The organism is Streptomyces sp. NEAU-YJ-81, from assembly GCF_017592595.1.
Taxonomy (GTDB): domain Bacteria; phylum Actinomycetota; class Actinomycetes; order Streptomycetales; family Streptomycetaceae; genus Streptomyces; species Streptomyces hygroscopicus_B.
On the sequence record NZ_JAGFNO010000001.1, the window covers coordinates 623,609 to 681,279 of the forward strand.

Annotated in this window: 50 protein-coding genes and 1 tRNA gene (2 of these 51 running past the window's edge); 23 read left to right on the forward strand and 28 right to left on the reverse strand. The window is 66.6% G+C overall.

The annotated features are described in order from the left end of the window. On the reverse strand, window positions 1-303 hold the 5' portion of the coding sequence (locus J5X86_RS02830) for a hypothetical protein (protein WP_208515204.1). It extends 57 nt beyond the left edge of the window; 303 of the gene's 360 nt are visible here — the first part of the coding sequence; the start codon lies at window positions 301-303; its stop codon lies off the left edge, out of view. Window positions 304-507: 204 nt separating this feature from the next. Here J5X86_RS02830 and J5X86_RS02835 point away from each other — a divergent pair, with 204 nt between their 5' ends. Continuing rightward, complete coding sequence (locus tag J5X86_RS02835) at window positions 508-729, forward strand: hypothetical protein (RefSeq protein WP_208515205.1); 222 nt, start codon at window positions 508-510, stop codon at window positions 727-729. A 336-nt stretch (window positions 730-1,065) separates the two neighbouring features. On the opposite strand, the gene J5X86_RS02840 is transcribed toward J5X86_RS02835, so the two are convergent. The 7 genes from J5X86_RS02840 to dndB form a co-directional block, all read right to left on the reverse strand. Continuing rightward, window positions 1,066-3,315, reverse strand: coding sequence for a DNA sulfur modification protein DndB (locus J5X86_RS02840; RefSeq protein ID WP_208515206.1), 2,250 nt, complete (start codon window positions 3,313-3,315; stop codon window positions 1,066-1,068). A 184-nt stretch (window positions 3,316-3,499) separates the two neighbouring features. Then, the gene (locus tag J5X86_RS02845) at window positions 3,500-5,230 is read right to left on the reverse strand and encodes an ATP-binding protein (protein ID WP_208515207.1); all 1,731 of its coding nucleotides are present in this window, start codon (window positions 5,228-5,230) and stop codon (window positions 3,500-3,502) included. Between the two features lie 87 nt (window positions 5,231-5,317). Further along, entirely contained in the window at window positions 5,318-5,788 is a 471-nt protein-coding gene (locus tag J5X86_RS02850) for a hypothetical protein (RefSeq protein ID WP_208515208.1), read from the reverse strand. A 351-nt stretch (window positions 5,789-6,139) separates the two neighbouring features. Continuing rightward, complete coding sequence (gene dndE / locus J5X86_RS02855; protein WP_208515209.1) at window positions 6,140-6,517, reverse strand: DNA sulfur modification protein DndE; 378 nt, start codon at window positions 6,515-6,517, stop codon at window positions 6,140-6,142. Then, window positions 6,507-8,498, reverse strand: coding sequence for a DNA sulfur modification protein DndD (gene dndD, locus J5X86_RS02860; protein ID WP_208515210.1), 1,992 nt, complete (start codon window positions 8,496-8,498; stop codon window positions 6,507-6,509). The genes dndE and dndD overlap by 11 nt, the downstream gene beginning before the upstream one ends. After that, a complete protein-coding gene (dndC, locus tag J5X86_RS02865) occupies window positions 8,485-10,032 on the reverse strand; it encodes a DNA phosphorothioation system sulfurtransferase DndC (protein ID WP_208515211.1) in 1,548 nt (515 codons plus the stop codon). The genes dndD and dndC overlap by 14 nt, the downstream gene beginning before the upstream one ends. Then, window positions 10,029-11,186, reverse strand: coding sequence for a DNA sulfur modification protein DndB (gene dndB / locus J5X86_RS02870; RefSeq protein WP_208515212.1), 1,158 nt, complete (start codon window positions 11,184-11,186; stop codon window positions 10,029-10,031). Before dndB ends, dndC begins: the two co-directional genes overlap by 4 nt. 42 nt (window positions 11,187-11,228) lie before the next feature. Between dndB and dndA the strand changes: the two genes are divergently transcribed. Beyond that, window positions 11,229-12,368 carry a cysteine desulfurase DndA gene (gene dndA, locus J5X86_RS02875; protein WP_208515213.1) on the forward strand — a complete coding sequence of 380 codons (1,140 nt, stop codon included), beginning with the start codon at window positions 11,229-11,231 and terminating at the stop codon, window positions 12,366-12,368. Here the strand turns inward: dndA and J5X86_RS02880 are convergent. The 3 genes from J5X86_RS02880 to J5X86_RS02890 form a co-directional block, all read right to left on the reverse strand. Beyond that, entirely contained in the window at window positions 12,358-13,830 is a 1,473-nt protein-coding gene (locus J5X86_RS02880) for a DNA phosphorothioation-associated putative methyltransferase (RefSeq protein ID WP_208515214.1), read from the reverse strand. The genes dndA and J5X86_RS02880 overlap by 11 nt on opposite strands. A 685-nt stretch (window positions 13,831-14,515) precedes the next feature. Further along, window positions 14,516-14,998: an NUDIX hydrolase gene (locus J5X86_RS02885; RefSeq protein ID WP_308124425.1), complete on the reverse strand. Its 483-nt coding sequence runs from the start codon at window positions 14,996-14,998 to the stop codon at window positions 14,516-14,518. A 10-nt stretch (window positions 14,999-15,008) separates the two neighbouring features. Next, window positions 15,009-16,229 carry a helix-turn-helix domain-containing protein gene (locus J5X86_RS02890; protein WP_208515215.1) on the reverse strand — a complete coding sequence of 407 codons (1,221 nt, stop codon included), beginning with the start codon at window positions 16,227-16,229 and terminating at the stop codon, window positions 15,009-15,011. A 215-nt stretch (window positions 16,230-16,444) separates the two neighbouring features. Between J5X86_RS02890 and J5X86_RS02895 the strand changes: the two genes are divergently transcribed. The 7 genes from J5X86_RS02895 (at window position 16,445) to J5X86_RS50355 (ending at window position 23,600) form a co-directional block, all read left to right on the forward strand. Continuing rightward, the gene (locus tag J5X86_RS02895) at window positions 16,445-17,338 is read left to right on the forward strand and encodes an aminoglycoside phosphotransferase family protein (protein ID WP_208515216.1); all 894 of its coding nucleotides are present in this window, start codon (window positions 16,445-16,447) and stop codon (window positions 17,336-17,338) included. Window positions 17,339-17,418: 80 nt separating this feature from the next. Then, window positions 17,419-18,669 carry a methionine adenosyltransferase gene (locus tag J5X86_RS02900; RefSeq protein ID WP_208515217.1) on the forward strand — a complete coding sequence of 417 codons (1,251 nt, stop codon included), beginning with the start codon at window positions 17,419-17,421 and terminating at the stop codon, window positions 18,667-18,669. Window positions 18,670-18,674: 5 nt separating this feature from the next. Beyond that, the gene (locus tag J5X86_RS02905) at window positions 18,675-19,595 is read left to right on the forward strand and encodes an aminoglycoside phosphotransferase family protein (RefSeq protein WP_243979219.1); all 921 of its coding nucleotides are present in this window, start codon (window positions 18,675-18,677) and stop codon (window positions 19,593-19,595) included. After that, a complete protein-coding gene (locus J5X86_RS02910; protein WP_208515219.1) occupies window positions 19,592-20,302 on the forward strand; it encodes a histidine phosphatase family protein in 711 nt (236 codons plus the stop codon). The genes J5X86_RS02905 and J5X86_RS02910 overlap by 4 nt, the downstream gene beginning before the upstream one ends. Continuing rightward, the gene (serS, locus tag J5X86_RS02915; protein ID WP_208515220.1) at window positions 20,295-21,587 is read left to right on the forward strand and encodes a serine--tRNA ligase; all 1,293 of its coding nucleotides are present in this window, start codon (window positions 20,295-20,297) and stop codon (window positions 21,585-21,587) included. The genes J5X86_RS02910 and serS overlap by 8 nt, the downstream gene beginning before the upstream one ends. Before the next feature lies 1 nt (window position 21,588). Further along, the gene (locus tag J5X86_RS02920) at window positions 21,589-22,611 is read left to right on the forward strand and encodes a glycosyltransferase (RefSeq protein ID WP_208515221.1); all 1,023 of its coding nucleotides are present in this window, start codon (window positions 21,589-21,591) and stop codon (window positions 22,609-22,611) included. Between the two features lie 446 nt (window positions 22,612-23,057). Beyond that, the gene (locus J5X86_RS50355; RefSeq protein ID WP_243979220.1) at window positions 23,058-23,600 is read left to right on the forward strand and encodes a hypothetical protein; all 543 of its coding nucleotides are present in this window, start codon (window positions 23,058-23,060) and stop codon (window positions 23,598-23,600) included. Between the two features lie 87 nt (window positions 23,601-23,687). On the opposite strand, the gene J5X86_RS02930 is transcribed toward J5X86_RS50355, so the two are convergent. Then, on the reverse strand, window positions 23,688-24,248 hold the full coding sequence (locus J5X86_RS02930) for a hypothetical protein (RefSeq protein WP_208515223.1): 561 nt from the start codon (window positions 24,246-24,248) through the stop codon (window positions 23,688-23,690). A gap of 343 nt (window positions 24,249-24,591) precedes the next feature. Between J5X86_RS02930 and J5X86_RS02935 the strand changes: the two genes are divergently transcribed. From J5X86_RS02935 to J5X86_RS02950, 4 genes are all read left to right on the forward strand, one after another. Then, window positions 24,592-25,791: a Shedu anti-phage system protein SduA domain-containing protein gene (locus J5X86_RS02935; protein WP_208515224.1), complete on the forward strand. Its 1,200-nt coding sequence runs from the start codon at window positions 24,592-24,594 to the stop codon at window positions 25,789-25,791. Window positions 25,792-26,127: 336 nt separating this feature from the next. Further along, complete coding sequence (locus tag J5X86_RS02940; RefSeq protein ID WP_208515225.1) at window positions 26,128-26,919, forward strand: DUF317 domain-containing protein; 792 nt, start codon at window positions 26,128-26,130, stop codon at window positions 26,917-26,919. Between the two features lie 245 nt (window positions 26,920-27,164). Continuing rightward, a complete protein-coding gene (locus tag J5X86_RS50360; protein WP_308124426.1) occupies window positions 27,165-27,467 on the forward strand; it encodes a hypothetical protein in 303 nt (100 codons plus the stop codon). Window positions 27,468-27,559: 92 nt separating this feature from the next. Then, window positions 27,560-28,279, forward strand: coding sequence for a hypothetical protein (locus J5X86_RS02950; RefSeq protein ID WP_208515226.1), 720 nt, complete (start codon window positions 27,560-27,562; stop codon window positions 28,277-28,279). Window positions 28,280-28,402: 123 nt separating this feature from the next. Here the strand turns inward: J5X86_RS02950 and J5X86_RS02955 are convergent, their stop codons facing one another. From J5X86_RS02955 to J5X86_RS02985, 7 genes are all read right to left on the reverse strand, one after another. Further along, on the reverse strand, window positions 28,403-29,272 hold the full coding sequence (locus J5X86_RS02955; protein WP_208515227.1) for a plasmid replication/partition related protein: 870 nt from the start codon (window positions 29,270-29,272) through the stop codon (window positions 28,403-28,405). 197 nt (window positions 29,273-29,469) lie between these two features. Further along, entirely contained in the window at window positions 29,470-31,188 is a 1,719-nt protein-coding gene (locus J5X86_RS02960) for a relaxase/mobilization nuclease domain-containing protein (RefSeq protein ID WP_208515228.1), read from the reverse strand. After that, complete coding sequence (locus J5X86_RS02965; RefSeq protein WP_308124427.1) at window positions 31,189-31,857, reverse strand: MobC family plasmid mobilization relaxosome protein; 669 nt, start codon at window positions 31,855-31,857, stop codon at window positions 31,189-31,191. Between the two features lie 40 nt (window positions 31,858-31,897). Beyond that, window positions 31,898-32,317, reverse strand: a complete 420-nt coding sequence (locus J5X86_RS02970) for a hypothetical protein (protein WP_208515229.1) — start codon at window positions 32,315-32,317, stop codon at window positions 31,898-31,900. 64 nt (window positions 32,318-32,381) lie between these two features. After that, window positions 32,382-33,683, reverse strand: a complete 1,302-nt coding sequence (locus tag J5X86_RS02975; RefSeq protein WP_208515230.1) for a hypothetical protein — start codon at window positions 33,681-33,683, stop codon at window positions 32,382-32,384. A gap of 92 nt (window positions 33,684-33,775) precedes the next feature. Continuing rightward, window positions 33,776-34,474 (reverse strand): ATP-binding protein, encoded by a 699-nt coding sequence (locus J5X86_RS02980; RefSeq protein WP_208515647.1) that lies wholly within the window; start codon window positions 34,472-34,474, stop codon window positions 33,776-33,778. Further along, window positions 34,471-35,391, reverse strand: a complete 921-nt coding sequence (locus J5X86_RS02985) for a hypothetical protein (RefSeq protein ID WP_208515231.1) — start codon at window positions 35,389-35,391, stop codon at window positions 34,471-34,473. Before J5X86_RS02985 ends, J5X86_RS02980 begins: the two co-directional genes overlap by 4 nt. Window positions 35,392-35,876: 485 nt before the next feature. On the opposite strand from J5X86_RS02985, the gene J5X86_RS02990 reads away from it, so the two are divergent. From J5X86_RS02990 to J5X86_RS02995, 3 genes are all read left to right on the forward strand, one after another. Further along, window positions 35,877-36,134, forward strand: coding sequence for a helix-turn-helix domain-containing protein (locus tag J5X86_RS02990; RefSeq protein WP_208515232.1), 258 nt, complete (start codon window positions 35,877-35,879; stop codon window positions 36,132-36,134). Between the two features lie 73 nt (window positions 36,135-36,207). Next, window positions 36,208-36,588, forward strand: coding sequence for a helix-turn-helix domain-containing protein (locus tag J5X86_RS50365; RefSeq protein ID WP_308124448.1), 381 nt, complete (start codon window positions 36,208-36,210; stop codon window positions 36,586-36,588). 48 nt (window positions 36,589-36,636) lie between these two features. Further along, window positions 36,637-38,169 (forward strand): LacI family DNA-binding transcriptional regulator, encoded by a 1,533-nt coding sequence (locus tag J5X86_RS02995; protein ID WP_208515233.1) that lies wholly within the window; start codon window positions 36,637-36,639, stop codon window positions 38,167-38,169. Between the two features lie 80 nt (window positions 38,170-38,249). Here the strand turns inward: J5X86_RS02995 and J5X86_RS03000 are convergent, their stop codons facing one another. From J5X86_RS03000 to J5X86_RS03010, 3 genes are all read right to left on the reverse strand, one after another. After that, window positions 38,250-38,714 carry a hypothetical protein gene (locus tag J5X86_RS03000; protein ID WP_208515234.1) on the reverse strand — a complete coding sequence of 155 codons (465 nt, stop codon included), beginning with the start codon at window positions 38,712-38,714 and terminating at the stop codon, window positions 38,250-38,252. Window position 38,715: 1 nt separating this feature from the next. Next, window positions 38,716-39,573, reverse strand: a complete 858-nt coding sequence (locus J5X86_RS03005) for a nucleotide-binding protein (protein WP_308124429.1) — start codon at window positions 39,571-39,573, stop codon at window positions 38,716-38,718. A gap of 161 nt (window positions 39,574-39,734) precedes the next feature. Next, on the reverse strand, window positions 39,735-40,223 hold the full coding sequence (locus J5X86_RS03010; protein ID WP_243979222.1) for a hypothetical protein: 489 nt from the start codon (window positions 40,221-40,223) through the stop codon (window positions 39,735-39,737). A gap of 174 nt (window positions 40,224-40,397) precedes the next feature. On the opposite strand from J5X86_RS03010, the gene J5X86_RS03015 reads away from it, so the two are divergent. Further along, complete coding sequence (locus J5X86_RS03015) at window positions 40,398-41,195, forward strand: PE-PGRS family protein (RefSeq protein ID WP_374229223.1); 798 nt, start codon at window positions 40,398-40,400, stop codon at window positions 41,193-41,195. Here the strand turns inward: J5X86_RS03015 and J5X86_RS03020 are convergent. Then, the gene (locus J5X86_RS03020; protein WP_308124431.1) at window positions 41,125-42,366 is read right to left on the reverse strand and encodes a hypothetical protein; all 1,242 of its coding nucleotides are present in this window, start codon (window positions 42,364-42,366) and stop codon (window positions 41,125-41,127) included. The genes J5X86_RS03015 and J5X86_RS03020 overlap by 71 nt on opposite strands. An 865-nt stretch (window positions 42,367-43,231) precedes the next feature. Here J5X86_RS03020 and J5X86_RS03025 point away from each other — a divergent pair. Next, window positions 43,232-47,821 carry an ATP-binding protein gene (locus tag J5X86_RS03025; protein WP_208515237.1) on the forward strand — a complete coding sequence of 1,530 codons (4,590 nt, stop codon included), beginning with the start codon at window positions 43,232-43,234 and terminating at the stop codon, window positions 47,819-47,821. 193 nt (window positions 47,822-48,014) lie between these two features. On the opposite strand, the gene J5X86_RS03030 is transcribed toward J5X86_RS03025, so the two are convergent. Both J5X86_RS03030 and J5X86_RS03035 read right to left on the reverse strand, forming a co-directional pair. Further along, window positions 48,015-48,088: transfer RNA gene (locus tag J5X86_RS03030), tRNA-Pro, on the reverse strand. A gap of 106 nt (window positions 48,089-48,194) precedes the next feature. Beyond that, window positions 48,195-49,124, reverse strand: a complete 930-nt coding sequence (locus tag J5X86_RS03035) for a metallophosphoesterase (protein ID WP_205587739.1) — start codon at window positions 49,122-49,124, stop codon at window positions 48,195-48,197. A gap of 77 nt (window positions 49,125-49,201) precedes the next feature. Here J5X86_RS03035 and J5X86_RS03040 point away from each other — a divergent pair, with 77 nt between their 5' ends. After that, on the forward strand, window positions 49,202-49,672 hold the full coding sequence (locus J5X86_RS03040; protein ID WP_119989770.1) for a GatB/YqeY domain-containing protein: 471 nt from the start codon (window positions 49,202-49,204) through the stop codon (window positions 49,670-49,672). 255 nt (window positions 49,673-49,927) lie between these two features. Here the strand turns inward: J5X86_RS03040 and J5X86_RS03045 are convergent, their stop codons facing one another. Next, window positions 49,928-52,198: a transglycosylase domain-containing protein gene (locus J5X86_RS03045; protein ID WP_208515238.1), complete on the reverse strand. Its 2,271-nt coding sequence runs from the start codon at window positions 52,196-52,198 to the stop codon at window positions 49,928-49,930. Between the two features lie 385 nt (window positions 52,199-52,583). Here J5X86_RS03045 and J5X86_RS03050 point away from each other — a divergent pair, with 385 nt between their 5' ends. Then, window positions 52,584-52,919, forward strand: a complete 336-nt coding sequence (locus J5X86_RS03050) for a WhiB family transcriptional regulator (protein WP_014061756.1) — start codon at window positions 52,584-52,586, stop codon at window positions 52,917-52,919. Window positions 52,920-53,523: 604 nt separating this feature from the next. Here the strand turns inward: J5X86_RS03050 and J5X86_RS03055 are convergent. Both J5X86_RS03055 and J5X86_RS03060 read right to left on the reverse strand, forming a co-directional pair. Beyond that, window positions 53,524-54,879 carry an ArsA family ATPase gene (locus J5X86_RS03055; RefSeq protein ID WP_208515650.1) on the reverse strand — a complete coding sequence of 452 codons (1,356 nt, stop codon included), beginning with the start codon at window positions 54,877-54,879 and terminating at the stop codon, window positions 53,524-53,526. A gap of 53 nt (window positions 54,880-54,932) precedes the next feature. Then, window positions 54,933-55,910 carry an ArsA-related P-loop ATPase gene (locus J5X86_RS03060; RefSeq protein WP_208515239.1) on the reverse strand — a complete coding sequence of 326 codons (978 nt, stop codon included), beginning with the start codon at window positions 55,908-55,910 and terminating at the stop codon, window positions 54,933-54,935. 72 nt (window positions 55,911-55,982) lie between these two features. Here J5X86_RS03060 and J5X86_RS03065 point away from each other — a divergent pair, with 72 nt between their 5' ends. The 3 genes from J5X86_RS03065 to J5X86_RS03075 form a co-directional block, all read left to right on the forward strand. Beyond that, a complete protein-coding gene (locus J5X86_RS03065; protein WP_020870215.1) occupies window positions 55,983-56,138 on the forward strand; it encodes a DUF4177 domain-containing protein in 156 nt (51 codons plus the stop codon). Continuing rightward, on the forward strand, window positions 56,138-56,608 hold the full coding sequence (locus J5X86_RS03070; protein WP_208515240.1) for a RidA family protein: 471 nt from the start codon (window positions 56,138-56,140) through the stop codon (window positions 56,606-56,608). Before J5X86_RS03065 ends, J5X86_RS03070 begins: the two co-directional genes overlap by 1 nt. Window positions 56,609-56,791: 183 nt before the next feature. Beyond that, a protein-coding gene (locus tag J5X86_RS03075; RefSeq protein WP_208515241.1) for an NUDIX hydrolase crosses the window boundary here: on the forward strand, window positions 56,792-57,671 show its 5' portion. The gene runs 188 nt beyond the window's last position; only the first 880 of its 1,068 coding nucleotides appear in the window; its start codon is at window positions 56,792-56,794; its stop codon lies off the right edge, out of view.

Genomic DNA, 57,671 nt, shown 5'->3' on the forward strand with positions numbered 1-57,671 from the left:
AGCAGTTGCCTCGTTCTCGGAGTGACCGTAAGGCGTCGTCAGGTCTGCCTCATGCTGGGCGGTGGACTGCCCGCCGAGGAGTCGGCGCACGATGCCGCCGCTGGTGATGTACGGAGATGTGGAGGCGACTTGACGCAGGGTGGACAGCTTGATCGTGAATGTTCGGGTGAGGTTGTGCTCCAAGTCCTCAAGGGCAATGCTTCCTCCTGCATCGTCGAGCTCTTCCGCAACGAGTTCCCTCACTGAGGTGTAGCGGCGCAGACCCCAGTGCGTCAGTGCCCACTCGTTGATGTCGCTGCGCATGAAGGAAGCGTCCGTGGGCAGTAGGTGTCTCAGGGACCCTTCGTTGACGTCATCTCCCATGCGCTCGGCGAGTGCCTGGAGGGACAAAGGATGGCTCGCTTCGCGAAGGCACAGCTGTGTACGTTCCTTGAGGGAGCGACGATGTCGTTGTCGCGGTGGAGACGGAGCGGCTTCCGGAGTGGGTAGATCAAAGAGCTGGAGCTCTTGGCCACCTTCCTCATCGGCGAGCACCCAGCCCCCGGTGTCCGCCATGACGATCCGATCGTCGGCGAACAGGACGCTGCGGACGGCTTTGAGGTCGCCCGCCTCTGGGAGACGTTGCAGGATCTGAGCGTCGGTGAGCGGAACGGAGGCGTCCCCCAACACGGCGACTACTCGGTCCTCCAGAGCTTTCCCGGGCGCAGCCGAGGAGGTTCCGTCTGCTAGGGCCCATCCGCCGCTAGTAGGTATTGCCTGCATGACGCGGGAGACAAGATCGCGTAACGCCGGCGGAAGCTGATCTGCCCGTACCAGGAGGGCGCCGAGGGTCGCATGCCTGCCCCCTTGCGCCGTCGCGTAGGCGGCCAACTGCATCAGCGCAGCATCCAAGTCCACTGCATCGGTGGCGAGCTCAGCTGCCCGGCTGTGGTTTGGGGCAGGGAGCTTCGGCTGTGTAGTCATTGTGACGCCTCGTCCTGATGAGCTATGCGCTGTCGGAGGTAGGGCCAGGTTTGGGCTGGTGCAACTCCGGGACAGAAACGCACCAGCCCAGCCTCTCAATCGTCAGTCCATGTCGTCCTGACTTGAGAGCAGGGCGTCGTCCTCGGGTTCTTCCAAAAGGTCAGCCGCCGCAGAGTCGAGTTCGTCTTCGGAGCTCTCAACCGTGTTGACCGATGCGGTGCCGCGCTCAGCAAACCATTGCTCGTATGCCTCCTCCGGGACATAGAACCAGTCGCGCAAGGCACGCTTGAGGTAGGTACTCGCGTTCTTCTCAGCCTGCGGGAGTAGCTTGGGGTCTTTGCGCCCGGGGCTGCGAAGCCTCAGTGCTTTCAGTTGCTGCCCCGTACACAACTTGAGGTACAGGCCGCGGGCTTCGCTAACCATGCGCTCGAGCGCGGCCATGTCCGTGAGCCACGGAGTGATGTGCTCCCTGGCCGCCGGCGTGAGTAGTGCCTGCAGCCAGAAGTACCGGAAGTAGACCGCCTGTGGTGTGTCCATGTTCGAGATCTGGTTGATGGGATTGTTGATCTCGTCCTTGTTGAAGGCAAGCCTGCGGTCCTTGGCCTTGCCGTTCTCTTGAGCAAAGAAGGAGTTCCAGCCAGCAACGAGAGCGTCAGTGAAGGCCGGTAGGTCCTTGAGTTCTGTTACACCTGACATATCCTTACGCAGCTCCCACAACGATCCGAGGGTCATGATGAGACCGAGCTGGCAGGCGTGGGTGTTAAAGACTACGTAGGCGGCTTTCACTTGCTTGTGAAAAATCGGGCGCCCGGAGTCGAGATATTCACGGATCCGGTACTCCTCGAAGGTCTCCCTTCGGGCCTCAAGCGCCTCCCAGGACAGAATTACGTCGGTCTTCTGGGCCTTACCACCCTTTTGTTTCTGGTCCTGGAAGTGCGCATGGCTATCACGCAGCGTCCAGTAGACGCCAACGCCGCTAAACAATGCATCGTGTGCAAGGACCAGTCCGGTGGCATCGTCTTTATGCCATCCTTCTTTCAGGCGGATCAGGGCCCTGGAGTGGGCGGCATACGGAGCGGTCTTCGACAGCAGCGTAAGGAATGCCTTCCCCCACGTCTCAGCAAAACGGTCGCTGATGGCGTCCTTTTGGCCGAGCGGGAAGCTCCGATTCCCGATCTCATTCGGCTGGTAGGTAAAGCCGCCGTCTTCGATGTAATCAGGGAAGAGGCTTGCTAGGTCCAGCTGCTTCCTCATGAACTCGTCACGACCCGTCTCGCTGGGTCGGCCACCAAACTTCAACGTGACGTCTTTGAGGTATTTGCCGGGGCCGAAGATGCAACGGTCGACACCGAACTTCAGCAGGTGAATATTGGTCAGCACCGACCAGCGGGCTGAGCGAGTGGTGTTCTCCTCAGGGTTGTCATACTCAACCGCGCACAGAGGTAGATATGAGTCGTGCATGTCCGTGCGTAGTTCGCTCAGCATCCTTCGTGCAAGTACGTTCGCCAATTCGGCGTCAGAAAGGAGGATAATCCGCGATTCGGAGGGGGGGCGCGCCTCCTTATTTACGTCTACGAAGAGTTTACGTGCGGCCTCGTGCGGTTCATTTTGTTCCCCGGTTTGGTCAGGGAACCAGCAGACCGCGACGGGAACTTCGATACCGCCCAGGAACGTACTCGGGTCCGCGCCTGCCTGCCGCAGCTCCTTCACCAGCTGGTTGACCTTGTTCTCGTAGAAAGAGCGGAAGCGGGCACCGCCAGCCGACTGCTGCCAGCTGTTAGTCATCGTGCGCTCCACGGCAAGGAGGGCCATGGCTCGATGCTGTCCGTCGAGCACGACGAGCTGGGATTCAGTCTTGTTCCACCACAACTTGCCGAAGTTCGCGGAATCCAACCGATCATCTGCGCCAAGTACTCGCTGCACCTGGAATGAGGTGCCAGCGCGTTCCTGCTGCCACCGCGCACCAGCGTCCTCCTCCACGGTCGGCTCGCCCAGCGCCGGGAACTTGGATGGCTGGTGATTACGGAATGGCAGAAGCACGGCGACGATCGGCGGGAAGAAGGCCAGGCGGCCTGCAGGCTGCGGCTTGAGCAAGTAGGGAATCATGTCCTCCGCGACACGGTGGTCGTCCAAGTCCCGCTGGAGGAGCTGGTTGAAGTCCATGTCTTCGGCCCGCATCAGCTCACGCACCGGTGCGAGGTTCTTCGTGAGCTGGCGCTCGGGGGCATGGGAGTCTTCGCCTAGCCGCGCCTTGGTCATGATGTAGTCCACTCGGCCGGCGGGGGTGGCAAAGCTGCCCCATGTGCCCTGCACGTAGTCGCGGAACGTGAGTGTGGCGCCTGATCCGAACATCTTTTCCCTACTGCCTTCTGAGATTTTATTGGCCTACCGACAGGATTAGTTCAGACGGGCCAGACATATTCCGCACATCTTGACTCTGCCCCATTGTTGCTCGAATAACTGAAGGGGAACGCCGCGATCCAGTACCCCCGTAATGCTGTCTGTTGGTGCACATCACCAGATACTTTATAAGGGATCAGTTGCGCTCCTTCAAGTATTCCTGCGTAAACATCCCCCAGTAACTGCGCAGGCTATCGAAGGCGTCCGGGTCAGGCTGCGATGCTTCGGCGCGGACGAATGCCATCAGCAGAAGATCGATCGCTGCCTCTGCATGCCGAGCGAGGTCCACTACAGCGTCCCTTGTCAGATCAGCAGCCCCATTGTCGGCAATCTGCTTGATGGGGGTGTAGACGTCTCGAAAGAAGGGGTGCCGATGATTGAGGACAGCGACCGACTTGGCGTTAAGGTGGCGAACCTCCATCAGTTCCTTCCCGAACCACTGGCCGTCTAGTAGGATGACGGGCTTCGAATCAAATTGCATGAGGATTTGATCAATCCGGGGCTTGTCTTCCGGATTGGTCGGATCCAGTTGAAGATCAGCGATCGCCTGCCTGATGATTTCCCGCTCATTCTCCGGGGCAAGATTCCGGTCTGTCACCACCGCCGGGAATCGCGCTTCCACATCCGCCGCGATCTTCATACTGTCAGCATGCCCGATCTCGACCTGCCGCCTACCGAAATCCGCCTGGTCCCAGTAGGCCCTGATCTCCTTGCGTGCCTGCTTGATTGGGCGCTCAAGCCACTTACGCAGTTCCTCCCTCAGCTTGCCAACTGGTTCGGCGCCGCGCTTGACGTGCCGCACCTGGAAGAACTCGTCCAGTTCAGCAGGAAAGCCGACCTCGATTCCAATGTACCGATTGACTTTATCGGTACGCCCGCCGGGCAGCATTCTTGGGACCACATCGTAATAGATCTCCCGGCCATTGCGCAGGATGCTGATCCTTCCTGCATTCTCGTCGTTGATATAGAATTCGCTGATTTCACGCCCGTTCACATCCCGGGCACCACCTTCCCCCCGCTGGGGGCGGAACTCCTTCGGCACCAACGTAACGGTAACGTGGACCTTGCGCCCATCCACTTCCAAATCCCCTTCCTGAATAAGGACGCCACGCACGTCAAGCGGCTTGTACTTGTTGATGACGCGAGGGTTGTCCATGAGGAAGAGGGGGTCATGCAGGGCGATTGGCCGGCCTTCGAGTTCAAAGACGCGCCCGGCGTCAATGAATTTTCGGTAGGCGCGGGCAATGAACTTTCGCAGATCGCTGATCTTGGCTTGCAGTGAAGTGTCGTAGGTCTTACCAGTCTTGAGGCGATCGATCTTGCCGAAGACAACGAGCGTTCCGGAAGGGAAAGGTTCTCCCTTCTTGTCAAGCATCAGCATTCGGCCGTTGACGGGCCAGTCTTCCACGACACTACTGGTGATGAATTGCTGCTTTCCATTTTTGATCTCATGAAGATCAATATAGGTATGGTAGATGCGGTCGTCGCCAACCCTCTTTGTATATACGTCGAGACGCTCGCCCATGTTAAGAGCAGCGAGTTTGAGTCCCACGCCGAAACGGCCAAGGCTTCTGCGCTGCCCATAGCGGGTGCTGTATCCCATGGACAGGACGTGGTGCAGGATCGCTGGGTCGATCCCAATTCCGTTGTCGGCGAAAAGGATCTCGTCGATGGCCTTGCGATCATCGCTGTATGCCGGCATCACGCGGAGAATCGTGGCATTGGCTTCGATGGAGTTGTCCAGTGGTTCGCCAGCGGCAGCAGTCAGCTCGTAGCCAGCGTCGCGCATGGACTCCAACGCCTTGTCGACCTGGATCAGGCTGGCGCGGGAATCCTCGGCAGAGAGGAACAGGGGGGTGGTGCTCATAGTGGCCGTCCTTCCGGGCGCACTTGAAGATCAGCGAGTTTGCGAGGGGGCGGGCGGGTGTACCGCCCGCCCCCTACCGGCGAGGGCCTACTGGGCCAGATCCAGGTTTGCGCGGGCCTGGCGGGCGACGCGGCGGGCCCGGCTGATTCGCTGGCGCATCCGCGGCAGCGGGAGGTTATGCCGCGCGGCGAGGGTCTCGGCGTCCTCCCCCACCGCCAGGGAGCGCAGGATGGTCCGGTCGATCAGGTTGAACATCGGCTCGGTACGGATCCAGTCCAACCACTCGGCTTTGTAGAAGCCGTGTTCGGTGTAGCTGGGCTCGCGAAGGACGGTGTGCACCGAATCGCAGGGGGCGATCACCTTACGGCGCTCGAGCACCTCGTAGGCGTGGCCCTTGGCTGAGCGGATGCGCCGCTGGGCGGAGCCGGAAGTGTCTTCGTGATCGCGCAGAAGTTCGTCGAGGGCGCGCTCGTGGCGTTCCAGGTCGTAGGTGTCCTGGGTATATATCGCGCTTAGCTGCAACGTGGTGACGGCAGCCTTGATGACGTCGCTGAACATGTGTTGTGCGCTCCGTGGTGTGATTGCGGGCCCCATGCGGTGGCTCGCGTTCCGGAAGGAGGGCGAACGTTGTGGTGTTGAGCGTAGAGGGAGCCACTGACAAGCGTGGTGCGGCGAGTAAAACTCGTTGGCTGTCGGCGGCGTACTGCTCCCTCACCCTCTTAGATCGGGTGAGAGCCGAAGTTGTTGCAGTGTTCCTGACGGTTTGTTGGTTCCCTTGAGGCTGAGGGGACTTGGGCTCGTGGACACGCGTCTCGGTTCAGGCGCGGGGGCGTACAGCAAGCTCTGTCGGCACTCAGGGCCGGGACCGTAGCTTCGTGGTCCCGGCCCTGAGTAAAGGCAAATGACGCGCTACTCGCTTGCGGTAGTGACAAGTTGACGGATCGTCTGAATGTCCTGATTCCCGGCGAGGTGGCCGATGCCGCGGTGAAGATGGATGGTGAGGGTGCGGCTGATCGACTTGTCGGTGAGGGGCTCGCCGTCCGCTGCACACCGCTGTTTAAGCAGGGCGAGGTATACGTCGGCGTAGGTGCCGGCGAAGGTGGCCCAGTCCATCTCAACATTGGAGTCAGTGTTGATCTTCTTGACCAGGGGGGTGGAGGGGTCGCGCAGGGACATTGCCAGGGCCCAGCGGCACAGCACGTTCCAGTTCTTGATGCCGGTCGTGCGCTTGAGCCACACCAACTGGTCCCGTGCAGGCTGGGAGAGGCGGATGGTGTCAAGCGACATGTTCTGCTCCAGAGTTCCACCAGTAGCCGGGTTCGACGGTGGTGGCAAACGTGGTGTCGTCGTGAACGAGGGTGTAGGTGTGCGCGACGGAAGGCTGGAGCCGGTGGTACAGCCGCTCGTCGATCTCCTCGTCGGTCGAGAGCAGCAGGACCTGGTCTCCTGCATGCGGGAAGTAGCGGTCGACGAGATGTTCTCGGTGACGGCTGTCCAAGCGGCCGAGCGGGGTGTCGATGACGCTAGGTAGCCAGTTGCCGGCTACGCGAGCGAGGCCCCAGACGAGCGAGACCGCGAGCAGTTGCCGCTCTCCGGCGCTCAGGCGGCCAGGGTCCACGGCGTCGCCGTTCTCGTCCGTGAGGGTGAGTTGGAACCGCTCGGTGTCGATACGCAGGTTGCGCACAAGGCCGCTCTTACGCATCAGCCGCGTGAAACTCTCCAGCACCGCGACCTCCAAGCGGCTGATGTGCCGCTTCAGAAGGGCGTCCCCGAAGCGCTCGAACAGAGCACGCTGACGCTCGCAGTGGTCATGGATCCGCTGGTTTTCTTCAGCCTCGAACTTCTTAACCGCCTGCTGCTCGTGTGCTGCCTCCAGCTCGTCGTGTGCTGCCGCTCGCCGCCTTTTGGCTGCTTCGTAGGCTTCGACGGCATTGGCGAACGCGGCTTCAGCGCGATGGACAGCCTGCAGTGCCTCCGCCTGCTCTGTCTGCCGCGTCGCGATCCGTTCTTCGCTCGGGACTCCCTCTAGCTGCCGGTCCAGGGCGTCTACTTCCTCTGCCTGTTCGGATGCCAGGTCAAGGAGTTCGCGGGCACGCTGCTGCTCGGTACGCAGGATCTGCTCCAGTCCGGCGAGCTGCGTGTAGCCGTCGAGGTTGAGATCGAGGATCCGCTCTGCTGTGCTGGTCAGCTCGCGCTGCTGACGGTCAGTGGTCAGATACTCCTGAAATGCCTTGAGGCCCGTGGAAGACAGGAGCGTGCCGAAACGGTTCAGGATCTCCTGGTCGCGGCTGGCCAGGGTGTCCAGGACCTGTGCTGCCTCGGCTGCCTGCTGCTCGATGGTCGCCTGCTTGCGCACTGCTGCAAGTTGCTCGCCCAGGAGCTGGAGCGGAAGCGCCCCTGCCGCCACGCTGATCAGGCTCTCCTGCGTGCTGGCCAGGTGTTTAGCTGCGTCCTTGCGGCGCTGCCACAAGGATTCCCGCCGCTCGAAGAGAGCGCCGCCGTCTCGAGCAAAGGCTTCCTCGGCCTTCTTTAGGTCCTTCAGGCGTTTGTCGAGTTCGACGCGCAGCTCGCCCTTCTGATCGTGGGCTCCCCGAACGGCCTCTTTGGCGTCTTGGCAGTGGGCTTCGAGCTGTCTAATCTGCTCTATGGCGGCCTGGTCTTCTTCGCTGAGTCGCTTGCGACGCTGGAGGACCTGCAGATCGGTCCGGAGCTGCTGCACTGTGCTGACCCCGAGCAAAGACTGCACTGCGGACTGGATCACGGCGGACGCGCGTTCCGGATCAGCCAGGGATTCGATCTTCTCTCCGTCGAAAAAGAAGAGAGAGCCGATCTCCAGCGGGAGGAGGTCTTCGACATGGTCAGCCCAGCTGGCGCTGACTACCTGGTCCCACCTGCCGTCGACGAACACGGTGACGTGCTCGCGAAGGCTCTTGCCGCTGACAGACCAGTTTCGGCTGAGACTGTAAACGCGTTCTTTCCCGTCCACGGTGATCGAGAAGTCCAGCATGAGTGAGGCGCCTTCCTCCGCGTTGGCCGCGCGGTTGATGCACTCACGAAGGTAGGTCTCGTAGGAGCGGTTCCCGCGCGCGCTGCAGCGCGCCCGCTGCCCGTACAGGACCAGCTGAAGAGCGTCAAGCAGAGTGGTCTTGCCGCAGCCGTTGAGTCCACCAATCAGCACGATTGGCTTGCCGGGGCGAGTGTGCAGGTCGAGGGTCTGGGTGCCTCGGTAGGCGCCGAAATCCTTCAGGGTGATTTTACGAAGAAGCATGCGTCGTACCCTCTGCGCCGATCACGTCGTCGGTCGTCGTCTGCCTAGGCACCACACGTTGCCCACCCAACTGCTTCTTCTTCAAGGCATACGCGTAGGCGTCTTCCTTGTCCTCGAAAAAGCCGCGCTTAATGGTTTTCTCCAACTCATCGTAGAGCCCGGAACGCCGTGCCCTGGTGCGGAATTTACGCTCCACCGACAGGAGCTCCCGGGCAGTAGCGAAGGCGATTTCGTCACCATCGCTGGCCTCACGCAACAGTTCCATCTCGTCCGCACCGAGTGCCAGCTGCTCGTCCAGGGGAGCACCCGGGAAATCCTCTCCGGTCTCCTCCTTGTAGATCCGAGGCACAAGGTCCTCTACCTCATGCTTCTCGAAGACCCACAGCCGACGGATCTCATGCAGCTCTTCCATCGTGATCAGCTCGATATAACGCACCTCGTCCGGCCCCTCCTCGCGCACCTCGGCTTGGGCGCGGAGGAGTTCACGCAGCCACTTCTCCCGAGCTGCCTGGGTGTAAGGACCGTGGACGACCTTCTGCTTCTTCTGCTTGTCGTCCTTGTCGACATAGGTCATCAACTGGATGGTGCCGTTCATCTTCCGGAAGTCGCGGTCCTCTTCGTTGTCGGCGACGTCCAGCTTGTTGCGCAGTTCAAGGAGCGGTTCCATCCAGCGCTTGTTCTCACCGTCGTTACTGATCATGGCCGCCATCGACTTGTCCTGGTCGACCAGGGTGCAGGTCCAGCAGCCGAATCGGCTGTCCCCGCACGAGGGAGTGCTGGTGTCGACGACCAACGGGCACTCGGCATCCGCCGTGGCGCCCTGGTAGATGGTCATCAGGTCTTTGTTGGAGTAACCCCAGGGGTTTTCCCGTTGCATCAGGAAGGTCCATACCTCATCGTTGGACCAGTCCTCAATAGGGCTGTAAACGAGGCTGTTCGGCAGATTGCCGTTCGGCGAGAGACGGTCGCGCACCCGGCGCTTCTCATGCTTGGCCATGGCGCGGGCACGAATCTGGCTCTCCTGCTTGCGAATCCCGAGAACCATGATTGCCTCACCGTGTCGGCGAACCACACGGCGGATGAAAGAGTTCGACGGCTTGATCTTCATCCTCTCGGTGCACCACCTGAATTTCGGCCGCGGAGCCGGGTAGCCGCGTCCGATCAGATTGACCCAGAAGGTGTCCTTGACCGCAGGCGTGAGACGATTCGGCTCGATCGGCAGTTGCTGCTCCGCCGCGGCCTGACGCATCGTCTCCAGTGACTGGCTGACCCAGGACGCCACGATGGGGTTCTCGACCAGCGTGTCGGTGCTGATGACGTACACCGTCTTCGTACGCTGCTCGACCGGCAGATCCTTAAGCGCCAGCCACACAAGCTGGAGGACTGCCGTGGAGTCCTTGCCCCCGCTGTAGCCGACGACCCAGGGGACCTCGTCGGCGACGTAGAGTTCGCGTACCTCCGCAGTCAGCTCGGCGATCACCGCTTTGAGGCTGGTGCCCTCGAACGGCTTGGCTCGTCGTGTGGGGGTGCTCATGAGATTCCTCGCTGGTAGGCGTCTTCGGCGCTCTGCTCCTCCGGGCTCAGCGCGAGCCCAAGTGCTTGGCGCAGGTAGTTCACGGTGAGTGCCAGCTGGGCGTGACTCTTGGAGACCTTGCCGCCGATGATCGCGCGGCCTTCCCAGTTGCAGTTGGAGCGCGACCAGTCCACTGTCGTCAGGCGATCCAGCCGGCTTCCCCACACGGCGGCGTCAACCGACTCCCGCATCAGGGTGTTCCCGATGCGACCGAGTGCGTGGAGTGCAATGCCGTGACTGTGGATGTAGTCCCTGCGCACATCAGGAGCTGTGAGCGCTCGGCTGCGGACCATCCCCCACTCGGGAAGGAGGGAGTCGACCTTCTCCCAGAAAGCTTGGGCAAGCTGCCCAGCCCGCGGCTTCTCCAATGAAAGCCCCTGCAGGAGCGCCTGGTTGCCCGAATGTAGGGCGCTCAGCGTGAACAGTTTGCGGGAGCGCGCTGAAAGCGTGCTCTTCTCCATCTCGACGTGCTGCCTGAACACGGTCGACTTCATCGCTAGGAGCCTGGTGATCTCGGCGACGGCATCGCGCTGGTCATAGAGAACGCCGATGGAGCGGGAAGGACGGACCGCGTGGCGGTTCAGGTCGGCGAACATCTGCTGGGAGCGGGCGAGCCCGGTGTCGTGGAAGAAGACCACCGCGATGCTCTCGTCGCCAAGGTCGGGGTTCTCCTTGAGAGCCAGCTCGATCGCCGCGCGACGATGCTGACCGTCATTGATCAAGAAGCGTGCCGCCATCGGGATCCGGATCTGGCCCACCCGCGTGCCCACGCCAGTCCCGGCGGTGCTCTCGAAGCGGATGTCGCCGTCGATGGAAGCGGTCAATGCACTGAAGACGTAATCATCCGGATTGTCCAGGATGTACTGAGTCAACGCAGGCAATCGACCCTTGTTCAGCACCCGCTGCGCCCTCACCTCCGGGGCGATCTCGTCCTCATCGAAGAGGAAGATCTTGGGGATGAGCCGGAGCGGGCACATCGACACGAAGAACTGGCGTCCAGCTTGCACCCCCCGGATGGCAGGGAAGGCGTACTCGAAGTCGACGGACGACGTCGCCGCTTCTCCCCGATCTATCTCTCTCACCTCAGCCACGCCTGTATCGTAGCGGTACGTCATCCAAGAAACGTACTGTACGTCATACGTTGCGAGAGGAACCTGATGCCGGTCACGTACCTGGACGCAGCTGCCACGACACGCGTCGACCCTCGCGTCGCCGACGTCGTCCTTCACTGGATGACGGAGGACTTCGGGAACGCCGGCAGCCGCACACACGAGTACGGCACGCGAGCCAAGAAAGCCGTGCAGCGGTCACGCGAGCAACTCGCTGCCCAACTCGGCGCCACCGCAGATGAATTGATCTTCACCAGCGGTGCGACGGAGAGCAACAACATCGCCATCCTGGGATTGGCTGCCCACGGGGAGGCGACGGGGCGTCGCCACATCATCGCCTCGGCGATCGAGCACAAGGCAGTACTCGAACCCTTGGAGCATCTACAGAGCCGAGGCTTCGAAGTCGACTTCCTGAAGCCGAACCACTTTGGTCGCGTCAGCCTCGACGCCATTGAGGAACGCCTGCGCCCAGACACACTGCTGGTGTCGCTCATGCACGTCAACAACGAGACAGGCGTAATCCAACCTGTTGTCGAGCTTGCCCAGTTGCTCCATGGTACCGGTACCTACCTGCATGTGGACGCCGCACAGGGATTTGCGAAGCTACCCGCAGACCTGACCGCGCCGATCGACATGGTCAGCATCAGCGGCCACAAAATTGGGGCACCCAAAGGCATCGGGGCTCTCCTGGTCCGGGGGCGCGGTCGCAAGGCGGTGCCCCTCCAGCCGCTCATGTTCGGAGGCGGCCAAGAACGCAAGCTACGTCCCGGCACGCTGCCCGTTCCCCTGGTGATTGGGCTGGCCAAAGCGGAGGAAATCTTCCGGACAGGGCACGAGAAGTGGCTCGTCGGGGCGCACAAGATCCGCGAGCAGTTGCTCGGTGCGTTTTCCACAACGCCTTATCACCTCAACGGCGATCCCGAGCACACCGTGCCGCACATCCTCAACGTGTCCTTCGAAGGAGTCGACGCAGAGGCCATCATCGTCAACATTCAGGATCTCGCTGCCGTCTCCACCGGCTCGGCTTGCACGAGCGCCTCCTACACGCCCAGCCACGTCCTGCGCGCAATGGGGCTGCCGGAAAAGGTCGCATCCAATGGGCTGCGCCTATCCTGGTTCCCCTCCTCCCAAGTGGACGACCTCGACGCTGCGGGCATCGCAGCCACGGTCACCTCGCTCATGGACTGAGAGTCGGATACTCAGGCGCCGCCTCGTTCCCCGCAACGCGACGCACCAAGCGGTGCCCGCGCAGTTGGCGTCCGCACCGTTCCAGTTCAGCTTCCCACCCCTTCTCGGTCCCGATGAGGTGCGGCTGCTCGTACAGGCCCGCGCGCACCTCTGCCTCGGTGAGCCGCCGGTACTTGGCTACGTCAGGATCATCCGGCGCCAAGAACTCGTGCTTGCGGTGCAGCAAGGGACGGTTCGCGGACTCGGCGTATGAGGTGTACGTGGTGTCCAGCCCCTTCATCTCCACCGAATAGGAGGCGGAGAGCTTCGGGTGCGGGTCGATGTCGAACTGAGGGTAGTCCAGCCAGCTCACCGCTCGCCCCTGATGGCAGAGCTTCACCAGCGTCCAGTCAGGCGGACGGCCTGCCGCGATCGCCGCGCAGTGCTCGTACAGGCGCAGCACCGTCGGGATCTGTTCCGCCGACCGGCGATGCACGTACAGGGCAGTCGGAGTGAGCTTGCCAACCTTCGATGCCCGCATGGCTCCCCGCACGTAGGCGTCGTCGCGGAGCTTCAGCAGGAGGCGATCAGCCCGCTTGCACGCCTCCATGTAAGAGGAGAAGCAGGCTCGGATGTCGAGCTGTACCGACAGCGGCAGGCTGCCGAAGGGGCCCCGCCCGTTGAACAACTCGACGGCGAGGAACAACAGTATGTTCAGCGTGGTGCGGTTAGCGCCGGCCGCGATCTTCTCCGGGGCAGCGGAGCGGCGCACCAAGCGTTGGAGGTCAGGCGCTCGTAAGTGGCCGAGGAGCTTCGCCAAGTGCTCCGGCATCTCTTCGATACGAGGGAGGCGTCCGCGTTGCTCGGTGAACGCAACGACCGCGGCGATGGCAGACGTAGTGTCATCGGACTTCAGCCACTCCGCATCGGGGACGACCCTACGGGCTAGGAAAGCGATGCGCGTCATTTCCGCTCGGAAGGCGTAGACAACTCCCGGGGCAGCGGAAACGCACCGAACTCCTGTCGCCTCCTGTACAAAGTCCCGCAGCTCTCCCGTTCCAAACAGGTGCTGGAAAGTCTGTCGGCTCGTGAGCACCCCGTCCGCATACCCCTCGCCACGGACCTTGTTCCGTTCCCACGTCAGCCGCGCTGACACCACCAGGACGGACCGGGCGAGTTCCCAGGCGCGCAACAGCGTTGCGCGGCGCTCCTCGGGATCCTCAATAACGTTGAGCACGTAGGTGAGCAGAACGGCATCGGACGGGACCTGCGCGCCATCCGGGAAGTAGTACGGGTCCCAGCCCTCGGCGTCCACCTGCATGTGCCGAAGACTCCGGACGTCATCGCCTCGACCGCAGCCATAGTCGAAGACACGGAGACCCGGCTGGATCTGACCATCGATCACTGCCTGCCGGGCGGGGGCAGACAGACCAGCACGCCCGATCGCTGTTAGCCGCCGATCGCTTCCCCACGGTCCCGCCATTCCGCCCCACCATCATGCGGCCCCACGTACGAGTTCCAGCGTATTGGCCACGCACAGGGGTCGGCGGCGACTTTGCAGCATTCTTCGAAGCTGCGCCATGGCACAACGTTGATGCCCGTCGGCCTCAAGCGGCTCTTGCCTGGCCGCTCAGGGATGATGACCAGGCGGCACATGGCCTATGGCACCGTGGATGGACGCGGGTGGAGGCGCTGGGGACTCCATTGTCCGCGTCGCCCCACCCCGCCTCGCCCTACTACTGGAAAGGATCAGGCCGCCATTCCTGTTGGTCGCCGTTGAAGTTGCCTTCGCGTAGATCACTCAGGGCAGTCGCGTACCCGATCTCGATTGCCTCGGCGATCAGCTTCTGCAGCTGAGTCGGCGCCACCAAGAGCCCCGAGCCAGTGCCTGAGCAGAGGTTGGCCGCAGCATGGCTGGCTGCCTGGGCGTGGGCACCAGGAACCGTCGCGATGTCTAGCTAGGGCCGTGATGAACTGAGCAGCGCTCTCGATCTCTTCCAGCGGATGCGAAGTCATGGCGGTCAGTATCCGCACGTCGGTGACGCGAGGGGATGCCGTCTCTGGTGCACTGCCCCGCCCATCGCTGGAATTCGATCGACGCCGACAGGGTGCCAGTGAACCTTCGCTACCCAAGGCCGTCGCGCGGGCTGAGGCCAAGCGGCCCCTGGTCAAGCCCCTGTTTCTGGCGACACCCCGTGTTCCAGGTAGGATGTCAGGCCGGCTGCGCGGGCCTGGATCCCGGCGGTGATCCGGCGTACCAGGCGGGGGATAGTGAGCTCTGGCAGTTGCTCAGCGTGGTGAAAGTCGTAGCTGCGGAGCTCGTCCGCTTGCAGCGCGATCTGCTGGCGCTGGTCCGCGCTGAGACGGCCACCGTCGAAGAGGTAGAGGACCTTGTCTCCCTCTCCCGGATTCGGCGCCCAGTCCACGACGAGCAGGCGGCCGATGTGGGGCTTGATACCCAGCTCTTCGTGGACTTCGCGCACGCAGGCTTGTCGGGGAGACTCCCCATGCTCGACGTATCCGCCGGGGATGTCGCGGTAGTCCTTGTACGAGGGTTCGACGAGCAGGACTCGGTCGGCGTCGTCGAAGAAGAGTGCGCCGGCTGCCATGCGCGGGTGGGCCATCTTCGCTTCGTGCTCGTTCTCGCTCACGGGACGGACTCTAACTGCCGACGACGCCGAGCCTGCGTGCCAGGTCTGCCACCGGCTGGGATGGGCGGCCTCGGGTACCTCGAATCCAGCCGATGACCAGTTCCCGGCTCAGGTAGTGGTGGCGCACCTGCTCGGGGGCAGCCTGTTCGGCGTCCAGCAGGGTGGCCAGGGCTTCGTCGGTCCGGTTCCAGGCGCTGAGTGCTCGGGCGACTTCCAGGTTGTGCCTCACACGGCGTTCCACCGGCAAGCCGCTGGTGTCGATGCGTTGTCCGAGGTCCGCGGCTATTTGAATGTCTCCGAGCTCTCCGGCGGTGGCGACGCAATGGATGGCCACGTTCGTCGGGCCGAAGGCCGTCCACAGGTGGTTGGCATCGGTGCCCAACCGCTGTGCGGCTTCGTCAGCTTCTCGAAGGAAGGTTTGCGTCGTCGCCCGATCCTCCGCTCGGGCGGTCGCCATGGCACCGGCGAGGAAGAGAGTGCCGTAGGCCGAGAGGTATTCGTCGTTCGCGGTGCCCAAGCCGGGCTGCATCACGGCCGCCGCATCGTTCACCAGCTGGACCGCCGGGGTGAAGCGCCCGGTGGCCAACAGGCAGTGTGTGACCGCCCGGAAGAGCGAGCCCGTTACCGCGCTCTGGCCGCTGTGCTGCGCGGCCGCCAGGCCGCGGTCGGCGGCGATCCATGCCAGCTCCGACTCCCCGACCTTGCCCAGCACCATGGCCGCGCCTTGGTAGGTGAGGGCGAGCAGGGCATGAGCCTCCTCCCGCTTACGCCCCGAGTGCGCGCGGGATGCGGCGAGGGCATCGGCCAGTACGAGGGGAAGGCGTCGCGTGGCGAAGCCGTAGCGGGACGCCTGATAGGCGTCGAGGATCTCCTTCACGTTGGCCCGAAGGTCCTTCAAGGCGGGCGGTTTGTCATCAGGCGGAGGCCCCAGCAGCGGCGTGAGCTGCTTGTAGTCCATGAGGGCTTCGCGCAGGGCGGGGACCGTGCGGCGGCCGCTGTCGTTCGACCACTCCATGAGGGTCGGTTCGGCGAGCAGGTCTCCGAGGGAGACGTCGAGGGCCTCGGCGAGTGAGGTGATCACCGAGAGCCGGTCGAGCTCGATCCGATTGTTCTCCGCTTTGCTCAGCCAGTCCGTGGTCCGTCCGACAAGGCCGGCCAGGACTTCTTGGGAGAGGCCGCGCCGGCGCCGGTACCAGGCGACGCGCTCGCCGATGGTCAGGTTCTCTGTCATCCCTCGCATGTCCTGAGCATCACCTCGTGGCCGGAATCGACCCCGGAAGGATTTTCCGGGGTGCTGCGGGGTGCCGTACCTACTGTCGCAGTAGATCGAAAAGGCCGCGGGGCAATGTGGTCAACTCCCTTCGCCTCGGCTGGCTTTGGTGATCGGTCCTGCTTCTCAGATGGGAGCAGGGCACGGCTCGCTGATACGGACTGGAGGTGTGGAGGGTGCGCAGCACGAAGACGGCGGAGCCGTGGACCAAGCAGGGTCTCGGCCCGTTCGGCCGGGCAGCTCTCAAGCCGTACTCCAGAACGCGATTCGCCACGGACGGCAGTGCCTTGCTGAAGATCTACGTGGGCATCGACCCCGAAGGTCGTCGCCAGCGTGAGGTCGCGACGGTCGAGCGCGCTGCCCTGTGGGGTATCTCGGTCCCGGCCGTCCTGGCCACGGGAAACGATGAGCCCGGGTCTTGGACGGCATTCCGGACGGTGGATGGGTCGCCGTGCTCGGTAAGCACGCACTCAGCGATTGAGGAGTACATCGGTCACGTCGTGGCTGTGAGCGGCAGGCTGCACCGGCCAATCGCTGGCGCCACTCCCGGCTCCGGCTGGGAAGCACGGCAATCAAGTGTCGTTTCCTCGCGCCAGTTCCTGCTCGATCAGTTCTCTCCTCGCTGCCGGTCGCTGCCCTGGTGGGCGGTGCTGAGTGAGGCCCTCCAACCGATCGACTCCCATCCGGTCGTTCGCCTGCATGGTGATCTCAAGCCCGAGCACCTCCTCATCGACGGTGAGCGCCTGCACGTCGTCGACTGGGAGGCGAGCGCCTGCGGACCGGCCGTACTCGACTACACCGACGTGGTGTTCCACCTCGTACGCGACCTGCTGTACGGGGGCATGCCGCCCGGACGTATCCCGGTCGATCTCCTGACCCGGTTGCCGTTCAGCGGGCCGGTCCTGGCCTGGCGCCTCCTCCTCTGGCTCGATCGCCGTCGGACGCGGGACATCGACCTCATCACCGCCCACGACGTCTATCGACTCGCTGCCGAGGAACAGGCTGCCTCCGCGTCCCGGTCGCTTGCTCAGTCGGTCGCGCTCCTCCGCGCTGCCGGCGTCCCTCGCTGAATCCTCCGCTCCACCGCTCGTCCAGGCGTGCTGACGCCTGCGCTCATCCCCTTCTACCCACCCCTGAACCGGAGTTCGTGATGCCTCGTACGAGCACGACCATCGACAACAGCCACATCGTCATCGACACCGGCATGGCCCAGCCGGACGCGACGACCATCGTGGAACGCAAGGGCCTCGGCCATCCGGACACCCTGGCCGACCATCTCGCCGAGCGGTTGTCCCGCGCCTACAGCCGATACACCGTTCAGCACTTCGGCGCTGTACTGCACCACAACTTCGACAAACTCGCCCTCCTCGGTGGAGCCAGCGAGGTGCGGTACGGCGCCGGCCGGATGACGTCGCCGGTGCGGGTCCTGGTGAATGGGAGGGCCGCGCCGTTGTGCGGCGGCGAGCGGATCCCGGTCGAGGACATAGTGGAGGCCGAGGTCCGGGCGTTCTTCGCCGAGCGACTGCCCGAGGTCTCGGCTCACCTCAACATCGTCTTCAACATCACCAGCAATTCGAGCCCGGGTGCTGTCCTCACCGGCGACGGGGTGCCCGACCGCACTCGCTGGTTCAACCCGCGCTCCGTCGAGGATCTCCGCGAGCGGCGGGTACGGCTCTCCAACGACACGTCTCTCGGTACCGGCTGGGCGCCGGAGAACCCCTTCGAGTCGTTCGTACGGGAACTGGTGGACCACTTCTCCGGGAAGAGCGAGTTCACGCTCGCCCACGCCTGGTGCGGCTCGGACGTCAAACTCATGGGTTACTGGGACGGCGCTCAGGCCGACATCGTGTTGTGCGTCCCCCAGAAGTCGCGCCACGTCGCGAGCCGGGCGGCGTACGTCTGCAACGCGGAGACCGTCCTCGCCGAGTGCCACCGCCTGGCCGCCCTCCGGCTGCCCGGAGCGGAGGCGCGCTTCCGGCTGAATGCCCGCGACGTTCCGGAGAAGGACGAGCTGTACCTGACGTACACCGGCAGCTCGATCGAGTCGGGAGACGAAGGCCTCGTTGGGCGAGGCAACCGGGTCAACGGGCTGATCACACCGCTGCGGCCGATGAACCTGGAGGGCGCCAACGGCAAGAACCCCGTCTACCACGTCGGCAAGCTGTACAACGTCGCCGCGCAGCGACTCGCCAACCGGCTCCACGAGGCGACCGAGGGGCACGCCGAGGTTCACCTGGTGAGCACGACTGGGCAGCGACTCGACCAGCCCTGGCGCGTCCTCGTCCGCCTTTCCTCTCCCGACGTCGAGGTGGACAAGGTGCAGGCCCTGGTCACCGAGGCGCTCGGCGAGTTCCTGGCCCTGACGGACGAGCTGGTTTCCGACGGGATCGTGCTGAGCTGATGGTGATGCGGACGCTCGGAGAGGTTCCCGCAGGGTGCCGACAGCGGCTACTTGCGCACTACGGGCCGGAAGCCCAGGCGTGGCTGGACGCAGCACCGGCCCTGCTGGAACAGGCCGCCGAATGCTGGAAGTTGTCCCTCGGCGACTATCACGACGCCGGACACGCCTCGGTGATCGCGACAGCGACCGCCCTCGACGGGCGTCCGCTACTCCTCAAGGCATGGACCGACCCCACCCGGTATCGCCACGAAGTGAGTGCACTGCGGCTGTGGGCCGGCGGGCCGACGGCGGACGTCATCGAGGCCGCTGACGACCTAGCGGTGGCCGCCCTGGAGCTGGTGGGAGGGCGCCCTGGTGGCGCCGAGCGGCCAGAGCGCGAGGTTCAGATGGTGGCGGCTGCCCTTCAGGGGCTGCACACCCTCGGCCAGCGCCGAAGGCGACCGAACAGCTTCCCGCTGCTCACCGACCACCTCGGCACGGAGATGCTGCCGCGGATCCGGCGACGGATGGAGACGCTCGACCTCGACGCATGGCATCTCCTCGTCGACGCCGCGCTCCCGGCGCTCGCAGGACTGCAGGAAGACCGAGGCAGCACGACTGTCCTGCACGCGGACTTGTATCGGGAGAACGTGCCATTCGACTGGCTGGGGCACCCTCGCCTACTCGATCCGCTGCCCATGCTGGGCGACGCGGCATTCGACTGGGCCTTCTGGACCGTCTACTACAACCTTGGGCACGGGACCGACGGGCGGCTGGCCGCTGCCGCCCGGATCTCGCGGATCCCCATTCCCGTACTCGCGCCGTGGTGCAGAGCGCTGGCCCTCGACGGACTCCTCTACTACCTGGAGGCCGGGGACCCGAGAGCACCGCAGATGGCGGAAGTGCTCGCCGGCCTTTCCGCATCGACCCCGAGGAGGGGCTCGTGACCACCTACGTTCTCCGCCACGGCCAGACGAACTACAGCAAGCGGTACCTCGTCAACGGCGACCCGTCCCAACCCATCCACCTGGCCGAGGAGGGTCGACAATCGCTGAGCCTGGGCTGGTCCACCCTCCCCCTCCACACCGTGCGGACGTGGCTGACCAGCGAGTTCCCGCGTGCCCAGCAGACGGCTTCTCTGCTGATGGGCGTGCCGGCGGCGGAACTGGTCATCGACCCTCGCCTGAATGAACTCGACTACGGAGAGTTCGAGGGCCGCCCGTTCCTGGAGTACGCGGTCTGGCTTGACGGCCAGGGTCCGAACGAGCGGCCTGCGGGTGGCACCGAGTCCCAGCGCGCCGGCATCCGGAGGATGCTCACCGGATTGCTCGCCACCCTGAAGCGACCCGGACCCCGCGTTCTCGTAGGCCACGGCCTTTTGGCCTCCGTGCTCCTCTGGCATCAGAACCGATCTCCGAAGGAGCCCATGCCGCTCTTCTTCCCGGAGGCGCCGTACGTCGAGCCGATCGCCATACCTGACGACGAGCTGCCGGACTGGATCACGGCGCTGATGAGTGATCTCGACAGGGACGTTCCCGGAGGTCGTGCTGACCGCGGTGGCGCGGACATATTCCGGATCGGTGAGGGCTCGGCGGTTGCTACGGTCGATTCCGTATCCCACCAGCCGGATCAAAAGGATCTTCCTCATGCATGATGCCCGCGCCCTAATCGAAATGGGTGCCGAAGCGGTTCGTCGGCTCGCTCGTCGCGGTTACTCTCTGGACCTGTCCGAGCTGGAGTCCCTCCAGTCTCGGCGCAACCAGAACATCCGCTCGGCTGACGAGCTGCGGGCTGAGTCCAAGCGGGTGGCAAGTGAGGTCCAGCAGACGGCCAAGCAGGGCGGCGACATCTCCAAGCTGAAGGAGCGCGCCCGCGAGCTGAAGGACCAGATCCGGGACATCGAGGCCGGGCAGGTGCAGATCGAGGAACAGCTCCGCGATCTCCTCCTCAGCATCCCGAACCTGCCGGACGACGCAGCCCCGGACGGCGACTCTGAGGACTTCGCGGTCGAGGTACGGCGGGTCGGCACTCCGCCGGCCTTCCCCTTCGAGCCGAAGGACCACGTCGACCTCGGCGAGGCCATCGGCATCCTCGACTTCGCCCGGGCGACGAAGCTGTCCGGCCCGCGCTTCGCGGTCTCGCGCGGCGCCGGAGCAGCGCTGGAGCGTGCCCTGGCCACACTCTTCCTCGACCTGCACACCCGTCGGCACGGGTACGTCGAGCACGCGGTCCCGTACCTGGTCACCCGCAAGACGATGACCGGCACGGGGCAGCTGCCGAAGTTCGAGGAGGACCTGTTCAAGACCGGCGTCGCCGACCGCGAGCTGTTCCTGATCCCGACGGCCGAGGTGCCGCTGACTAACCTCTACGCGGACGAGATCATCCCGCCGGCCGAGCTGCCGCTGGCGCTCACCGCCCACACGCCGTGCTTCCGGTCCGAAGCGGGCTCGTACGGCCGCGACACCCGGGGGCTGATCCGTCAGCATCAGTTCGCCAAGGTCGAGATCGTCCAGATGGTCGACCCGGCGGACGCGGACACCACGCTGGAGACCATGGTCGGCCACGCCGAGGCATGCCTGAAGGAACTCGGCCTCGCCTACCGCGTCGTCAAGCTGGCCGCCGGCGACACGGGCTTCTCCGCCCAGCTCACGTACGACATCGAGGTCTGGATCCCGAGCCAGAACACGTACCGCGAGATCTCCTCGGTCTCCAACTTCGGCACCTTCCAGGCCCGCCGGGCCAACATCCGGACCCGAGGCGAGGACGGCAAGCCCAAGCTCGTCGCCACCCTCAACGGCTCCGGCCTCCCCGTCGGCCGCACCCTGGCCGCTCTCCTTGAGCAGTGCCAGCAGCAGGACGGCTCCATCTTCCTGCCCGAATCGCTCGTCCCGTACCTCGGCTTCCGCCGGATCTCGGCGGACGGAACACCGGAGGCATAACGTGCTCGTCGGCGTCTGCGACTTCCCTGGTAGCTACGCCTTTCCACCCGCCGGCTACGGCGGGATCGAACGATGGCTGTGGGCGGTCGCCGTAGGTGCCCGAGCCGCAGGCGCCGACGTACACCTCCTCGGGCCGGGCTGGCTCACGGACCTGGAGAACGACTGGGTCCGCAAGCCGGTTCGCCTGGAGGACATCACACCCGGAACGCTCGCCGAGCGCGAGCTGCGCGACAGCGGCTACGACCTCCTGATCGTGGGCCACGAGTACCCGTCGCTTCCGGCTTGGACCCGCACGTCGAGCGAGCTGGACTGCGACGTCGCCACGTTCCAGCACTCGCCGGTCTTCCAACACACCGACACCGCCTTCGACGGCCTGCGGTCGCGGCTCTACTGCTACTCGCCCGAGATGACCGAGCGCTACGCCGACCACCGACCGATCCCCGAACTCGCCGTTCACCTCGGCCTCCGCGAGGAGGAGCCTCCCGCCACCGCTGGTACCGACCTCGTCTGGCTCGGGCGGATCGACGAGGACAAGGTCCCTCACATCGCCGTGCGGGCGGCACAGATCCTTGGCCGCCGGATCCGAATCGTTGGTCCGGTCTTCGACAAGGAATATGTGCGCCGCCACGAGGACCTCTTCGGCGCCGAACACGTGGAGTGGGTCGGGGAGCTCGGTGGCACCGCCAAGACGGCCGCGATCGCCCAGGCGTCGGTCTTCGTCTACACGTACGCGCGTGGGTACGTGGAGGCCGGTGCCGCTGTCTTCGGTGAATCCCTCCGTGCTGGCACGCCCATGGCTGCTCTCACCTGGCGGGAAGGGACATGCGCCCAGGCGGCCCTGTGCAACGAGACCGGTGGGGTCGCCGTCGTCGACCCGCTGGAGGACGATGAGACGGCGGCGCGAAGGCTCTCCGACTCGATCCAGCAAGCGGAAGACCTCGATCACCGCCGGGTCCAGGCCATCGGGATGCAGCGCTTCGACCCGGTCCGCCACTTCCAGACAATGGCGACGCGACCGTGCTGACCCGCGCGAACCGCGTGCTCGGGGAAGACTTGGCCCAGCAGATACCCGTCGTTCTGCGTGCTGCGTTAGGCCCCCACTGGGAGTTCACGGCCGACGGCCGTCACATCCAGGTCCGCCACTCGAACCGCGGTACCCCCTACAGGCCACCGCGCAGACCGCCCTCATGGAGGGAGCTGCTCGCCTCCCTGGAGACTGGCTTCGCGCGAGTTGGGGCCCCACGCGATGCCTGCCTTCCCCTCCGCTGGGGGCGGGAGACCGAACTGACCATCTCCGCGGTCCAGGCCCTTGACCCACTTCTCAAAGAAGGCCAACTCCGCACGCACCGAGAAGGGTTCCTTCCCCAGCCAGTCGTCCGCTTCACAGGCCAGCGCGACGCCACCGGCCACCTGAAGGACGGCTTCCTGACCTCCTTCGTCAACGTATCCCGGGTCCAACCCATAGGCAGCTTGGACGAGTACGGCGCCATTCTCGATGGCTGGCTGACAGTCCTTTCCCAACTCGGCTTCCACGCACGGCACCTGAGCATCAACGGCGACCTGACTTCGTGGCGTCGGCGTCAGGTGGAGGGGATCACGCTGCGCTTCCGCCATCTGGACCGCGCCCTCGGCGACATCGTCCTCCTGTGGAACACCGAACACCCAGGCCGGATAGCCGTAGACCTGGGCAGCGGACTGGAACGCCTGGCATGGGCTCGCACCCAGGAGCGCTGGCACCAACTGATCTACGGAAGCTTCGCCGGGACTGCGCCGCCGACCACGCTGGATGCCATCCGCACGGCCACGCTCCTCCTCGGACACGGGATCACCCCAACTGCCCGAGGCGCAGGAGGAATCACCCGGCGTGTCATCGGCGCCATCGACCGAGATGCCGCACGTCTTGGCGTCGGGGCTCTGGTCCGGGACATGTACGGCTACTGGTCGCTCGTGGGCGCGCTGCGGGCACCGTGGCCTGAGATCGCCCGTGCAATCGAGGAAGAGATGCGCCTCTAGGGCACCCTGCGTCGGTTCGCGTCTCCTGTCATCCAAGCGAGGCATATGACAGCGAACTCGGCCGTCGTCGAGAGAGCGCGACCGTGATCAGCCCGCCTGTGCCAGGTCGTCGGCTCTGCGGCGCGCGGCGGCCCGGCCTGCGGCCGCTTGCGCCCAGGAACTGGCAGCGGCCCAGAACGCGGAACGGTTCCACCAAGCACCGCCGTTGACGATCGGCACCGTGGTGGTCCCCCGTATCGCCCGTTGAAGCAGGTTGCGCTCCCACTGCCGGGCTGCCGCTGCATCCGCGGTCGGAGCCCACCACACCACGGCGTCACGGGCGACCATCACACGGTTGAACGACTCCCAGTGGTCCGCCATATATGCCTCGTCTGCCCCGGCTTCGACCGCCTCGTGGCCCTCGCGCACCCAGCGCAGCTCCTGCGCGCCGAGCCGACTGCGCAGGCCGTTCTTCCCCGACGCCTTCCCGATGTATAGCACCTGGTGGGTCAGCCGCGACGACCATACGTACACGCCTGGCCCCCAGGGCAGTTGCGCACGGGCATCCGGGTCGAGCGGGTCGGAACATGACCACTCAAGCTCACCGGTGGTGACAGTGACGACGTCCTTGATCGCGTGCAGTGCCAGGACGTGCAGGGGTATTGGCATGCTTCGGGAGGCTACCCGGCGCCAGCGGCATCGCCGTCCGGCACCCGCGAGCGATCCGCAAAGTCCCTGCCGACGTCGTCATGGTCTCCGGCCACCACCGGCTTCAGATGGGCAGATCGGCCTCCCGTTGACCATCCAACCCAGGTGACCCGAGATCAGCGCATTGCACACGACTGACTTTGCTGTCGAGGGACAGTTGCCCCCTGTCACCCATTCGGGCGTCTGACAGCGAACCCAGCCGCTTCGGCTGTGTATGACAGTGAACCTAGTCGTGCAGCGTGAGCACTCGTGGGGCGCGACGAACAAGACCAGGCCCAACCGTTCGGCACGAAGGACAACATCGGTGACTGAGACCAATTGGCAGCTGGTCGCGGATGCGCTTGGCCATCTGTACGCCGGACCGACTGCAGAGCAGCATGCCATCGCCGACGAGTTGAAGTTTCCCCTGGCGCCGGGCACACCCACCCCGGTCGCTGCCGCCCTGCTCCGCGCTCACCTTGCAAAACCGCTGCGCCTGCGAGAGCACCCGCCGATCGACGAGCCGGAGTACGACTACCTCGCCCGCGTTGCAACTGAGACGAACCTGCACGTCCCAGTCCTCGAAGAGATAGGCAGCCGGGATCTTCTGGACGCGTGGCTCGAAGTCGCCTGGGCACGGCGAACGGTCCACCACCTCGAACGCCTACGCCCCGAGGTGGGTGATATCGCGATCACCGTGAGGAGAAGAAAGCCCGAGGAGGACCGGTACGGGCAGATCAGCTCGATCAGCCTCAGCGGCCAGCTGAACTTCCGCGGTGGTCTCGGCAGAAGAGCGTGGCCCCACACCGTCAAGCGCGTCGCGAAGGTCAGCGACGCCGACCATGGTGAACTTCTCACCAGGGCTCGTGAGGAGGTCGCCGCCGAGGACCAGTACCCTGAGCGTGTCACCAAACGAGAGCTCGCGCTGCTCGATAACTGGAAGGTCCCACGTCGCTCCTCGCTGGCGGACTGTCGAGCTCTCCAAGAGGCCCTGGACAGCGCCACCGAAGAACGGCCGATGCAGGTTGTTCTGGAGAACCACCCAGCACTCCTTGCCAACATGATCACGGGCAACCACGGGGTATGGGTCCGACCGCAGGTTCGTCTGGGCGACCAGTACGTTTCGGACTTCCTCATCGCCAGTGAGACCTCGGCAGGGATGCGCTGGCACCTCGTCGAACTCGAATGCCCCACAGCGCGGATCACCAACGCTGGAAACCGACGCGAATCTCCCACACTGCGCCATGCCATCGAACAGATCCAGGACTGGCGAGAGTGGCTGAAGACCAATCTCCTGGCCGCCAGGGAAAAGCTCCCAGGCATCACCATGGACGCACGCGGACTCATCATTATGGGACGGGAGGACGGGACGGACAGAGCCCGCGAGATCCGGGATCGCCGGTCCGCCAATGACCGGATCGAGGTCCGGACGTATGACTGGCTCCTACGCGCCGCCCGCCGCGCCGACTCTATGGCCCGGGGCCTGCTCGACGAGGAAACCGGAGACCTCGACCTGGACTGGTGACGTCGCCCGCGGACACCCTCGGGCCCTTCCATCATCCAAGCAGGGGCGCAAGCTACCGCCACCCACGTATGGATATGCAGGGGCGGGAAACATGACCGGCCCGTCTCATCCCTGTCGGCGCCACTGGCAATTCCCATGGCCAGATCGACGACGCTCTCCACTCCGCGAGATCACTGGGCTCGATCCACCGTGCAGCGGCACAACCGGTCTTGCCCAACCAACCAAGTCCGCGCAGGTCGGGAACCTTCACCGAACTGGATTCGATGGCAACGGACAACAGTTCGCCGGGGTCAGACAGGAAAGGCTCCCTGAGGGACTGGTGCGCGGCGGCAAGCCATGTCAACGTACAACGCTCTGCTGGAAAACCACCCCGAGCCCACGGAGGCGCCCCTGCACCCGCACCACCCCAGCGAACCTTCCCATCCCGAGTCGCCGGACCCGGTGTACTGGGTCACCCCGCGCCATTTTGCCGGTGATGACGGTGCGCTCGCCGAGCGGATCGGCGACATCCTGGTTGGCCTCGGCTGGCGCATGTGGCCGACCTCCCGCAACACCCTGCTGTACGTGAGTCCGGACGGCCTGTGCGGCGCCGAATGGATTCTCGCGGCTTACCCGTTCGAGCTGGGCGGACTGCCGGTGGTCTGGCAGTTGAGCGTCCGCCCGCAGGCCACGTCCGTGATGGCGGAGTGGAACGCGTACTTCACCACCGGCGTTCCGTACGAGGCGCTGGCCGATCTCCTCGTGGCGATCGACACTCGTACGACGCCCGACGTCGGCTTCGCGGGGCCCGAGGCCGTCCTTGACGCGCTCGGTGCCCGTAGCTGGCTCCGGGACGTGGATCGGCCTCATACCGCCGCCATGGATCCCGGGCTCTCCGCGAGCGTCTCTCTGGAGCTGGTGCCGCCGCTCGTCCAGGACGCTGATCCGCGCCCTGACCTGGTGGGCTGGCAGGCGTGGGCGGAACCCGTTCTCGGTGAACCGTACTTGTGGTGCGCCAGCTTCAGCGCGAGCGTCCCCCACGACCTCGTGGCCGCGTTCGCCGCCTCGCTCGCCTCACCGGTCCCAGTGCCCCGCCGCACCGTGCCCGAGAGCGCCGAGGGCCGGCTCACCGTCGTCCGCCGCAGCTGACGACGCCTGCTCCCGAGGAGCCGCTGTTGTGCGGCTCGTCGCCGATCTCCCCGAGCGGAGGCACATTCCTGTGCCCGCCGGATAACAGAGAGGAAGAGATCTTGTTCTTTCGACGCGCTCGCGAGGACCGTGTATTCCGTGAAGCCCAGCGTGCGGGCTATCCGCGGTTCATGCAGCTACAGGCCACGCAGCCGTGGCCCGACGTCCCTGAGCGGACCGCACCGGCTCCGGCTGTGGAGGAATCGGTGGAGGGTGACTTCCTGCCGCTGGAGTTGCGGGTGCCGTCCCGGCAGGAAGTGGCCGGCCTGATGATGCGCTGGCAGCAGCCGCTCGTCATCGATGGCGAGGTCCGTACCTGCCCCGGGTGCGGCGCGTACCGGGACTGGATCGTGTTCTGCCTGCGCGACGACTCGGTGTGGCTGCGCTGCCGGGCCGGTCACGAGACGAAGGAGCTGGGTCTGGACGCGGCTTGGTACAACCGCCACTCCGGTCCCGTCGACCGGTTCCATCCCACCCTTGAAGAGGGCCTGCGCCACCTCGGCCACTGAACCCCCGGAACCCCTCGACTCCTTCGCACTGCCGGCGCCCGGAGGACCGGCCTGGTCAACCCGTCCGCTTCGCAGACCACCAAGGGGTTCGCATGCGCCTTCGCACCACGACCGTCCTCAGCTTCAATTCCCTCGCTGTCCTTGCCCTGACGGGCTGTTCGACCGACGGTGCTGATTCCATCGACCCGACATCCTCGGCAACCGTCTCGGTGCGCTCGGATGGCGAGAGCGCCCCGGCGTCCGCTCCGCTGTCCTCGGCCGCACTGGCCAAGCGGCTCCTGGACGAGAGCGATTTGGGGGAGGGCTACACACGCACTCCACAGCGCCCAGTGCAACAGTTCACCGCACCCGCGGGACCCCCACAGAACGGCTGCCCGGCGCTGGAGACGCTCGGTGGCGAGGCAGCGGCCGGCGGCGGCCTCGACTTCCCGCGCAGGGCGAAGGTCTCCTTCACCTACGCGAGCGGCACCGGCTCGGAAATGTCCGAGGGTTTGTACAGCGGCACCGTGGCCGAGCTTTCCGGCGGTGTGGGCCGGATCTTCGAGGCGATGACCTCCTGCTCCAGCTACCAGCTGGTTGTCGGCAGCACCGCCATTAGTGTCACGACCCAGAAGGTGCCTGCGACCCGGCTGGGGGAAGAATGTTGGAGCCTGCTGCTCACCTTCACCGATGGCGGGCGCGGTAGCGTCATGAAGCAGACGGCCGTCCGCACCGGGACGGTAGTTGTCGTGATCTCCGGTAGCCCCAGCCTGGTCGACGCCCAGTTGCGCAAGGCGGTCGCCAAGGCCGCAGCGGGCAGGTCTACGGGGTGATGAGGCGGGATCGGCAGGCATGGGCGGCGCCACAGGCGCCAAGGTCAAGGCCGGTTCCCGTACCGCACCGTGTGCCCCTGGAGGCCGGAGCCGATAAGGCCGGTCTCCAGGGGCGCCGTCGTGTCAGGCCAGGGTGGTCAGGTTCTGGACGAGGGAGCGGGCTTCGGGTGTGAGGCCGTCGAGGATGTCCCGCTGGTAGGGGGTGTCGGGTCGGGCAGCGAGGTCTTGGACAGCGGCCCAGTTTTCGGCGATCACCCGGAGAGCCTGCTGTGCTTGCTGGATGGCGTTCTGCCGGTGGACGCGGAACTGTTCGGCGCGCTCGTGAGGCTGCTCCCAGGTGATGTCTCCCCGCTCAACGAGCTGGGCCAGGGGCGGGGCGGGGTCGCCGTCGGCGCGGCGGAGAGCGTCCGTGTGGTGCACGGACTGCCGGAGCTGTTCTTCGTGTTGGCGCTGGTCGAGTGCCGCAATGGCGTCGTCGAGGGTGAGCAGGCCCTCGGTGACTTGTTCGGCGAGGTCGGAGGCGTGCTCGCGCAGGCGGTCGTGCTGGGCCTGGATCTCGGCGGCGCGGGCCTGGAGTTCGCGGACGGTGCTGTAGGCGGCATCGAGGCTGAGGTTGCCGACGCGGACCTGTTCGGCGAGGTGGGGGTGGTGCTTGAGGACCGTGGCCGCGTTGGAGAGGCGGGTCAGGCTGACGCTGTGGAGCTTGGCGTGGTGGCGCAGGGAGTGTTCCGAAAAGGAACGGGCCATCGCGACGATCATGGCTTGCTGGCCTTTGCTGATGTGCCGGCGGCGCAGGTTGTGGGCGAGGACCAGCCCCTTGGGGTCGCTGCCGGTGTAGGTGGCGAAGCGCGGCTCGACGCCGGCGATCTCGCAGGCGGCCAGACGGTTGCGGCCGTCGAGGAGGACGCCGTCGGCGGTCAGGACAATGGCTTCGTGCTGGCCCTCGGTTTTGATGGACTCGGCCAAGTCGTGGAGCTCGTCGGTGCTGAGCATCGGGAACATGTCGGCGGTGGGGTGGGTCTGGATGATGTGCTCCTTGTCGGGTGGGGTGCCGGTGGGGGCGCCGCAGATGTCCTACGGCGTTGTCAGACCGGAGGGCAGGGCTGTCGTTGATCGGTTGTAATCGGGGCTTTCGGCGGCTCTCGGCAGTGAGTGCGAGGCGTGCTCGGCCGCTGTACCGGGGCTGGTGCTCACCGCGTCCGGTGAGTGTGGGACGGCGGCGGTGTGGATGTGGGGGGTGTCGCGGCGCTGGCCTGCGCTGTGGACAGGAGGTGGGGGATGCGGGGGCTCCGGGCTTGCGCGGCTCGTGCACCTGGGCCGGGGGCGTGCCGGTCGCCGAGGCGTTGGATGCGCCAGACGAGAACTTCGGATGCCGATTTGGCGTCGCTCAAGGAACGTTGCTGGGCTGCCTGTTGGAGGACGGTTGCTGGGTTGTGGCCAGCGGCTTCGGCGGTGGCGAGGGCGGCGGTGAGTGCGGGCCAGGCAGCCTCGGTGAGGATCTGTCCGGAGTGGGAGGGCAGGACCTCGTGCAGAGTGCGGGCGTACCGGCGGACGGTGCCGTCGGAAGGGCGGCGCCTGGCGAGTACGGCGAGGCTGGTGGGGGCGAGCTGGTCGTAGGCGGTTTGGAGATGGATGAGCGTTTGCCGGGCGGCGGCTACCTGCCGGTCGTGGTGGCCCAGCGCCCTGCGGCGCTGGGCTGCGAGGACGACGAGGATGGCGGCGTCCAGGAGCATGGCAAGGCCGGTGTGGTCCGCGGGCTGGTAGCGCATGGCTTTCAGAGCGCCACGCAGGGCGCGGGCGTGCTGGTGGTCGGCGCGGGCACGGGTGTGGGCGGTGTGCTCGAAGGCGACTGCGGCGCGATGGAGTTCGGCCTTGAGGTGGACAGGAGCGTGGGCGGGCAAGACGTAGAGGGCTTCACTGAAGGCGGTCAGGTGTGCTTGGGCAGCGCTGTCGTTGGTGTGGTCGAGGTGGTGGGGGATGCGTTCTGCGGCAGCAGTGGCCACGTGCCACGGGCTGGAGCGGTGCTGGCGAGCTGATGAGGCTGCGGTGGGTTGTGCCTCGGCAGCGGCAAGGCGTTGTCGGATCTGGGGGAGGGACAGGTCGGTGGCGAGGCTGGAGCCGGAGAACCAGATGGGCGTGCCGTCGTCCGGCAGGGCGACCTTGTAGCCGCCGAGGTCGCCAGAGGGCAGAGTGCGCGTTTCGACCTGAAGGCCGGCATCGGCGAGCAGATTGAAGAACTCGTCCAGGTCCTTCGCGTGGGACAGCGCGGTACGCACGGTGTCCCGCAGCTGCTCGCGCGCCGTCTTGTGATGGCCCAGCCGTTTGGCCTTCTCCTGCTCGGCGCGGGTGGGGCGCTTCGCCGCCGGACTGCCGGCGGCGGCTTCGGGGCCGCGCGGAACCTGGGTGAGGCCGAAGTCCTTCTCGACTCTGGTGAGTTCCGTCATGGCGCGGTGGTAGTCGTTCCAGTTCCGCGGAGGGCGCAGATCGCCGCGGACTTTGGTGGCGACGATGTGGATGTGGTCGTCCGCGTGGCGGACGGCAACCCACCGGCAGCCGTCCGGATCATCCTCGGGTGCGATGCCGGTCGCATGGACCATGCGGCGGGCGACGGTGGCCCACTCGGCGTCGGTGAGGATGCGGTCCTCGGGTGCGGCGCGGAGAGAGCAGTGCCACACATGCCCCTCGGGTGCCTTGTCGCCGGCCTGCCTGACCCGCAGATCCAGCGCCTTGGCGACCTGGCCGAGCCGCTGCTTGTGGCCGGGGCTGTCCCACGGCCCGGGATCGGGGATGAAGTCGTCCCAGGAGGCGACGATGTGCTGGTCGGTGTGCTCGTTGGAGCGGCCCTGTTCGAAGAGGTATTTCAGGACGCCGTAGGTGTTGTTGCCCGGCTTGACGATGTTCGCGATCACTCAGGCCGCCCACTTCTGCCCGGCTGCCCGGAAGGCGGCATCGTCGAGCCCCCGGACCGTCTCGTGGGCGGTGGCGAGCAGACGCTCCGCCCGGTGAAGGATCGCGGCGTCCACTGGGTGTGGATCGCCGTCCGTATTGAGGCGGCGGGCGATCTGATTGACGTTGTTGCCGATCCGGGCGATCTGCGCCCGCATAGCCGCCAGCTCGTCGATCGCGTCGTCGTACACGGTGCGCTGGTCGGGCAGGTGCTCCTCGCCGTTGACGAAGGCCATCACGACCGCGCCGACCAGATGCGCGCCGGTGATCTCCAACGACTTTGCCTTGGTAAGGATCCGCGCCTTCTCATCGACGCTGTAGCGGGCATCCACACGCTCTTCGCGACGGCCTTCGCTGCTGGCCGTGCGGCGGTGCGCGGCTCGATAGAGCGCGGCTTCATCGGCTGCACGCGCGACGGCAGACGATGACTGTTCTTCGACGACGACGTGCCCCACGCCCTCCTGCTCCGGCGCGCCCTCGCGCCGGAGCAGCTCCACCGCCACCCCCGGGGCGGAGGTGTCCGCGATGGACCGGCCTGTGGACGGTCCATCGCTATTGCTTGCTGCGCGTGTGACGGGAGTGGTGACCATCTGCTTCTGGGGGATGGGGAGTTCGGGGTACTGGTCGCGCACGACGAGATGTCCTTGTGTCGGGGTTGCGGGGGTGGTGGGTTCAGGCGGCGCGCGGTTGGGTGTTGAGCTCGGCGAACTGCTCGGCGGCGAGGTCGAGCAGATCCACCTGACGCCGCTCCGGGAGGCGGGCGGCGGTGGTCAGGACGTCGTCGATGCGCGGGTCGAGGGTGCTAACGGCATTCAGTCCGGCGGCGCGGGCGACAACCAGGCGCAGCTCGGCCTCGAGCCAGGCCCAGTGCTCGGTGGTGGGCACCGGGATCCCGTCATCGGTCGCGCCCCTGAGACGGTTCAGGTAGTCGCCGCCGGCGGACAGGATGTCGGGCAGGGGGATGTCGTCGCCGGCCATCCATCGGCCGTGTTCGAGCAGGGTGAGGATGGCGCAACGCAGCAGGCTCATCTCGTCGCGTTCCGGAGCGGTGCAGATCGGGCAGGCGTCGTCGATGCAGGTCCAGGCGGACACGGTCGAACGGGGCATGGCAGGCGGGCCTTTCAGCGATGGGTGGTTAGAGGTGCGGGGGGAGCGTTCAGTGGGGATGGCCCGTACGGGCGGGGTCCTGGTGCTCGGCCTTGACCGCGTTGACGATGCTCTGGGCAAGGTCGGTGCCGATCTGGTGGCCGTCGGCACGGACGGCTGCCTTGAGGGAGTCACGCGAGAGGCGACCCGTCTCGCGGTAGATGCGCTCCGCGTACGCGATGAGGGCATCCCGCGGCAGGTCGGGCTTGCGCCCTGGGCGCTTCGGCTCCGGCTTCTCGCCAGGCTCGGCACCCGTGTCTCTGCCCGTACTCACCTCCGAGCCTGCATCAGTAGCGGATCGAGGGCGGACGATGGATTCCGGGCGGTCCGACCGGTGTACGCCGTCGTCGCCCGGATTCGGTACGGCCTCCGGGCGCTCGGGCCTTGCCCGCTTCGCCGCTGCAGTGTTGGGCTGGCTGACTCGGTCTCCGGGCGTCTCCCACCGATCGGGCAGTGGGAGCGAGGCCAACCGTGTGGCCTGCTGTCGGGTCCCGAGCTTCCGCAGCAGCAGCTCGTCCTGGCGAAGATCACCGTCGACGTCGGCCCTCTCCAGCGCTTCATGCAGGCGCCGAGTCGCACGCCGGCCACGCCCCTTGTTGCGCTTCGTCTCGGGCATCGCTTCGATGCGGAGGATCAACGTGACGGCCCGGCTCAGGGCGCGCTCGCGGATGAGTCGTGCGGCATCGGCGTCCTGGTCGTGGATGCCCAGGCGCGCCAGGAGTCGCTCGCGTGCCTGTCGGCCGAGGATCGCGAGCAGGCTGCGTGAGGCGGCCTCGGGGGCGTGGTTGCGTAGCTCGATTCCCATGGCCAGGTGCCAGAGGACTGCGGCCATGACCGGGCCGATCAGGGCGCGGACCGTGCCACCGACGGGACCGGACTCGGCGTAGGCGGGGATGATCTGGCCTCCGGTGATCACCCATACCAGGACGCCAGGCGGTCCCGGCGCCTGCCTGGGACCCTTCAGGTTCTGGCGTGCCATCAAGGCCATTGCGAACAAGGCCAGTTCAGCGATGGCGAACATGAAGGCGCGCTCGACGATGCTGCCCATGTCGAGGTAGTCGGCGGCGAAGCGCCAGCTGGTGTCCGCGTTGTAGGCGGTGCAGCCGATCGCGGCGACAGCGGCCACCGGGATGGCGGCGGTGTCACGCCGCTGCCCGTTGTCGCGCTTCCGGGAGCGCTGCCACCGCCATGTTGCGACCAAGGCGAGGGCGACGAGCAGGAGTGCGACTGCCGTGGGCGAGGTGATCCAGTGGGCCACGGATGCTGTCGGAGTCTCTTCGGCGCTTGTGGGGACAGTGTTGCCGGACGTCATACAGGGGCTCTCCAAGGACTCGCGCGGCTGAGGGCATGCCTGCGCGCGGGCGGGGTGAGGTGAGGGTGGGAAGGGGGAGACGCGGGCTGCCGTCAGGCGGCGGGCGCGGTGCGGCGTCGGTCGGGGCCGGTGAGGATGACTCGTTCGGTCATCTCGGCGAGGCGGGAGGCGACGCGGTCTCCGAGCGCGGTGCGCAGCTCGGCGGTGGGGAGGTTGGTGGTGATGAGGGTGGGGAGCATGTGCTCGTACCGGTGGATGATCAGCCGGTAGGTGAGCTCCTCGGTCCATGCGCTGGTCTTGGCCGCGCCGAGGTCGTCCAGGAGCAGCAGCGGGCAGCGGGCGAGCGTCTGCAGTTCCCGTTCGCCGTCGTGGCCGGCGCGGGGGCGGAGCCGTGCGTGGAGGTCGGCGGAGGTGGTGGCTTCCCAGCGCAGGCGGACGCCTCGGGTGAGGAGGGCGCGGACGGCGCCGTATGCCTGGTGGGTCTTGCCGGTGCCGGTGGGGCCGGCGATCAGCAGCGACGGGCCTTCGGCGATGCCGGGTCCGCTCGGGCCGGGGCGTCCGGCGCGGGCGATGTGGTCGGACCAGGCGGTGATCTGTGGGTGGTTGGCCAGGGCGCGGCGGTAGCGGGCGGGGATGCGGGCGTCGGCGAGTTCCAGGGCGGTGACGGACTCGGGAGCCGGCTCGTGGGCGGCAGCGGCGGTGGGGTCGATGCCGCGGTTGGCGAGGATTGCGTTGAGTCGGTCGGCGAGCGGGCCGACGAGCTGGGGTGCGCGGGTGAGGGTGGCGGTCAGAGCTCATCTCCGTAGGCTGCGACGACGTCGGTGGGGTTTGCCCACGCCCTGTGGACGGTGGGTTTGGCGGGGGATGCGGCGTTCATGACCTCGTGGACGAGGCTGGGCAGGACGCCCGGGGACAGGCCCTTGGCCCGATGGCGTTCGAGGGCGGCCCGGAGGTGGGTGGGGGAGATGCCCTCGTCGAGCAGCCTGCGCACCTGTCCGCCGAGATGGTTCAGGAAGGCATCTGGCGGACGGTGGTTGCACGCGGCGACGTACTCGCCAAGGAGCTGACTGGCCGAGACGGTGTCGGGCGCGTGGGCGCTCGCGCCCCCCGAAGGGATATCTCCTAGATCCACGGTCCTAGGTCCTAGATCCGGACGGTGAGACGTCACTGCTGCCTCACTGAGCGCTCCCTGATCCCTCACGGAGGACTCCGTGAAGCGCTCCTGATCTGCGACTTCGCCATCGGGCCCCGGATTCAGCGCGGACTCACGGACCTCGCCGGAGCCCTCAGGGAGGACTGCGTGAGGCGTCCGGGAAGACTCCGTGACACCGGCTTCTACGGCAGTCGCGTCAGTGACCGAAGCGTCATGAACCGGGCAGCCCGGGAGGCGGCTCTTGCTGGGCCGGTTGATCTTCTGATGCTGATGCCAGGTCACGACATGCAGGTACCGCTTGTGATCCGGGCCCTTGTAACGGCAGATCAGCCCGGCGTCGGAGAGCTGGGCGAGGTCCGTCTCGACATCGGACGGAGTGTGCTCCGGGCGCAGCACCCACAGCTGCCCGGTGATGATCGCGGCGTGGTCGCGGTGGCGGCCTTGGTCGTCGGCCTGGGTGAGCAGGCCGAGGAAGGTGCGCTCGGCGGTCAGCGAGACGGCGGCCAGGGACTCGGAGACGAAGGCTTCGGGCTTGATGGTGCGGATTCGTGCCAAGAGCGGGGTGGTCCTCACTCGGTGGCCTGTGCGTGGACATCAAGGCTCACCGTTGGTCGGGGCGGGATTCGAGGGGGGTATTGGCGCGGACGCGCGCCGGGATGCGATGCGTTTCCGGGGGTGTCGTCAACATAGCCACACCCCAGTTGCGCAAGTCCAGCCCTATCCGGCGCAATCTCTCACGGCAGAAAGGCCGCGAGAAATGGGGCTCGGTAGCGGGCGGGAGCAAAACCGTAAGGCACGATCCGCTGTTGACCAAATAGTTGCCCGGACTGCAGAGCCAGAAGCATCACATCGGCAAGCCGTTGACGAGCCGCCGACGGGGAAGCTACAACACAACACCCCACGTCAGAGCCATGAACGATGCACCTTTCCGTGCCCCTTCCCGACCTCCGGGAACCGCATCTCGGCGAACGACGCGGAGCGCAACATAGACCACGATCGCCGGTTACCCAAACCGGCGAATGGACCTTTCAATTGGAGTCATGCCCCCACGCTCATTGGAAGTCGGACCCGCAGGAATGCAGGCGGCCCGCACCATCGAAATGCTCCGAACCGAACGCGGCCTGTCACAACGCCAGTTGGCCGGCCGCGTGACCGCCTTCTGCCGCCCGATGTCCAACACCATGCTGTCCCGCATCGAACGCGCCCAACGCCGATGCGATGCCGACGACCTCGTCGCGATCGCCGAAGCCCTCCTGGTCTCGCCTCTCGTGCTGCTGCAGGGGCCGACCGCCATATGACGAGGGCCGCTCAGCACCGCTGACCGAGCACGCCCCACCCAGTAAGGACCCGCCCTTCTTGCACCACTCCGACATACCCCCTGCCCTCGTACGACGCCTCCCCGGCACCGAGGGCGGAGCCCCCTTGCCCCGTCTCTACCGCCCCGAAGAAATCGCCGAAGCCCTCGGCTGCTCCGCCTGGTGGGTCAAGGACCGGGCCCGACGCGGACTCATCCCGCACACCCGCGTCGGCCGCGCCTACCGCTTCACCGCCGCGCACCTCGCCGAGATCGTCCGCCTCCACGAAGAGCGCCCGAAGCGATCCGTCAGCAGCGCGCCGGCGAGTCGGGCAGTGACAAGTCCTCCCGCGGTACGAACTCGTGCCGCGCGGTCTCCTGAGCCGACTACGGCCTCGACGCCAGGGCGTCTGCGGGCTCGACCGCCGCGCCGTACCCAGTACGAGACCGTCGCGTAGCGCGCCCGCGCCCAGTCACAAGCCGAGAGCACGGGAGGAAGACGGAAGTTGGGTTTCGCGGAGAAGCGCGGAAACTACTGGCGCGGCCGGTACAAGACCGCGCCTGGTAAACACCTCACGGTCGTCGACGACACCGGCAAAGCGATCCGGTTCGCCACCAAGGGCGAGGCCCAGCGCGCCGCGAGCGAGGCCGAGAACAAGTACCGGCGCGGCGACTGGCGCGACCCGGCACTCGGCCAGGAGACCTTCGGCGAGTACGCGAACCGCTGGTACGAGGCCCAGGACCTTGCCGCCTCGACCATGCAGAACTACAAGCGCCACATTGAGGAGCACCTGCTCCCCGACTTCGAGGGCAAGGCGCTCGCCGGCATCCTGCGCACGGACGTCGACCTGTGGGAGAAGAAGGAGAAAGCCGTCTACGCGGCCTCCAGCGTCAAGACCTGGCGCTCGACGCTCCACCTGATCTTCGAGGACGCGATCGACGAGGGCCTGATCACGTCGAATCCGGCCGCGAGGCGGCGCGGGCGCGGCAAGCGCGCCGGCCGCTCCCGAGACCGCGGCCCGGAGAAGGTCGTCACCGACCCGCTCGGCATCCTGTTGACCGCCGAACGAGCTGCCCTCCTCTCCGGCCGCGACGACGAGTTCGTCGCCGTCGTCCTCAAGGGCTACACCGGCATGCGCTGGGGTGAAATCGTCGGCCTGGAGACGGAATTTGTCCGCCCTAGCTCCGTTCGTGTCGAGTGGCAGCTGTACGAACTCGACACGGGCGAGCTCGTGCGCTGTCCACCCAAGGACGACAGCTACCGCAACATCGACGCGATGGGCTGGCTGTCGGCCCTGGTTGCCAACCACGTCGCCCGTACGAAGCCGACGCCTTGCCCGTGCCACGGTAAGACGTACGTCTTCCGCGGGCAGGGCACAGCTCGCACTGGCGGCCACCAGGGCGCGAAGCTCGTCGACGTCGCACGCCGTGCCGAAGTCTCCACCGGCACGGTGTCCAACGTCCTCAATCACCCCGACCGCGTCACCGAAGCCAAGCGGGTGAGGGTGGAGCAGGCGATCGCGGACTTGGGGTTCGTGCGGGGCGGCGTGGTGTCGGAGCATGCTGCCCACTGGCGCCGAAACGGCTTTGGGACGTGGCTGTTCACTCCAGCAGCCTCGGGCTGGTACCCGAAGAAGGCGCCGCAGGAGGCCCGCCCCGTGCCGGTCCTCGGCGAGCCGTGGCCCGGTGTCCCGGCGCGGGGACGCGGTGCCAGCGACCGGGCCGACGCCTGCTGGCTCCCGATCGCCAAGGGCCTCACGCCCCATGGCCTACGACACACCCACCGGACCGTGATGGAGGACCTCGGCACCGCGAAGGTCCTCATGGACCAACGCATGGGCCACATCGATGGCTCGGTCTCGGCGCGCTACGCCCACGTCACACCGGGCATGCGCAAGCGCCTCATGCTCGGCCTGACCGAGCAGTGGGAGACGGCCCTCGATGCCCGGCTCGCCATACATCTGGCGTCCCCTGTGCGCGTCCTTAACGATCTCCTGCACACACGCAAGCAGGCTCGTAGTCTGACGGCGCATGCTTGATGCGCGACACGCGCCCCACGCGATTCACCGCGTGGGGCGCAGCGCTTGCATCGTGTACCGCTGCTTTCGATCGCCTGGGATCAGACGGCGAAGGCTTGACCGCATACGAGGCAGTGATGCGGGCCCGACGCGTCTTCAGGGACCTTTACCGGCTCGTACGAGTGGCATGGGGATGTGACGATGACCATGTCGTCGGGCTCGGTAAGCGGAGCCGGTACGTCCGGTGTGTCGATGCCGCCTTTGAAGTCGAACCTCAGGTGCTTGCTGCTGGCACCCTTGAACGCGTCGCGCAGTTCTTGTTCGATCTCTCGCGTCGCTGCAGGGATAGCCGTGCCTTGGGCATATTCAAGTTGTTCCTGCGTCCACCAGGAGTCCATTCCTGCAGGCTGCCCGCATAGGGGGCAGTGGTAGGCCGCTGGGGCGGGCTGCCCTTCGGCTTCCTCGTTCGCTGGACCGTGATGCCACTTGAACTGGCGCACGCAGTGTGGGCATTCCCGACGGAGGAACCCGTCGTGATCCAGAGGCAAGGTCAACTGGATGTCCACGTCACGCTCCGCTCACGAACTCGTCGATCTCGATTGCTGTCCCATCGACGGTCTTGGCAGTGATGGTGATGGTGAAGTACGAGTTCGAGCGTGACGCGAGAGAGTCCGACGACATGCGCCCCACGCGCACGGACTTGCCTTCGGGCAGCTTCGAGACAGGGAATTCATCGGCGTTTCGCGTGATGAGCCCAACCTTGGCATCAGCGTCGACGTCTAGCTCGTACACGTCGCCGGGACCGTGGTTGGTGATCTCGACAGCATCGATCTTGTTGCGCCCATTGTCGATGTACCGGGCCTTCAGCCGGGGCGTGCCCGCCGCCTGCGATGACGGCAGTTTCCGGCCCATCGGAAGCCCGCCGCCCGGGGGAACCGGTGGAGTCAGGTCGCCGGCCTCGTGCCAGTCCGTCCCTGTCAGCCGGACAGCACATCCTGCGGTTTCCAGACGGGTCGCGAGATCCTGCCGCTTCTTGACGCTGTTGTCGAGACGGACGACATGTCGGCCGTGGATGTCGCTGAAGACCTTCACCTGTCCGAGTTCCACGATCACAGTGCGGTCCGCGTCGCGGCCCATGGCCATGCCCGCTTCGAAGAGCACGTTCGGGCGGGGCTGCATCTGCGGGTTGCACTCTGGATCGCCTGGGTGAGTCAGGCTCTCGTGCAGGTAGGTGACATCGTCCGGGGTCTGCAGGACGACGACTGCCGGGGCGCTACCGAATGCCGCATCGAGGATCTCGCCGATGTACGGGGAGCCCTTTCCCGTCATACGGCCTGCTTCCGACCACTCGATCGGGTCGAGCCCGATGGCCCGCAGGAACTCGAACAGTCCTCGGCGTGCCCGATCGTTGCGTCCGTGGATCACGAACACTCTTCGGCGATCTACCCCACGCCCGTCCTCTGTTGTGGTTGGCATGCGTTGCTCCCTGCTGATGTACGAGAGACCTGTGCCACTCGACGTTAGCGGCAGGGTCTGACAACGGACTCAGCTGACGAGCTCTCCACGGCCACGGTGCTCAGGTTCTCTTACCCATCCGTCGCTGGCGCCCGACTGACGATGTCGGACAGAGGCCCGCGATAGGTGGTGCCGAGCTTGCTCACCACGCCCAGGGTGGCGCCGGGCCCGTTCTTCATGCGGCTCACGTAGTTTTCGGGCAGCAGCACTCGGTCACCGACCTCAAGTGGTGTGCTCCCGTGCCAGCGGTAGGCGTATCCGCCGACGTCCACGACCTGGTAGCCGCCGATCTCGTAAACGCGCTTCGCGTCGTCCAGCTGCTCCTCGAGCTCTTTGACGCGCTGCTCCAAACGCTCGATCCGGGATCTGGAGTAGCTTGCACTGCTCTCACTGGCGGACTTGTAGCCTTCGCTCCACCCGCGTCGGTGAGCCTCGGCCACAGCTTTGTCCTGCTCCGTCGCATGCGTGCCGCACGCCACGTCCGAGCCCGATATCCGGACCTTGCATGGGTTCCCGGAGCGGGTCTGGCGCCCGCAGGTGCGGTTGTGCTGATCTGTCATGTGAGATCCCCCTGGAAGCTGACCGTGATCCTCTCTCAGGTTTGCTGCCGAGGGGACGGCGGAAATCAGACATACCTCGGATCTGTTGATTGGTGCGTGGCGGTGCCGTCGACCTGACTCAATGGACGCATGGAGACCGGGGAACGCTGAGCGTATCGGGCCACGCCGAAGGAACTGGGTGGCGCGGTGCGCCAGGTCGAGATTGTCAGGGTCCGCGGTTCTGGAAGATCAGGGAACATTCATGTGCGGTTCCTGGATGGTGAAGAAGCTGGCCTGCAGGAGTGGGTGAGCCCCAGCTGCCTGATGGCCTCGTGGAATGACGTTGACTCCTTCAGAGCGGATGACACGGCGGAGCTCGCGTTGGCCGAAGCGTCGAGGGAGGTCCGGGGCGGCACGGAGTTCGAGGCGGCCCGGATGATCCTCGGATTCGTCCGTCCGAAGAACAGGCTCCGCCTGCGCCGAACGGTGGCCGACGCCGGGGTCCTGGAGCTGAGCCACCTCGATGAGACGGCACCGCTCATCGGCATGGACGCAGCTGAACTCCGCAGCGACGCTATGGTCTACGAGAACCGCAACGGCATGTGCCTGGCTGGGTGGCCGATCGCCGAGCGCGTCGCCCGTCAGGTGGCCGGCCGCCTCGCCGACGAGATCCTTCCGGAGGTGGACCGCAAGCAGCAGGGCATCGAGCAGGAGCGCGCCCAGTCCTCCTGGTACTCCTACAGCCGACGGGACGACCGGAAGCTGGATGCGGAGGTAGCCGTCCTGCGAACCGTCCGGGCGTGGTGCGGCGAAGACAAGGCCGACCGCTACGACGAGTTGGTAGCCCTGCGCGCCGAGGTCATCCGGCTCGGAGAACTCGTCGAGAAGGCGGTCAAGGCCCTACGCGACCGAGGCCACGGCGTCATCGCCTCCACCATTGAGCGCGACCTGGGCGTCCATATCGCCACCCTTGATCCTGATGTGCGTCGATGACGCCGCGCCATGGGTCTGGCTCCGGCTTCGGAGGCGTTGGCTGAGCTGGAGGCTCCTTCTCCGGCCGGTCCGGCCGCCAGCCGTCGAGGAACGGTCGCAGCTGCTTCTTCGTCGGCTCCACGTTGAAGTCGCGGGCGGCTAGACCCTTGCCGTTCGTCGTGGGGTCGAGCTGATCGGCCTCCGCGTTCCCCCAAGCCGACCACTCCCGCAGCCTCTCAGCTTCGGGGGCATCATCCGACGCGGCGGCGACTTCATCCAGCGCGGCGCAGAACGCCCGGATCTCACCCGCGGCCCGCCACTGCTCAAGGGCTGTGCCGAAGTGCTCAGCCCGTACCGCGTGAACCGCCAGGACCGAAGCCGCACTTACCGCGGCCTCCCACTCCCGCCGCTCGCGCTCCTCCCGCTCAGCCGCCAGTCGCCGGCGCTCGGCCTCCTGGCGCTCCCGCTCCTGTCGCAGACGCTGTTGCTCCGCCTCTCGTTCCAGCCGGGCCCGCTCTTGCTCCTCCGCGCGTGCCTTCAACGCTCGGAAGATTGAGGTGATCTGCTCCTCCAACGGCTTCTTGGCCGTGTCGGCCCACTCCTTCTTCCAGCCGTAGTTGTAGCTGTAACCCGAGTTCTCGCTGACCAGCACCTCCAGTTCGCCGGACGGCTCGAACTTGTGGGCCGGTGTGACCCGCTGCCAGTCGTACGTGCGTCGGCCCGGCTGCTTGGGGACGTACCGGACCTGCTTCTGCCGCTCACGGAAGCCGACCTCGTACGTCCTGCCGTGGACGGTGAGCAGCGGCCTCGGCTGCCTGCGCTTCTTGGACACCGCGATCTCGCCGTACCGCGCGAGTGCCTGCTCGGCGAGCAGTCGGATCAGCGCCAGCACCCTCGGCAGGACTTCCTCGGAGATCTCGAAGGCGCTGTGGTCCTTGGTGACCGCGGCGAGCACGTCCTCGACGTCGGTGATTACACGGCTGCGCGCCAAGCGGATCCGGTTCCACTCGGTGTCGTCTTCACCGGTCACCCGGAGCAGGCCGAGGAAGAAGTCGCCCTTCGCCCGCCCGCTGTACTTCAGGTGATACCCCTCCGGAGCGCACTGCCGCGCCGCGTCGAACGCCCTGCGGTACCGAGCCCGTTCCGCCTCGCTGGGGTCCGGGATCCGAAGGAATCGTCCGGCCTCCCGCACCTGCGCGATGAGCGCGGGCCCGACAGCCGCTGGCGATGGGCGCGGAGGTTTCACCATCCGTTTCGGGGCGGGCTTCGTCTCGGTCGGGGGATCGGCATCCTGCGACGGACCAGCGGCAACCGGCGCCCCGGCTTCAGGCGCCGCCACGCGAGGCTTGCGTGGAGCCATCTCCGGACGGTCGGGATGATGCCCGTGCTCCAGATAGAAGCGCCCCGCGTCAGTGATCTCCGCCTGCCACCTCCCCTTCTTCCGGGGCATGGTCACCAAGCCCCGGTCCCTGAGCGCGCGAGATGTGACCGCGAGTTCGGGGCTGTCGGACGTGACGGGGTCGGCTCCGCCCCCGATACGGGTGAGGAGCGCGAGCTGCCGGTCGTTCAACGGAGACCAAGGGTGCATGGCGATCGTCGTACCGTCTGTCGTCACTGCGACACAAGTCGTTCGGGCCTACCTGTTAGCCCTCGACGGTGCTGCGGTGCAAACCGCTGGGACAGGGCTGCTGGCTGAGCGAAGTTCCACTGTGTCCATGAAGCGCATGAGTATCAGTGGGCCAACGGGGTGGGGGCACACGAGTTCAAAGGGGGACGAGCGCATCAGTGTCCGTCGCCTCTAGCATCCCGGTCTGACAATCAGGCCCCAGCATCAGGTGATTCCGGTCGTTCACCGGCTGTGGCGTGAGCTGATGGTCGTGTGGTTGTGCGGACCGTGGCGCGCGGCCTGCTCTGGTATTGACGCGCTGACTCGAGGCTGTTGGTTACCGGTTTTTGGCGCAATTTCGCCGGTCATAGCCAGGTCGTGCACCAATTGCCCCGAGGCTTTGGCTGGCCGCGGGGGCGCTCTTGAAAGCGGCCATGGGGAGGGGATTCGGGTGAACGAGGATGAAGAGCTCATCGCGGCAGTGGAAGCACTGTTGTCGGATCCGCGTACAGATCCGGGTATCGATATCGCGACCGTTGAACAGGCTGCTCGCGCAGTAGGACTCCTCGATGAGGGCCTTCAGAATGGGCCCGGCGTCTTCCGTCTGATGGCCGAGGGAGGGCAGAGGGGCGCCGAAACTCTCTCATCGGACCGGCTGCAAGTCCTGTCCGAGATGGTGCAGAACGCTGATGACACGGGCGCTTCCCAGGTCCGATTCATTTGGCGCCCCGAGGAGTTGTTGATTGCCCATGATGGCAAGGGCGTGCGACTGGCTGACATCTTGCTGCTCGGCCTGCCGTGGCTCAGCGGCAAGAGCTCCGATGCGGAGGCGACGGGGCGATTCGGAATCGGGCTGGCTACCTTGCGCGCCTTGGCGACCACCTGGGAGGTGCACTGTCACCCCTACCACGTGCGGTTCGCCGACCTGTCGATTCGGTCTGTCGAGCCGTTGGTAGTGCCGGAGCAACTCGTGGGGCCTGAATGGACGGTCTTCCGAATCCCTCTGCCGCCCGGCGCTCTGTCCGCTTCGGAGCTCTTCGAGTGGTTCGAGACGTGGAACGACAGCTCCCTGCTCTTCCTCCGCCACGTGAGGCAGGTCGAAGCCCTGAGCGACTGTTCAAGTGAGCAGGGGGACGACGACGAGACGCCGTCGGTGATGCTTAAGCTGAGTTGGGCGGAGATCGACCGGCGAAAGCTCCGCATCGACGGTGAGGAAACGGAGGTCCGGGTCCGCGAAGCCCGGACGACCAATGGGGCACTGTGGCGGGTCTATGACGCCCACGTCGCACCGCACGGCACGAGTACACGTCGGCACAAGGCGGTGGGAGCCTCCATGCCGGTCGCCGTCGCGCTGCCGGTGCACGGACTGGAACTGGGGAGTGTGCACGCTGGGCTACCAGTGGCTGAGTTGAGAGCCCCAGCTCGAGTGCACGCCCAGTTTGACCCCGTCGTCAGCCGTGAAGGATTCGCTGCCAGCCGATGGAACGCGGACCTCGTCCCGCTCGTCGCGGACCTCTGGGCCGCTGCCGCCCTCGATGTACTGAACGAGGTCGAACCTTCGGCTTGGCACCTAGTTCTGCTGCCTTTGCCCTCCGACCCGTCATCCCCCACTCGGCTCCCGGACAGCATCCGTGCGGCGTTGGTCGACCGTTCCCGCAACTGGTTGGCCTCCCAGATCTCCCTCCCCTGCCCGGACGGGACCACGAAGCCGCTCTCGGCGCTCGCCGTTGAGGAGCCGCAGCTGTCGGGTGTGCTGGATGACGAGGACATCGCCCGGCTGGCCGGACTGCGGAGTACCTTTCCGCGACGCGCTCGCGACGGTGCTCACCAGTGGCGTGAGGTCCTGACGGACTGGCGCTCCGAGGGCACCGCAGAACTCGCCGATGAGGTGCGGGTGAGGGACGCGCTCATCTCACTCGACGACATCCAGTACGACATCGGGCAGACCATCCGTCTCGCAGCGGTTGCCATTGAGGAGGATCTTGACTTCCTGCTGCGCAATCGTCCGTGTGTCATCGACGCCGATGGCCGGCGACTGTGGCCGACGGCGCCCGGCATCGCGTTCGCTGAGCCCCAGGACGCTGAACCGCGCAGCAGCAATCCGCTGGACGCGTTGGGCATCGTCGTGAACCTCCATGCCGACTACGCGGAGAACTCGCCGTGGGCCCGACGTGTCCTCGACTGGCTGCGGAAACAGGGCTGTCTCGTACGGCGCGACGACACCGCGGCCGTACTGAGCCGAATCGTGCAGATGGGCCGCATTGGCAGTCGAATCGGCGGCGACACAGGGTGCGGAGTCGAGCAACTCGTGTCCATCCAGGCGGCCTTGGGCGAAGTGTCGAAGAAGGTGCGGGAGCGACTCGGTCCCGGGATCGGGAAGGCCCTACTCCTCGATGGATATGTGTACGACTCCGACGGCAACGAAATGCCGTGCAAGGTGCCACCCGCACATGCCTACCTCCCTCAAGTGCTGGAGAGCACCGACGGAGATCGTCTCGCCGTCGCCGCAGGAAAGACGCCCGGCATCAAGTGGGTGCAGCGCTACTACACACGCACTCTGCTGTCTCAAGGTCAGTGCGGGCTGAGCCGAACTGCCTTCCTGCGCCTTCTGGGGGTGGCGGATATACCCCGGCTCAAGGAGCTTCAGCCGGGCCGAGAAACCAAGTCGTATGAGGCCGACTCCCGCATCGGTCTCGCGCGCGACTGCTGGTTGTCCCCAGCTGCTCGCACGAGGGAGCTACGCCGATTGAGGGCGGATTACACGCTGGACGACCGCATCAGTCCGGACCTGGATGCCGTGGTACAGCACATCGTCTCCGAGCAGAACCTTCGGGAACGCAGGCGTCGTACGGCCGCTCTGTTGCATACGCTCGGCAGGCCCGGCATGGTCACCTCATCCGACCACGCGGACGTACAAGCGGCGGAGGCGAATCGCCGATGGATCGCGCGCGGTCAGACGGCGGCCCTGTGGGTTTGGCGGCTCCGGGAGACCGCCTGGCTGGAGGACACCAGCGGCAAACTGTGCACTCCGGCGCAGGTGCACTTGTCCACGCGCGACTCGCAGGCGCTCTACGGCCATGACGACCCGGGATATCTGCACCCGGCGATCCAGGAGAACACGTCCAGCCGGATCGATGTCTTGGCAGTTCTCGGGGTGAATGGAGACCCCGACGTTCCTCAGTTGATCAATAGATTGCGGGAACTTCGGAAGCGCTCCATGGCTCTCGGCTCGGTGGACGACCGTCTCAAAGCCGAGGTCTATCTCGTCTATCAGGCTCTGGCAGGGCGGCTGAGGCATGAAGTGGCGGGCACGTCTCGCAGTGAGCTGCGAAAGAGGGTTCGGGATGCCTTCAACGGCACCGACTTCGTGCTCACCGACAAGGGATGGCAGAGGGCGGCCGCCTGCTTCCGTGGCCCGACAATCCTGCGCGGCTTCCGGCCCTTCACCATCCCTGACCCTGAGTTGAACCCGCTCTGGGAAGCTCTCTGGATCGAAGAGCCGAGACCTGAGGACCTTGCTGATGTGCTGAAGGAGATTGCGCAGTCCGGCACCCAGCTCCAGGCGGACCAACAGCGCGTAATGCTGGAGGCACTGAGGTCCCTCGCCGACGCCGTCACTTCGGCTGAGGGTCCTATCTCTCCTGGCTTGCGGTCCAAGCTGCGCTGGTTGCCGCTGCGCACCACCCGAGGCTGGACGCAAGAACGGCCCGTCTACGCGGTAGACCACCCCGCCATCGTGCGTACGCTCGGCGAGCACCTACATGTTTGGCAGCCGGGCGGACATCTCCAGCAATTCACCGGCCTGTTGGGTGTCCTCAAGGTGCACAAGCTGGAGACAGCGGTTGCCTGTGTCGTTGCCCCGGACAGTGGACGTTCTGATCAGCAGCTGACCGAGGACTTTCGATGGGCCGTGACCAGCTTGCAGGACACTCTCGTTAGGGATGAGCCAGCTGCCGCTGAGGCTTTCAAGGACTGGGCCTGGCTGACGGAGCTTGAGGTACGGGTAATGCCAGGGCTGCGGATCCGCCTGAACCCAAACGAGGACGATGAGGTGATCGAGATCCGGGTCGACGCGCATGTCGATCGGGAAGCTAAGGCGCTCTTCGTCGATAGTCCCGGGGCGCTGAGAACCGCCCGGGGAGGTGGGTTGGCTGTGGCCTCCCTCTTCGCAGCGGAGCGCGCTCACGTCGGCCACCGTTGGCGTGATCTCTGGGAGGAGGACTGGCCGCAGGACGCTCCCGTCACTCCGCTCGTCCCGTCCGGCCAACAAGATCATGAGGAACGCGTGTGTTTGGCTTCGCAGCTGCAGGAGCGGGAATTGTCGCGGCCCGCAGGTCCCTCGGTGCCGACCCAGGCGAGCGGCCAGGTAAAGCCACCAAAAGGAGTCCAGTCGCCTCGCTCAATGCCTGTTCCTCCCGCGAGTCCCACACCTTCCGGCGTGGGACCCCAACCTGCCCCTCCTCCGGCTCGCAGGCTGGTTCCCTTGACCGAACTACAGGCGCGTACCCCTCAGAGCACCCGAATCGGTTCCTCGCCGCAGCAGCGCTCCGCGCCCTCCGCCAGAAGCCGGCGCGTCGCCTCGCTGCCGCAACCGCGTCAGGGCGGGGCCGCACCCAGCGAGTACTCCGGCCTGCTCGGTTACCAGGATCGGGATAAGGAGAAGACCGTCCTGGCATTGCTTGCCGGAATCCTTGACTTGAGCGGGCGGACGTTGGAAGACCAGCGAGGTGTTCAACGGCTGGGGGCAGACGCCGTCGACTCAACAGGTCATTTCTACGAGATCAAGGCTCATGGCGGGGCAGAGCCGGCCGACGTCTCACTCACTAGCGCGGAACTCACACGTGCGCTTGCAGAGGGAAGCAACTACTCGCTCGTCATCGCCTCGAACCTGGAAGAGGGCAGGGGGACCCCAATGCTGCGGATCATCACCGATCCGTTGCGCTTCTTCGAGGTCGAAACCATGGCCGACGTGAAGCTGAAGAGCGTACGTGACGCGGATGCCGACGCGGCGGTGTGGCAATGGCCGGATGGCAGCGTGTGAGAGCTGCCCCGTGATCACTGGAGGCCCGCCACCCTTGGTGCATGAACGAGCAGGCTTGGCGACGGGGTGATGGGAGCGGTTTGGGAGCCAGGACATGAAGTCGGCTCCCAAACGGCTCCCAAAATGGCCTCAGAAACCACTCAAGGGCCCGACCCGCGAAGCGGATCGGGCCCTTGACCTGGTGTTCCTTCAGTCGGGGTGGCGGGATTTGAACCCACGACCTCTTCGTCCCGAACGAAGCGCGCTGCCAAGCTGCGCTACACCCCGAAGCAACGAGCTCTACTTTAGCGGACCTGTGGCCAGAGACGAAATCCGGTTTCCGAGGTCTCGCAGGTCGGGGCGTTCCGGGCGGTTCCGGTGGGTGGGGGTGGGGTCAGGGGGTCTGGGGGGTCAGGGTGAGGAGGGTGGCTTCCGGGGGGCAGGCGAAGCGGACCGGTGTGTAGCGGTTGGTGCCGCAGCCCGCGGAGACGTGGAGGTACGAGGTGTGGCCGCCGGCCTGGTGCTGGGAGAGGCCCTTGACCCGGCGGGTGTCGAGGTCGCAGTTGGTCACCAGGGCGCCGTAGAAGGGGATGCAGAGCTGGCCGCCGTGGGTGTGTCCGGCGAGGACCAGGGGATAGCGGTCGGCCGTGAAGGCGTCGAGGACGCGCAGATACGGGGCGTGGACCACGGCGAGGGAGAGGTCGGCGCCCGTCTCGGGGCCGCCGGCCACCTCGGCGTAGCGGTCGCGCTTGATGTGGGGGTCGTCGAGGCCGGTGAGGGCGATCTCGATGTCCTCCAGCTTCAGTCGGCCGCGCGTGTTCGACAGCCCGACCCAGCCGGCCGCGTCGAAGGCGTCACGGAGCTCCGTCCACGGGTTGTGGATGGCGCCGACGGCCGGGGCGTTGCCGTTCAGCCCGTGCCGGCCGCTGGCCTTCTCGAGCAGATAGCGGGCGGGATTGCGCATCTTCGGTCCGTAGTAGTCGTTCGAGCCGAAGACATAGGCGCCGGGGAACTCCATCAGCGGGCCCAGCGCGTCCAGGACCTCCGGCACGCCCTCCGGGTCCGAGAGGTTGTCGCCCGTGTTCACCACGAAGTCGGGGCGCAGCCCGGCGAGGGACTGGAGCCAGCGCTGCTTCTTGCGCTGTCCGCTCACCATGTGGATGTCGGAGATCTGCAGGACGCGCAGGGGCCGCATCCCCTGCGGGAGCACCGGAACGGTGATCCGCCGGAGCCTGAAGGACCGGACTTCGAAGCCGGCGGCGTAGGCGAGGCCGGCCGCGCCGACCGCCGTGATTCCCAGGGGTACTCCGTATCGCGCGCGCATGTTGTCCATGGTCGCAGAACGCGGCCGGGGGAGAAATCTTCGGGTGATTCCCGGCCAGTGCTGGCAGACTCGACGCCATGACCACCACGCTCAAGTCCAGGCTGAAGGACGATCTCACCGCGGCGATCAGGGCGCGCGACGAGCTGCGTTCCTCGACTCTCCGGCTCACCATCAGCGCGATCACGAAGGAAGAGGTCGCGGGCGAGAGGGCCCGTGAGCTGTCCGACGCCGAGGTGGAGAAGATCGTCGCGCGGGAGTCCAAGAAGCGCCGCGAGGCGGCCGAGGCGTTCGAGAAGGGTGGACGCGCGGAGCAGGCCGAGCGGGAGCGGGCGGAGGGCGAGGTGCTCGCCGAGTATCTGCCGAAGCCTCTTACGGACGACGAGCTGGACGCCCTGGTGGCCGAGGCGGTGCGGGAGGCCGCGGCGGGCGGTGCGGAGGGGCAGCGGGCCATGGGCGCCGTGATGAAGATCGTGAACCCGAAGATCGCCGGGCGGGCGGAGGGCGGCCGGGTCGCCGCCGCGGTGAAGCGGCAGCTCGCGGGCGGGTAGCCAGCGGGCGGATCCCCCGCGGGCGGGTAGCTCTCGCTCGGAAGCTGGGCGCCCCTCGCGTTGCGTTAGGTGGCGTGTGCTGTGCGTTCCACCGTGGCCCACGCGCTGTGTGCGTTGCGTTGCGCTTGCTTGCTCTGTGTCGTCAGGCTGTTGCCATGGCAACCGTAAGGATCGCAGCGTCGCCATCCCGCCCACACACGAAGGGGGCCGGACATCTCTGTCCGGCCCCCTTCGGCGCTTCATCGCGAGGCTTCGCTACCGCGGCCAGTTCCAGCCGCCGTCTTCATTGCCGTTGCCGCGGTTGCCGCCATTCCCATTGCCGCCGCCGATCAGGTCCGGGGGCAGGGAGATGTCCGGCCACGGGTTGTCCTCGCCGCCGTTGCCACCGCCGTCGTCGTCGTTGCCACGGTCCGGCTTGTGGTCGCGGTCGTCCGGCTTCTTGCCGTCGTGGGGCTTGCGCTGGTTCGGGTCGTTGATCGGGACCTTCACGAAGTTCGGCGCCGGCTTGCCGTCCAGGGCGCCGCTCATCGCGTCCTTCCAGATCGGGCCGGGGGTGTCCGCGCCGTAGACCTTGTCGTGGGGGACGCCGCCGATGGTGATGTTCTCCATCTTGACGCCCTTGGTGCCCGGGCCGCCGACCCACACCGCACCGGCCATGTTCGGGGTGTAGCCCACGAACCACGCGGCCCTGCGCTCGTCCGTCGTACCCGTCTTACCGGCGCTCGCACGGCTCTGGAGGCCGGCCTGCTTGCCGGTGCCGTCCTCGACGACCCCGCGCAGCAGCGTGTTGATGGTGTCCGCGGTCTTCGCCGACATCGCGCGGGAGCACTTCGACTGCGGGACCTTGAGCTCCTTGTGGTCCGGGCCGGTGATCGACTCGATGAAGACCGGGGAGCAGTAGACACCGCGGTTGGCGAAGGTCGCGTAGGCGTTGGCCATCGTCAGCGGCGAGAAGCCCTCGGAGCCGAGGGTGAGGGAGGGCACCTGGTTGTGCTCCTTGCCGTCGGCGCGCTTCACCCCCATCTTGTCGGCCATCTGCGTCACCGGGCAGACCCCGATGTCGCTGATCAGCTGGACGAAGTAGGTGTTGACCGACTTGGCGGTCGCGTCCCTCATTCCGTACGGGCCGACTTCCTTCTCGTTCTCGTTCTCGACGGTCGCGCCCTCGTCGTTGGTCCAGGTGCCCTTGCAGGTGGTGACCGGGCTCGGATACGGCATCTTGTACGGCGAGGAGTAGCGCTGGTACGGCTTCTTGCCCTGCTCGATCGCGGCCGCCGCGGTGATCGGCTTGAACGTGGAACCGACCTGGAAGCCGTAGTTCGAGCCGCCCATGGACTTGTCCGCGGACAGGTTGATCTGGGTCTCGTTCTCACCGAAGCCGTACGGCCTGGACTGGCCCATCCCCAGCACCTTGCCGGTGCCCGGCTCGACGAGCGTCACGGCGGTGGCCACCGGGTCGGACTGGTAGACATGCGCCTTGATCGACTTCTGGACCGACTTCTGGGCCTTCGGGTCGAGCGTCGTACGGATCGTCAGGCCGCCCTGGGTCCAGCGCTTGGCGCGCGCCTCCGCCGTCTTGCCGAAGGCCGGGTCGTTGAGCAGAGTCTCGCGGACGTAGTCACAGAAGAACCCGGCGCCCTGGACGGCCGTGATGCAGCCACTCCTGGGCATGCTGACCTTCAGGCCGAGCGGCTTCTTCTGTGCCGCGGCGGCCTGCGCCGGAGTGATGTCCTTCACCTGGGCCATCCGCTGCAGAACGGTGTCGCGGCGCTCCTTGGCGGACTTCGGGGCGCTGACCGGGTCGTAGCGGCTGGGCGACTGGACGAGACCGGCCAGCAGTGCCGCCTGCTCCAGCTTCAGGTCCTTGGCGGGCTTGCTGAAGTAGCGCTGGGCCGCGGCCTCGATGCCGTACGCCTGCTGCCCGAAGAAGGTGATGTTCAGGTAGTTCTCGAGGATCCGCTTCTTGCCCAGTTCCTTCTCGACCTTGATCGCGTACTTCAGTTCCTTGATCTTGCGGCCTATGGACTGCCGGGTGGCCTGGGCGACCTTCTCCTTGTCGTCGCCCGCCTCCTCGACGAACACGTTCTTCACATACTGCTGGGTCAGCGTGGAGGCGCCCTGGGAGACCCCGCCGTCCTGCGCGTTGGTGTTGACCGCGCGCAGCACGCCCTTGAGGTCGACCGCCCCGTGCTCGTAGAAGCGGGCGTCCTCGATCGCGACGATCGCCTGCCGCATATACGGGGAGATGTCGTTCAGCTTCACGATCGTCCGGTCGCGGGAGTAGACCTTCGCGATCTCCCCGCCCTTGGCGTCCAGGATCGTCGTCCGCTGGCTGAGCGGCGGTGTCTTGAGATTGGCCGGAATTCCGTCGAACTCCTCGACCGTTCCCTTGGCCGCGAGGCCGAGCGCCCCGACGGCGGGAAGCGCGAGGCCGGCCATCACGGCACCGGCCAGCGCGCTGACGCCGAGGAACTTGGCGGCCTGTTGAGCGGAGGACAGCCCGCCGCTCGAGCGCGTGTTTCCCATAGGGGGCAGCCTACGTCTCGAATCGCCGGACAGGGGACCGGGTGTTCGCATACGCTGTTTCACGCCAGTCACAGGTGAGTGGCTGAGCCACACTCCCACCCTCACTCAAGTGAGTGATGAGACCTGCCCGGATTGCGGCCCCTGTCCCGAGCTGCCCGTTGTTCGGCGGGTGAACTGCCCACATTTGCACTAGTAATCGCAAATGTCGTCAGCTCACTCCGTTGGGTGATCTGCCGCGTACCCATAGTCCGTTCGGACCATCCAAGATTGGGCCTGCAGGGGGTGTTGCGCCTTGTCTCGCTTCCGTAACGTCCTCAACTGGCGACGGTGAATATGCCGTTTGTCGCCGTGGGGGAGCTCCGATTCGGGAGAGGACGGCGCCAGCATGGGCTGGGTAACCGACTGGAGTGCGCAGGCCGCCTGCCGCACTACTGATCCAGATGAACTGTTCGTCCAGGGCGCGGCACAGAACAGGGCCAAAGCGGTCTGCACCGGATGCCCGGTGCGCACCGAGTGCCTTGCGGATGCCTTGGACAACCGCGTGGAGTTCGGCGTGTGGGGAGGGATGACCGAGCGCGAGCGGCGAGCACTGCTGCGCCGCCGACCGACGGTGACCTCCTGGCGCAGGCTCCTGGAGACCGCGCGCGTCGAGTACGAGCGCAGCGCGGGGATTCTGCCCTTCGACGACGAGGACTATGAGCGCTTCGCCGCGGTCGGATAGGCCGGACGGCGGTGCGCCGGCGGTCGGCTGACGGCCTGCCGGTGTGAGCGTCTCGCCTCACCATCACCTCACCCACCTCTCGTCATCGGCACGAGTGGGGGTGCGAGTACGGCGCGCCTCGTCAGGGGCGGGTACGGGTACGCGCACGCCTCCGAGCACGACCGCGGCCAGGGCCGCGGTCGGCGTGGGGGGGGCGAGTGACATGGGTGACGCTGGCTAACGGGTCGGTGCGGGCCGGGGGTTGGTCTGCGGCTGGTCTTTGATCGGGCTGCGATTGATCTGCCGCCGCCTGCGCCACTGGTGACTCTCTGCGCCGCCGGTGACTGTGGCCTGCCGTGTGCCGTACGCCGGCCCGTGCGCCATGCGCCGCTTGCTGGGCAGCCATGTCCACCAAGGCGCGCTATGCGCGCCCGCGCGACTGCTTACCTCGGCTTGCCTCGGCGCTGCCTGCCTCGGTGAGTCTGTCTGCCTCGGTGATGGTCACCCATGTCGGCACGACGGCCGACGCCGCCGTCCGTCACGGTCCATCATCGCTGTCCGCTATGCGTGCTGCCTGTCGTGCGTCTCCTTCGTGCGCGCGGCCGACCGCCGCGCGGGCACCGACTCAGCCCGCGCGTTTGGTCCGTTCCACTGGGACCGCGAGGCGATCGCCGATCACCCGCAGCCCTGCCAAGTCGTGTACGTCGCCAGGGAGTGCGGCCACTTGGGCCACCGGAACCTCGGGGTGGAGAGCCGTGAAGCGGTCGTGTGTGCGCTGCTCGCGTCCGAGCACCTGCATACGCTCCGCGTGCAGCCGAAGCAGTCCCGCGGCGAGCCGCTCCGCCGACGTGTCCGCCGACGTGGGGGAGACGTCGGGGTCCGCTGCCGAGGGGTTCCGCGCTTGAGCATTCCCTGAGGGGGGATCGACAAATCCGCCGGCGGCAAGATTTTCTGCCCCGGCATCGTTCTTGGCCGGATCGCTTCCCTCCGCCGCGTTCGCGGGCGCATCGTCCGGATCCGCCGGATCCGCGGGGTCGCCCGTCAGGGAAAGGATCTCCGCGGCGGCCAACGCCCGTTCCGCCGAAAGCTGTTCGGCCCCGCTGCCGTGCACCCGGTTCAGCACCAGACCGGCCAGCGGCATCTGGTCCGCGGCCAGGCGTTCGACGAAGTACGCGGCCTCCCGCAGGGCGTCCCGCTCGGGCGCGGCCACCACCAGGAAGGCCGTACCGGGAGCCTGCAGTAGCCGGTAGGTGGCCTCCGCGCGAGTACGGAATCCGCCGAACATGGTGTCCATCGCGGCAGCAAACGTCTGAACGTCGCGCATCAGCTGCCCGCCGAGCACCTTGCTGACCGTGCCCGTCATCATCGACACGCCCACGTTCAGGAACTTCATCCCGGCCTTGCCGCCCACCTTCGCCGGCGCCATCAGCACCTTGATGAACTTCCCGTCCAGGAAGGAGCCGAGACGTTTCGGCGCGTCCAGGAAGTCCAGCGCGGACCGGCTGGGCGGGGTGTCGACGATGATCAGATCCCATTCGTCGCGGGCCCGGAGCTGGCCGAGCTTCTCCATGGCCATGTACTCCTGCGTGCCCGCGAAACCGGCCGAGAGCGACTGGTAGAAGGGGTTCGCGAGGATGGCCCGGGCGCGCTCGGGATCGGCGTGGGCCTCGACGAACTCGTCGAACGTCCGCTTCATGTCCAGCATCATGGCGTGCAGTTCGCCGCCGTTCCCGTCGCCGATGCCCTCCACCCGGCGCGGGATGTTGTCGAGCGCGTCGATGCCCATGGACTGGGCAAGTCGGCGGGCCGGGTCGATGGTGAGGACGACGACCTTACGGCCGCGCTCGGCGGCCCGCACGCCCAGGGCGGCGGCGGTGGTGGTCTTGCCGACGCCGCCGGAGCCGCAGCACACCACGATGCGGGTCTGCGGATCGTCCAGCAGGACGTCCATGTCCAGCCGGGGTGCCACGTCCATGCCCATGCCGCCTCCTGCGTACGACTCGTTGTCCGTGGCGCCCTTACGGCGGGCGCCGCTCACGCCGGCCACTGCTTGCGCAGATCCACCGCGAGCCGGTAGAGCCCCGCCAGGTCGATGCCGTCCGTGAGCAGCTCCAACTCGTGCAGCGGCAGCCCCAGGCCGGTCAGCTCGGCGCGCTGCGCCCGCTCCAGCGCCACCCGCTCGGCGTGCTCCCGCGCCTGCTCCAGCAGCGGGTCGACCAGCCGCTCGGCCATGCCGCCGCGGCGCGCACCGCCCAGGCCCGCCTGGGAGAGCGCCTTGGCGACGGCCGCGCGCCGCCCGTTGGCGACGGCCTCGACGGCCTCGTGGTCGAGGACCGCGGGCCGCACCATGTTGATGATGACCCCGCCCGTCGGGAGTCCGTCCGCGCGCAGCTCGGAGATGCCGTCCGCGGTCTCCTGGACCGGCATCTCCTCCAGCAGGGTCACCATGTGGACCGCCGTCTGGGGCGACTTCAGGACGCGCATCACGGCCTGTGCCTGGTTGTGTATCGGGCCGGTCCGGGCCAGCCCCGCCACTTCGTCGTTGACGTTCAGGAAGCGGGTGATGCGGCCGGTGGGCGGCGCGTCCATGACCACGGAGTCGTAGACGAAGCGGCCGTCCTTGCCCTTACGGCGCACCGCCTCGCACGCCTTGCCGGTCAGCAGGACGTCCCGCAGCCCCGGGGCGATGGTGGTCGCGAAGTCGATCGCGCCGAGCTTCTTGAGGGCGCGTCCGGCCGAGCCCAGCTTGTAGAACATATGGAGGTAGTCCAGAAGTGCGAACTCCGGGTCGATCGCCAGAGCGTGCACCTCCCCGCCGCCCGGCGCGGTGGCGATCTTCCGCTCCTCGTAGGGCAGCGGCTCCGTTTCGAAGAGTTGCGCGATGCCCTGACGGCCTTCGACCTCGACCAGCAGGGTGCGCCTGCCCTCGGCCGCGAGGGCCAGCGCGAGTGCGGCGGCGACCGTGGTCTTGCCGGTTCCGCCCTTACCGCTGACGACATGGAGCCTGCTCACACTGGGGAGCCTAACCAGTCGCCCCTCGCCCTACGCACCAGGGCCCGGCGGAGAGGCATTACAGTCGGCCCCATGACCAAGTGGGAATATGCGACCGTACCGCTGCTCGTACACGCCACGAAGCAGATTCTGGACACCTGGGGCGAGGACGGCTGGGAGCTGGTCCAGGTCGTCCCCGGGCCGAACCCTGAGCAGCTGGTGGCCTACCTGAAGCGGGAGAAGGGCTGATGGCCGGCGACACGGTCGAGGGCAGGCTCGCCGGGCTCGGCCTGACGCTGCCCGAGGTCGCGGCGCCCCTGGCCTCCTATGTGCCCGCGCTGCGCACCGGTCCGTACGTCTACACCTCGGGCCAGCTGCCGCTGGTCGAGGGGAAGCTGGGCGTGACCGGCAAGGTCGGCGCGGAGGTGACCCCGGAGGAGGCCAAGGAGCTGGCGCGCACCTGTGCGCTGAACGCGCTGGCCGCCGTGAAGTCGGTCGTCGGTGACCTCGACCGCGTCGTGCGTGTCGTGAAGGTCGTTGGTTTCGTCGCCTCGGCATCGGACTTCACCGGCCAGCCGGGTGTCGTCAACGGTGCGAGCGAGCTGCTGGGCGAGGCTCTGGGCGACGCGGGCGTGCACGCGCGCAGCGCGGTGGGCGTGGCGGTGCTGCCGCTGGACGCGCCGGTCGAGGTAGAGATCCAGGTCGAGGTCGCCGACTAGCGAGCGTCGAGGTCGCGGACTGACGGGCCTCGAAGTCGCGGACTGGGGAGCCGGACCCGTGGGCGGGCCGTGCCGGTGGGCCGGTGGGCGCGTACCGGTGTGACCGCCGGCACGCGGGCCGGCCCCGGCGTGGCGCCGCCGGTGCCACTCGAACATCAGCCCGTAAGCGCATAGCATCCGGCCATGTCCACTACGAATGGCCAGTGGTATCCACCCGAGTGGCCAGAGCGGATCCGCCTCTTGTCGGCGGGCGAGCTCACACCGGTGACACCGCGCCGGGCCGCCACCGTGCTGCTGCTGCGGGACGGACCGGACGGAACGGACGGGCAGGACACACCACAGGACGCACAGGACGCCCGGAACGGGGACGGGGAGCACTCACCGGACGAGCTCGACGCACCGGAGAGGTTCGACACGGTGCCGGAGCCCGCGGAGGCCCCGGAAGGCCCTGAAACGTCCCCAGAGGGCCTGCGGAACGGGGCGGGAGCGGCCGACGGACTCGCCGTCTACATGCTGCGCAGACGCGCCTCCATGGCCTTCGCCGGAGGCGCGTACGCCTATCCGGGCGGTTCCGTGGACCCGCGCGACGAGCGGATGGTCACCTGGGCCGGCCCCTCGCGGGCGCAGTGGGCGCGGCGGCTGGGCCTGGACCCGAGCGAGGCGACGCAGGCTCAGGCCATCGTGTGCGCGGCGGTCCGCGAGACCTTCGAGGAGGCGGGGGTCCTGCTGGCGGGCCCGACGCCGCACACCGTGGTCGCGGACACGACGGGGGACGACTGGGAGGCGGACCGCGCGGCGCTGGTCGCCCGGGATCTGTCGTTCGCGGAGTTCCTGGACCGCCGGGGGCTAGTGCTCCGCTCGGATCTGCTGGGCTGCTGGGCGCGCTGGATCACCCCGGAGTTCGAACCGCGCCGCTACGACACCTGGTTCTTCGTGGCTGCGCTGCCGCGGGGGCAGCGCACCCGTAATGCCTCCACGGAGGCGGACCGCACCGTCTGGATCCGCCCGGGCGACGCGGCCGACGGCTACGACCGGGGCGAACTGCTGATGATGCCGCCCACGA

What these genes read in the sequence shown, in the direction of transcription:
- J5X86_RS02840 (WP_208515206.1), bottom strand. Translation starts at nt 3,315, where the DNA reads ATGTTCGGATCAGGCGCCACACTCACGTTCCGCGACTACGTGCAGGGC.
- J5X86_RS02845 (WP_208515207.1), bottom strand. Translation starts at nt 5,230, where the DNA reads ATGAGCACCACCCCCCTGTTCCTCTCTGCCGAGGATTCCCGCGCCAGC.
- J5X86_RS02850 (WP_208515208.1), bottom strand. Translation starts at nt 5,788, where the DNA reads ATGTTCAGCGACGTCATCAAGGCTGCCGTCACCACGTTGCAGCTAAGC.
- dndE (WP_208515209.1), bottom strand. Translation starts at nt 6,517, where the DNA reads ATGTCGCTTGACACCATCCGCCTCTCCCAGCCTGCACGGGACCAGTTG.
- dndD (WP_208515210.1), bottom strand. Translation starts at nt 8,498, where the DNA reads ATGCTTCTTCGTAAAATCACCCTGAAGGATTTCGGCGCCTACCGAGGC.
- dndC (WP_208515211.1), bottom strand. Translation starts at nt 10,032, where the DNA reads ATGAGCACCCCCACACGACGAGCCAAGCCGTTCGAGGGCACCAGCCTC.
- dndB (WP_208515212.1), bottom strand. Translation starts at nt 11,186, where the DNA reads ATGACGTACCGCTACGATACAGGCGTGGCTGAGGTGAGAGAGATAGAT.
- dndA (WP_208515213.1), top strand. Translation starts at nt 11,229, where the DNA reads ATGCCGGTCACGTACCTGGACGCAGCTGCCACGACACGCGTCGACCCT.
- J5X86_RS02880 (WP_208515214.1), bottom strand. Translation starts at nt 13,830, where the DNA reads ATGGCGGGACCGTGGGGAAGCGATCGGCGGCTAACAGCGATCGGGCGT.
- J5X86_RS02890 (WP_208515215.1), bottom strand. Translation starts at nt 16,229, where the DNA reads ATGACAGAGAACCTGACCATCGGCGAGCGCGTCGCCTGGTACCGGCGC.
- J5X86_RS02900 (WP_208515217.1), top strand. Translation starts at nt 17,419, where the DNA reads ATGCCTCGTACGAGCACGACCATCGACAACAGCCACATCGTCATCGAC.
- J5X86_RS02905 (WP_243979219.1), top strand. Translation starts at nt 18,675, where the DNA reads ATGCGGACGCTCGGAGAGGTTCCCGCAGGGTGCCGACAGCGGCTACTT.
- serS (WP_208515220.1), top strand. Translation starts at nt 20,295, where the DNA reads ATGCATGATGCCCGCGCCCTAATCGAAATGGGTGCCGAAGCGGTTCGT.
- J5X86_RS02930 (WP_208515223.1), bottom strand. Translation starts at nt 24,248, where the DNA reads ATGCCAATACCCCTGCACGTCCTGGCACTGCACGCGATCAAGGACGTC.
- J5X86_RS02940 (WP_208515225.1), top strand. Translation starts at nt 26,128, where the DNA reads ATGTCAACGTACAACGCTCTGCTGGAAAACCACCCCGAGCCCACGGAG.
- J5X86_RS02950 (WP_208515226.1), top strand. Translation starts at nt 27,560, where the DNA reads ATGCGCCTTCGCACCACGACCGTCCTCAGCTTCAATTCCCTCGCTGTC.
- J5X86_RS02955 (WP_208515227.1), bottom strand. Translation starts at nt 29,272, where the DNA reads ATGCTCAGCACCGACGAGCTCCACGACTTGGCCGAGTCCATCAAAACC.
- J5X86_RS02975 (WP_208515230.1), bottom strand. Translation starts at nt 33,683, where the DNA reads ATGACGTCCGGCAACACTGTCCCCACAAGCGCCGAAGAGACTCCGACA.
- J5X86_RS02990 (WP_208515232.1), top strand. Translation starts at nt 35,877, where the DNA reads ATGCCCCCACGCTCATTGGAAGTCGGACCCGCAGGAATGCAGGCGGCC.
- J5X86_RS03010 (WP_243979222.1), bottom strand. Translation starts at nt 40,223, where the DNA reads ATGACAGATCAGCACAACCGCACCTGCGGGCGCCAGACCCGCTCCGGG.
- J5X86_RS03035 (WP_205587739.1), bottom strand. Translation starts at nt 49,124, where the DNA reads ATGCGCGCGCGATACGGAGTACCCCTGGGAATCACGGCGGTCGGCGCG.
- J5X86_RS03040 (WP_119989770.1), top strand. Translation starts at nt 49,202, where the DNA reads ATGACCACCACGCTCAAGTCCAGGCTGAAGGACGATCTCACCGCGGCG.
- J5X86_RS03045 (WP_208515238.1), bottom strand. Translation starts at nt 52,198, where the DNA reads ATGGGAAACACGCGCTCGAGCGGCGGGCTGTCCTCCGCTCAACAGGCC.
- J5X86_RS03050 (WP_014061756.1), top strand. Translation starts at nt 52,584, where the DNA reads ATGGGCTGGGTAACCGACTGGAGTGCGCAGGCCGCCTGCCGCACTACT.
- J5X86_RS03055 (WP_208515650.1), bottom strand. Translation starts at nt 54,879, where the DNA reads ATGGGCATGGACGTGGCACCCCGGCTGGACATGGACGTCCTGCTGGAC.
- J5X86_RS03065 (WP_020870215.1), top strand. Translation starts at nt 55,983, where the DNA reads ATGACCAAGTGGGAATATGCGACCGTACCGCTGCTCGTACACGCCACG.
- J5X86_RS03070 (WP_208515240.1), top strand. Translation starts at nt 56,138, where the DNA reads ATGGCCGGCGACACGGTCGAGGGCAGGCTCGCCGGGCTCGGCCTGACG.